This window comes from Phycisphaerae bacterium, from assembly GCA_041652575.1.
Classification (GTDB): Bacteria; Planctomycetota; Phycisphaerae; order Sedimentisphaerales; family UBA12454; genus UBA12454.
In genome coordinates this window covers 57,672-115,091 of the sequence record JBAZHC010000010.1, presented here as the reverse complement: position 1 = coordinate 115,091, position 57,420 = coordinate 57,672, and the positions used below count along the sequence as shown (strand labels likewise).

Sequence of the window (57,420 nt, the reverse complement as noted above, 5' to 3'; positions counted from 1 at the left end):
GCCAGACAGCTTGAAGAAATGGAAAAGCAAGGTGCAGATATTGAGGTTATAGTGCCTATGGTTAAATGCCCTAAATTTCTCAGTAATTTTCAAAGATGGCGGATATATAATCATCAATGGCGATGTGAATTTAAGGGTATAAAAGCTATCTCGGCGCCCTATTTTAGATTGCCTGGCAAATGGTTTCGTCATTGGGCTTTCATTGCAGTATTTATGGCAGTGAGAAAACAAGTTATAAAGCTTCACCAAAAAAAACCTTTCGATATCATATATGCGCGTTTTTTATTTCCCGAAGGGTACGCTGCTGTGCGTCTTTCTGAAACACTTAAAATACCTGTTGTTGGAGTAGGAGCTGGTGATGAGATAAATATTTATCCTAATGATAGTATTGTTTTCAAAAAAGACATGATCTGGATACTTCGTAAATTAAATGGAATCATAAGCAGCGGAGCTAAAGTAGCTTCAAATATAATTGAATTAAGCGGACGTAAACCTCTGATGATTTACGGTGTTGTCGACTTGAATGAATTTTCTCCCGTTATTGACAAATTCCCAATCAGAAAGTTATTAGGAATAGAAGACAAACTTACGGTTCTTTATGTGGGAACATTCAAGGTTGCAAAGGGTGTCCACGAGATGGTTGAGGCGTTTATCAGGATAAGCAGAAAAATGCCTAATGTTCAATTTATAATCTGCGGATATGGCAGAGAAGAAGAAAAAATGAGAGTTGCAATAAAAAAAGCCGAGGCAGGTGAAGTAATAAAAATAATGGGCATAGTTGATTCTCAAGAAGTTCACAAATGGATGCAAGCAAGTGATATATTTATTCTGCCTTCTTATTCTGAAGGAATGCCTAATAGTGTAATGGAGGCGATGGCCTGTGGCTTGCCGATTGTTGCTACAAAAGTCGGGGGTCTACCGGAAGCAATTGGTGATTGTAAGGGGGCGACATTGATTGAACCAAAAAATATTGAAGAGTTGACAAATGCTATTATTAAAATAGCTGATGATACGAAACTTAGAAAGAAAATGTGTATTGAGTCCAGAAAAAGAGCCGAGGAAAAATTTGGGCTGCAGAGAAACTCAGAAAAAATATTGGAATTTTTTTCCGGAATTATTCAGAGCGGCAGAGATATAAAAATATAGAGTTAGTTGGACTACGATTCTAAATTAAATGATTTTTAATTCAAATAAAAAAATTAAAGTATGTCTATTCTCAACAGTTCAGGGGCCTGATAATGTCCGGCTCTACCATCGTGAGGCAAAATCACTGGTTAAAGAAGGCTTCGAAGTACATGCGGTTTTACCGTGTGACGAATCCTTCGAAAAAGGGGGAGTTTATTTTCATAAGGTGCATAAGCCAAATAACAGATTTATACGCATTATTTTTATGCCATGGAAAACAATGATCACAGCATTACGAACGAGAGCTGATATTTATCATTTCCATGATCCTGAATTGTTGATGGCAGGTTTTTTACTGAGGTGGATTTTAGGGAAGAAAGTTGTTTTTGATATGAGAGAATCGACTTCACGACAAATTTTGGGGAAAGAATATCTGCCAAAATGGACTAGAAAAATAGTGTCATGCTGTTATAAGATTATCGAGAAAATATGCCTTACGGGGATCAGATTGATTGTGGCAAACGACAGAAGCGTTAATGAATATCACAAATGTTACCTTGTGCGCAACTTCCCACAGATCGATGAAAATATTATCTCAAATGCCATGGATATGAGCCAACGGTTTAAATCGCCGTTGCTTGTTTATGTTGGTACCGTTTCAAAAACCAGAGGCGCTTTTACATATCTTGTTATGGCGCAAAAGCTTATAGAGCGTGGGCATCGTTTCAAAATTATGATTATCGGAGGAGCTTATGACGAAAGTTTTATTGTGCAACTCAAAGATGAAGTAAAACAAATGAATCTTCAGGATACGGTGAGCGTTACAGGCTTTATGGATTATCAACAGGCCATGGGAATTACTTCAAAAGCCGTTATAGGGCTTTCAATTCTGGATCCAATCCCGAATTACACCTTTTGTCTTGCAGGGAAAATGGTGGAGTACATGATGTGTGGAACGCCAATACTGTCGTCAAATTTTGAACACTGGGCACCATATGTCGAAGGAGAAAAAACCGGGAAAATGGTCGATCCGTTTAACATAGACCAAATAGTAAATGTTTGTGAACAGATGCTTAATAATCCGCAGGAACTGGAAAATATGGGAAGAAGAGGTATTGAAGCAGTTAAAAATAAATATAACTGGGATATGGAATTTAAAGTTTTGCTGAAATGTTATCAGGATATGCTGAGCACTTAATATCAGCTTTATGGAAATAACTGTGGCTGGCCATTAGGAGCTAATAATCTTGCGGCCCAGGCCAAAAAACAAAGTGGGGCCTCTTCCATTTGCTTGTTCTGTGAGTCAGGGATGTTGCCCCCGCCATTTGTAAGATCATACGCGATAGATATATATAAATCTTTTAATACGTCGTCATAAGCAGCCAGCCGATGCCAGCCGAACCAGACGTTGCCATTCTTGCCGGGACCAAGTTGTTGGGCTTTAGTGTCAGTACCGTCAATATAATTGTTGAAATAAAAGGGCCCTTTATTTTTTGCCCATACCTGATACTTGAAGGTATTTATGAATCTGTTTAGACGATTGGTGTCTAACATGTTTTCAGAATATGCTTTTGTTGCAAGCCAGACTGTGCGGTTGGCGTGCGAAGTATCTTGAATAGAAAGCAATTGGTTTTTCCAGTCAATCATCCAATACCATATATAACCGTTTGTGAGTTTGTTAGGTGTTACACCCCAGTCTTTTGGTACAGTTTGGTTGGGTATTCCTGAAACAGGACAAATTGAGTTCGAATCTGGTTTTTCGCTCAGATATATATTTACCAGCAAAACGGCCCATTGCTGATAAGGATATTTGTTATATCCCAGGGAATTAAGGTTCATACAGATGGATGCGAAGTGTTCCCGTTTGTCTCTGGCTCCATCCAAAACAGTCAGAATTGTTTTGTTAGATTCGGGACTTGAATAATATTCCGGTTTTATAGAGGGATTGTAAAACAGCCATTTTGTTATAATGTTTGCTTCAACAAAATCAGCTATTTTACGCCAGTCAGAATCCTGATTTTGCTTAAGAGCAACAGCTACCATCATAAAACCGGCAGCCCCCTGAAAATCCCAGAGTTGACCATGACCGCCAGTTATTTTTTCAAGTTCCTTAGAAAAAAAACAAGGCCATGTGCCGCGGGGTTGATTGTGCCAAAGCAATTGCCGTTGGCTTGAAACTGAGGCATCAATGCTTTTTAAAACGAGAAATTTGGCTTTGTTAAGATATACATTGTCATTCGTTGCTCGCCACATGTCAATAAGGGCCTGAAGCTCCTGGCGAAGATAATAAACCGAATATTTATCCGCTGGATCGTTATGGCTTGTTTTAGCGATGCGTGTCTTGTATTTATTGTTAAAAGTGGCAATTATTCTCTGGAATAATAAGGTATTATTTTCTGCAGATAGTGGCGGCCACTGCTGGTTCAATTGAGGTACTGGAGTTGAATTAATATCTATAAGCCCAATAGCATTGGAGGGCGTATCAAAAGCCAAGATAATAATGGCCGGCAATATAGAACGAAACAGGTTTCTTATGGTCATATTGTTGAGCCCTAATATCCTTTTTTTGTATTCCAATTATCATCCTAACGCTTTATTTCGTAGCTTATCCTGAAATTCTTGTTTGAGACCAGAACAATCTTGTTTTTAAAATATAGTTTTATTATAATAAACGCAATATAGTTTTGAAATCATTTTGCTATTTCTCTGCTATTAGAGGTGTATAAAAATGGATGACCGGCAAAAATCAGAATTAGTAGTCTATGGTTTTTTATAACCAAGCTGTGTTATGAAAAGTCGAAATTTAGAGTGTGGAAGGTGGAGCGACTTTGACAAAAGAATTGTGGGGATCTTCGTTTTATTTTTTTGGGGTATTTGTTTTGGTGAATTAGTGGCGGATTTGAACAATGATGAGAGGGTTGATGCCCTTGATTTCGCCATCCTTACGAGAGAGTGGCTTGAAACTGATTCGAATCCTCCTCCAATAAATATGCTGAGAGCAGATTTAAACAATGACAAAAAGGTCAATACCCTTGATTTCACCATCCTTGCCGAAGAGTGGAGACCTGGTTTTAATCTCATCGCACCCAGTCTCCCAGAACCAAATCTCATTCAGTGTGAGGAGATTGATTATTTTAAGGCAGACAGCGATGAATTGGAGCGGATATGCGTTCTTCCGTGCAATGACACATCAGGGTGGGCTACCAGATACGATTGTGTATTAACTTATGACTATAATAATGTTGTTTATTATACGGATGTTAAAAGGGCATTGAAAATAGTAACAACGCCGGGAACTCACGGCGAAAAATGCGGCCAAATAGAACGTGTTTTTCCTGTACCAGCAGACATGAGAGATATTAATGGCAATGACCCATATTTTCGGGCAAAAGTGTATTTTCATGAAGGAAGTGGAAACTCCATCTGCTCTAATATAACACGACTAATGATACGGGCATTCAGCAAATCGGGCGCTTATCGCACGGGATATTTTGCCGGATTAAATAATAACTGGCCGGGATGGTATGTCTGTACGATAAGCCCATCACAGTTTGCTACTGGAGGAAGTGGGACTTTCTCTTGGGGGAATATATACAGAATCGATATTAGGGTTGAAAAGAAATATGACGATAAAACCCCATCTGTTACTGTCGGCCAACTGGAGTTTCTACAAAGGCCGGGAAGGGCGACTTTCCAGATACATTTTGATAACGGTTACGCAGAGTGTTATAATTACGCGGCCTATTTGACAAGTAAAGGTATGCCGGCAACTTTTTACGTTAATCCTGCTTTTGTTGGGGCTCAAGGATATTTGACTCTGAGCCAACTGACAGAAATGCATGAGGCGGGGCATTTAATCGCAAATCATACATGGAACCATACTGAATGGAGGCTCAGCAGTGATGAAGATATGGTCGATGGAGTAACAATGGCGTCTGAATGGTTAAATGCAAACGGCTTTGCAGATGGAGCAAGGCTTCTGGCACTGCCATCAGGGAGCTCGGCATGGAAGCCGAACAATACAGGAATCTGTCTCTTTCTGAGGGGTGGGTATGTGGACCAACTTCGGCTGACGACAAATCCGAGCGGAAATGATAAAACTTCACAATGGTACAGTCCGGATTTCTTTTTTGTTTCATCTGGTGATAATATTTCCGGCTCATTAAACGCTCTTAACGCAGCAATTGCTGATGAGGGACCGGCTATTGTGTATTTCCATAAGGCTGGGTTTGGGGGCAATACCTGGACTTTTGACCAGTTAAAATGTTTTATTGATGCTGTTGCTGCCGCCAGAGACAGCGGGCAAATTGAGGTGATAACTGCGGCCGATATGTTGAGAGCAAGGCAGATTGAATAAACTTTATATCAGAGGCATTTCTTTATAAATAAGACGAAGATTTTATATGATTACCCTGATGTATCATAGATTGGTAGAACCGAAAGAATATAATAAATTAGAAGGCAGTGAACGAGTCTTATCTGTTGCTGTGGGAAAATTTGAGGAGCAGGTAAAATATCTGAAAGAGTCGGGTTATACTTTTGTGACACCAGCGGAGGTTGTAGATTTTGTTAAAGGCAAAATGGAATTGAATGGTCTTTCAGCACTTTTAACATTTGATGATGGTTGCCAGAGCATCTTAAAGGCCATTCCGATTTTGCAGAAATACAGTGCTTGTGCTACAGTATTTGTGACTATTAACGATGACAGCTTCGTTTTTAACTTAGACCATAACGACGACAAAAGATTAAGCGATAAACAGTTGGCCGATATTGACGGAACAGCTTTGAATTTTGAATCTCATACACTAACACACCGTCCCTTGGTAGCTCTTTGCAATGATGAGATTTACACCGAATTAGCGGAATCTCGAAAAAGGCTTGAACAAATACTCGGACGCCCAATTAAACACCTTGCTGTGCCGGGTAACTGGTATAACAAAAAAGTAATGCGTATCGCAGAAGAAGTTGGCTATGAAACTGTGTGGTATTCTGTTCCTGGAGATATAATCAAAGGGTCGAACCTGTATGGTTTGCCTCGTCTGAATGTTGATGGTAATTGGAACCTTGACAGGTTTATTGAATCAATCAGTCAAAAGGAAATTGCACGTCGTAGAAGAAAAACGATAATTAAAGGAGTGCCTAAGCGTCTGCTTGGTCCTAAATACTGGTTGTTGATTCGCAAAAAGATATTCCGGTTTTTAAAAAATATCGCTTAAACTGTTTTGCAAGCAATAGGCATACTAGATTTTTAACAAATATCAGAAAGAAATTCCAGATGAAGTTGGCTTATATACATCAATACTTTTCGACTCCACACGGCAAGACCGGTACGCGAAGTTATGAATTTGCCCGGAGGTGGGTAAAGGCAGGGCACGAAGTTACTGTAATAACCTCTGTTTCTCAATTGTCTGAAGATGAACTTAAACAGTCGCAAAAAATAAGCAGAACAGTCAGTCAATTTTGTATAGATGGGATAGAAGTTATAGTCTTAAATGTTTCTTATGGCCAGAAAATGAGCAAGATTAAGCGAATATGGTCTTTTTTTTATTTTCTTTTTCTGGCTACCATACAATTATTAAAACTTAAAAACATTGACATTGTTTTTGCGACCAGTACTCCAATAACTGTCGCAGGGCCGGCACTAATTAATAAAGCCTTGAAAAATATTCCTTTTGTTTTCGAAGTACGTGATTTGCAGCCGAGAGGCTATATTGCCTGGGGATTGATTAAAACCAGACTTTTGATAAAATTTTCACTGTGGGTTGAAAAATTTATTTACAAAAATGCAGCAGGTATTGTAGCGCTTTCAACTGATATGAAAGGTTACATAGATAATGTTACAGGGGACAGTCAAAAAACTCTTACGGCAGCCAATTGTTCCGATACCGAACTGTTTCGTCCCGTGGCGGAAATTGAAAAACGAAAAATAAAATTAGAATTAGGGCTGGAAAGTAAATTTGTGATTGTTCATGCTGGAGCGATAGGACCGGTTAATGGTTTGGATCGAATAATAGAAGCAGCCTGTCAGATTAAAGAGCGACATCCTCGAATTTGCTTTTTATTAATAGGAGATGGTAAAGAGAAGCCAAGGCTGCAAAAAATAGTTTCAGAGCATAAGCTCGATAATGTTTTGTTTGTGAATCCGTTGCCTAAAAAAGAATTGGCACGTATTCTGCCTGCATGTGATGCGGGATTAGTCAGTATAAAAAAAATGCCGCATATGCAGTTTAATAGTGCCAACAAATTTTTCGATTATTTGGCCTGTGGTTTGCCGGTACTTCTGAACTATGGCGGTTGGCAAAGGAATGTAATTGAACGATATAATGCCGGTCTTGGATGTGATATTTTTAATGATGAGGAATTTCTGGAAAATGTGTTTAGAATTGAGAGAGATTCAGAATTACATCGAGTAATGTCCAGGAATTCTCGGGAACTTGCCGAAACAGAGTTTAACAGAAATATATTAGCGAAGAAAGTGTTGGATTTTATTTGTTTATGCCTGGAAAAGAGTCGAAAATAGACACTGATAAGAAATCGACTTCCTGTCAGACCGTATTAGTTATTGAATCACATGCCCGCGCTGCGGTTGCAGTTATAAAATCACTTTTAGGGCATGGATTGGAAGTGGCAGCTGCCTCTGATCATCGTTATTGCGCCGGTTTTTTCGTCAAAGGCCTTAAAAAACGACTGATTTATCCTCCTATTGAGAATAACCCTGATGAGTTTATAGAATGGCTGCTTAACTATTTACGATTAAATAAAACAAAAATGTTATTTCCGCTCGGGAATGCAGGTGTTGAGCTTGTCTCAAGATATCAGGAGGAACTGCGACAATACACAAATTTATTTGTATCCGAACATTCGAGTTTTGTGATTGCTTATGATAAGATACAGGCGAATAAAGCTGCCGAAGCAGTTTGTGTACCGATTCCCCAAAGCTGGTATCCTGACGAAACAGGTCTCGATAGTGTTATCAAGTCGGCAAGATTTCCTCTGGTAATAAAACCTAATATTGGAGTTGGCGCTCGTGGTATTATCCGTGTTAATTCACCTATTGAACTTGAAAAGGTATGGAAATCTGCTCAGAAAAGCAAGTACCGGATGTTTGTTCAAAAATTTATAGAACATCCGGCACGACAGTATGTAGTAGATATGCTGTTAGATAAACAGTTCAATTCAGTTGCTGCGGTTGCAAGCGAAAAAGTACGTTTTTTTCCCGTTAAGGGCGGAGCAAGTACGCTTAGCCGTTCGATTCATAACTCGGATTTATATAATAACTCGGCTAAATTGCTCAAATCTATCGGATATTATGGAATAAGTAATATAGATTGGATCGAAGATTCCGAGGATGGTATTTTGAAATTTCTTGAAATTAATCCAAGGTTTGGCGAAATGCACGGAATATGCAACGCGGTTGGTGTAGATATGCCGTATTATTTATATAAGCTTGCAATGGGAGAAACATTTTCAGCAATAAAAGATTATATTGAAGATAAATATTTTCGGTTTTTACCAACAGATTTAATGTGGTTTCTGAGTTCGCCTGAGCGCTTTAAGGCTAAACCGGGATTCTTGGCTTCATTTAGGAATGATGTTACACATACTCTTTTTGAAGCGAATGATTATGGCCCCTTATTGGGTTATATATTGGAAAACCTGTTACTTTTGGCAAAACCTCACAGATTTCTTTACCGGTTCAGGCGTTAGAATAGTATAAATAGTTTTTGTAAGGTTTCTTTATGATATTTTTTGAGAAGATGAGATTTTATTTCAGGCTTTGGGGGATAAAAGGGGGGATTGGTTTCTTTATGAAATTGCTTTGCGACGGAAGCGAAAAAGTATATTCAATGGAACTGGATTCTCAAAATCAGGACAAATTGAAACCTGATGATTTTGGGTTAGAATTTCATTTGATAGATGACTGCAAAAGTTATGATGCTATTTCGGTGGAGTATGCCAAAATAAAAGGAGAGGGCTTAGTCAGAAAAGACAGAGACAGAGTTGTTGCCGCCAAAGAATATATAGCTGTAATATATAGAAATAACTGTCTTGCCGGATGGGGATGGGTCAAAAAAGGGCCTTTAGTATATTGCAACTTCAGTTTGATGGAACACGACTGCGTAATACATAAATGCAGGACGTTACGCAATCATCGCCGGAAGGGAGTATATGCATTTCTCTTGGAACAACTGAAGTTTGTATTGAGAGAAAGAGGGTTTAGAAAAGTTTATATAAGTTCGAAATCCTTTAATAAGGCTTCCTTGGGTGGAATAGAAAAAGCGGGATTCAGATTTATAGGAGAATATAATCCAGGTTCATATATACATCGATTATTAAGGAAGGTTTTTAATCTAAATGCAGACTGACAGGATAATAAATGCATTAACAATTGACGTTGAAGACTACTGGGCGATATTACAGCGGGACTGGTTAAATATTTCTGCTGTTAAACCCACTGAAGCGGTATTAAATAATACCATGTGGTATTTGCAAACCTTAAAAGAGCATAATACGAAAGCTACGTTTTTCATTCTTGGCGAAGTCGCACAGAGCTTCCCTAAATTAATAAGAGAAATAGCCGGCCAAGGTCACGAAATCGCTGTTCATGGTTTTTATCATCATCAAATATTCAAGCTTTCAAAAGATGATTTCAAAAAGGAAGTCGGAGATGCCAAAAAATTGCTCGAAGATTTATCAGGTCAAAATATTATTGGCCATCGAGCGCCTGCATTTTCTATAAATAAAGATACTCAATGGGCATTGGAAGTATTAGCGGAGCTTGATTATAAATATGATTCAAGCGTATCGCCGAGGGCCGGCAAACGTTACGGCTGGCCGGGCTTCAAAAAAGAAATTCACAGGATGTTATTGCCAAGTGGGCAAAATATTATCGAAGTGCCTATGTCAGCAATATCATTGGGTATAAAAGAACTTGGCATCGGCGGCGGCTATATGAGGCATTTTCCATATTTTTATACAAAGTGGGCGATTAATCATATTCAAAAGAATCGTCCAGCTGTTGTTTATATGCATCCTTATGAAATTGACTCTGATATAATGTTACTGAAATTAGATAATCTTACCGGACAGGAAAAGACAGTCGCCTTGAAATTCCATAGATTGCAGATGAGAAACAGGAATACCGTAAAAAGTAAAGTTGAGAAACTGCTTTCTGATTTCAGGTTTTCAACTATAAAAGATATATTAAGGGACTTTTGACAGAATGATCCATAGATTGCAATCGAAGTACGCGGGAGAATGTGCGGTGTTGCACATGCAGGGCATTCCAACCGGATTTATCAGTTCATTGGGGAAGCGGTTTATAGCGGAGTTATATGAAGCTATCGCAGAGGATAAAAACAGCTTCGGCTTTGTTGCTGTTGAAGACGATAAGGTACTCGGTTTTGTTGCGTTTTCTACCAACTTGTCCCAATTATATAAATATGTGATATTAAAAAAGGGATTTAAGTTTTTTTTTATTCTTGTGAAAAAATTGATGTCTGTGCAGACTGTTAAAAAGATATGGGCAAATCTATTCTATCCCGGGAAAATGAAAGAGATGGATTTGCCGGACGCTGAACTGCTCTCAATAGCCGTAGCGCCTGATGGCAGAGGAATGGGAATTGCAAAACAGCTTGTTGATGCCGGTTTTGAGGAATGCCGAAAACACGGCATTGATAAAGTTAAAGTGTTAGTGGCTGCCGATAACGAGGCTGCAAATAAATTATACAAAAAATGCAGTTTTGAATTAAATATGAAAATTGACAGCCACGGCATTAGAAGTAATGTTTATGTCAGGGATTTGACGAAAGAACAATAATTATGAACAGAAAACATAGAAAGGTTGTAGTTGTAGTTATAATTTTAGCCGGTCTCCTGTCTCTAATAATTTTTTCCAACTTCAAGAGCAATCTTGTACGTCAGCTTCAGGGGCCGATAGAAGGTACTGATAGTGTTATTACTGTTGGCGATAAACTTTCTGTTATCTCGAAGGAAAATCATGTTTTTACCTGGCAATGGAAAGATTTATCTATTTGGCCCGTTGTTGCAAAGCCGGCGTCAAATGTAGTAACGACGATTGCCGACGACAGGATGATCTATGCGACGGCCGGTATCGGGAAACTTGTCATAACTGATTTGAAGGCAGACAAAGAACTATTGAGTTTGTCTTTGCCTTATGGGGCTGAATGTAAAAAGATAAAAACTTCATCAAACGGCAAATTTGGTGCAGTTTCAATGCTTGTCGATGGAAAAGACTGGCTGAAATTAGCTGTATTTGATTCTAATTTAATGGATTTGTTCTTTGTGTTCCAAAATGATGCAAAAGAAGAAAATTTTTCATTAGACGATTTTGATATAACTAATAATGGTAATTTAATCACTGGTGTCGGCCGGAAAGAAAAAGCCTGGGCTTTTGTGAAAGATGTAAAAAGCGAAAAAATACTATGGGAGAAGACCTTTGACGAATACGGCAGATTTACCTGTGCGGAATTTTCGCCTGATGGCAAAACCATTTATATAGCCGAAAAAGTCAGATTTATTATAGCCTTGGATGCAATCACAGGAAATATTCTGAGAACCTATGAAATTCCCCAATACAATACTCCGACACATCAGAAGCAGAATATTTCAAGTATAGCAATAAGCCCCGACGGTAAAATCCTTGCAGCAGATACCGAACCTGCCAGAATAGTATGGTTCTGGGGCTGGGCGGCAGATAAGGAAATAGGCAAAATATATGCAAGTGACCTGACTGTTTCCGGCATTGCGTTTTCACCTGACTCAAAATATCTTGCCACAGGTTGTTTGGTCGCCCCTGAAATAAAAATCTGGAAAGTACCGCAACTCAACAAATAATTGATAGGAACGTATGCCGCAAAAAACAGCAATAATAATTGGAGCGGGGCCGGCAGGTCTGACAGCAGCTTTCGAATTACTCAATAAAACCGATATTAAGCCAATTGTTTTTGAGCAAAGCGGAGATATTGGCGGCATATCCAAAACCGTAAACTATAAAGGCAACCGCATCGATATCGGCGGCCATCGCTTTTTCTCGAAATCCGATAGAGTAATGAAATTCTGGTTCGATTTAATGCCGGTTCAAACATCGCCGGCTAAAGACGATATACGGCTGCAGAGAAAAATTCCGACAATCGAAGAAATACTGCTTGAGTATGAAAACAGCAGAAAGAAACTGGCCGGGGGCAGTGTAAAAATCGAAGCAGACCCTGAAAAAACAGATAAAGTTATGTTGATTCGCAAAAGACTTTCGAGAATACTTTTTTTACGAAAGTTTTTTGATTATCCGATATCGTTGACCCTTACAACTATAGCTAATTTAGGAATTTTCAGAACTTTTAAAATAGGTCTTAGCTATATTAAGGCGAGAATCTTTAAAATAAAAAAAGAAAAATCACTTGAAGATTTTTTAATTAATCGCTTCGGCAGGGAATTATATAAAACTTTTTTTAAGGATTATACTGAAAAAGTCTGGGGGATAAGCTGCGATAAAATCAATCCCCAATGGGGCGCCCAGCGAATAAAAGGCCTTTCGATAACAAGGGCCGTCATACATGCTGTTAAAGCTGTCCTTCGCAGAGATATGTCGATAGGACAGAAGGAGATTGAGACAAGTCTTATCAGCCAGTTTTTGTATCCTAAATACGGCCCCGGACAATTATGGGAAATGGTCGCTGATATTGTTAAATCCAAAGGCGGCATGGTTTATCTGAATCAAAAAGTCGTGAGTCTGGATAACCAGAAGGACAAAATTGCTTCCGTAACAGTCAGAGACGAAAAAACAAAAGAGCTTAAAAAGTTTCAGGCTGATTTTGTTTTTTCTACTATGCCGGTTAAGGATTTGATTGAGAGTATGGGGCAGGATGTTCCCCAAAGCGTAAAAGAAGTTGCCGCAGGACTGTGCTATCGGGATTTTGTAACTGTAGGGGTATTGGTTAAAAAACTGAAGATAAAAAATAATACGAATACAAAAACGGTAAATGATATTGTTCCTGATAACTGGATTTATATTCAGGAAAAAGATGTAAAAATCGGCAGGCTTCAGGTGTTTAACAACTGGAGTCCTTATATGGTTGCGGACGAAAACACCGTTTGGCTGGGACTTGAGTATTTCTGTAATGAAGGTGATGAAATTTGGAATATGCCTGATGATGTGTTTGGACGGTTTGCCGAATCGGAACTTGTAAAAATCGGAATAATTAATGAAATAGATGTTCTCGACAGCGTGGTTATAAGAGTTCCCAAGACCTATCCTGCATACTTTGGCAGCTACGACAATTTCAATGTTATAAGAAATTATACCGATAAACTCGCAAACCTTTTTTTGATCGGCAGAAACGGCATGCACCGTTATAATAATCAGGACCATTCGATGCTGACTGCGATGATGGCGGTTGAGAATATTGCCAAAGGCGTTGAAAGCAAAGATAATATCTGGCAGGTAAATGCCGAAGAGGATTATCACGAAACTAAAATGACATCGGTTGAAGATTTAACTGAAGCTTATACAGTAGAAAGAAAATAAATTTTTATGGCCGGCATTTTAAGAAGATTTGTTCCAACAGGCGATAAACAGGCATTCTGGTTGTCGCTTTTTTTGTGTTTTTTCTTTTGCCTTATAATTCTTTTTGTTATTTCGCCTGTTACCGGCCTGAGTAAAAATTTCGGTGCCGGCAATGATGGTTATATTCAGCTCGCAAGAAGTCTTGCGGCCGGGGATGGTTATGTTTTTGAAAAGGACGGGCCGCCTGTCTTTCATCGGCCGCCGATGTATCCTTTGTTTCTTGTGCCGGTAGCATTATTCCCGGAGAATTTGCAGCGATATATTATCATAATTCCACAGAGCATTCTCGTCGGTCTTATCGGAATGATGATATTTAAAATCGCAGGACAATTATACAATCAAAATGTTGCGAAAATTGCCTTGCTGCTTTTCCTGGTCAATCCATGGGTATATTGGAACGCAAAAAATCCGATGACGGGTATTTTACAGACTTTTTTATATTTAATTTTTGCGTATCTGGTCGCGAAGACTCTTTTTGAAAAAAATAATTTCAAGCCGGTTCCTTATGCTTTTTTTATAGGCCTGTCCGGTGCCGCGATGGTTTTATCTCACGCTGCCATGTTGCCCGTTGCGATTTTTTTTATCTGCTTTATTTTCTTTGTTTCATTATTCAAAAACAAGGACAGGCTTATCACAGCGATTATTTCAGGTATCATTTTGATTTGTCTGGTCGCACCATGGACATATAGAAACTGGCTTGAGTTCGGCAAATTTATTCCCGTCTCCGGCGGCGGCGGACTTGCTTATTTCAACGGAAATGTCCATTGGTCAGGTATTGAAGCGGAACCTCAAAAGCCCGGCGAAACTTACATTGACGCAAGCTTAAGAGTGATGGGCATAAATGGAACTGAGGTGACAATGACGCAGTGGAAAGGTTTCAAAAACATAGAGTATGAGGAGATTGCAAACAGGAAAATGACGGAAAACATAAGCAATCATCCTGCTTTATTCGTAAAAAAAGTTATCCTGAATGCGATAGAGTACTATTTTCCCGTGTTTACAAAATCTTTTCTTGCCGTCAAGTCTGTAACGGTCGAACAATGGGGATTAAGCTGCTTCCATTTGGCTTTATGGATTCCTGCAGTAATTGGAATTTTTGCTTTTAGAGAAAAAGGATTATTACTGCTTCTTGGCATATTTTGTTATGCGATTTGGTATTTTCCATTCGCTACTTTTATTGGGCACTCTTTGTATACTCTGGGAACTATTCCTTTTCTTTGTGTTTTGTCTGCCGCCGGGATGGTTTCCGTTGTTGCAAAAATCTTCAATCTTCAGTCTTCAATTTCGAATCTTTCTTAATGGCCCCTCTTAATCCTTCCATTTTCAAAAACCCCATCTTCCACACCACAATTGCCGAGATTGCCACGGTAACTGCCAGTATGATTGCCGCATATCTATGTCTAAGCGGGCACATTATCAAACCTATCAATGCATACATACCGGCCAGGGCGTAACAAATGGCCACTGTTTTCTTTAATGGTATTCCTCTATCTATCATCTGGTCGTAAATATGGCCGCGGTCTGATAGAAATAACGGTCTGTTATTTAGCAATCTTCTTGCCAGGGCAACTGCGGTATCGAGAATAGGCAGCCCAAATATCATAAGTGATGCCATCCACCATAGCGGCTGTCTTTCAGCAAACAGTATCATCATTGCTGCCACGACGAATCCCAGCAGCATACTGCCTGCATCGCCCATAAATATTTTTGCCGGTGCTCTGTTGAAGGGCAAAAATCCCAAAGTGCCTCCGACAAGGGCAAGCCCCACTATTGCGCGAACATGGTCCCCGGCACTTGATATATTCCATGTGCCGATATGGACGGCAAGAATGAGCATGCCGATAGTGATAATAGTTGTTACTCCGGCGCACAAACCATCGAGACCGTCGAGCAGATTAAGAGAGTTCGTGGCTCCGAGAACAAAAATTATAACTATTGGCACCCCTAAAATCGCCTCCAGTATTGCCGGCAGTGTTATTCCGAATTGACCGAAAATAATACCGAGATTTGGTTTGATTCCGACGGCTATCAGGAAAGTGGCCGCCAATATTTGACCGAGTATTTTTTGAAAAGGGCGTATATTGAGCAGATCATCAATAAGACCTACAAAACATGCTACTGATGCGCCGGCCAATATGCCTATAAGCAGTTTCAGATATAATCTGAACATATCGGTTTGTTCAAGGTAAGTTATTCCTATTAAAATGCCTGCGGCAAATCCTAAAAGAATGCCGAGCCCTCCCAGATAAGCGATAGGCCGAGCATGTGTTTTGACTGTTCCATCGGGCTTATCTACAACGCCGAATTTAAGAGCGATTTTTTTGCACAGCCATGTTCCCGGCAATGCCGCCAGGAAAGAGATTAGCAATACCGGCCAGAACGGCAATATCCAGCTTATATCTTTATGTGATCCTACAATATTTGCAAGCACTTCATATTCTCCATCAGGGTTTCACCCAGACTTCTGCGTCATATCGCAGCATTGTCAGATTGTTTTCAAAACCATCGAATTTAATTTGCGGTTTTTTGCTGATAAAATGTGCCAGAATCCACTTTGGGAAGTTCGCGCCGGCTTTTATGGACAATGGCGCTCCTCCACCGAAGCGGGGGTTGATTTCAATAAATTTTATTTTTTTATCTCTGGTTAACATTAATTGAACGGTAATGACTCCGGGACCTGCGCCGAGTTTTCTTGCCAGTTCGGCGGTTTGATGCATGATTTTTAAATTCGTTATCACTTTACTCTTGCTCACTTCACCCGCTCTTATTTCGAGTCGTTTTCTTGGCACAACGCATCTTATCTGAAGGTCGAAGTCCGCATAGACATCACAGGTAAATTCCTGCCCGCGGATATATTCCTGAACTATACAATTCCGGATTTTTTTTGTATAAAAGGCGAGCTCCTGACGATTTTTTGCCGCGGCATTTCCTTTGCTTGCATGACCGTCCCAGGGTTTTAAAAAGCAGGGATACCTGAGATTTTTTTTGCTGAGCGCCTGTTTTGCACCCATAGTTTGGGGAGTGTCGAAATCGTTCTTGACAAGAAACTTGAAAGTTTCTCGCTTATCCTGGCAGATATGTACTGCCTGTGGTTTTGAAACCAGCACTGTACAGCCGGCAGCGGCAAATTTCTCCCTGTTTTCGGAAAGAATTTGCAGGTCGAGGTCGACAGTTGGTATAAGAAGCTTTACGTTGTTTTGTTTTACTATCTGGAGGAGTTGTTTGGTATAATGTTGATGATTTACGGATTTAACGATAAATTTTTTGTCACAGAGCTGAAGTGCTGAACTGAGTTCGGTTGTTTCGGTACCAAAAAACCGACAGTTGAGTTTGAGCTCTTTAGCGGCTTTCTTAAAGCTGTTTAACAGCGACACCCTTCTGCCGATGCAGGTAAACAGAACATTAAAATTCTTGCATTTCTGGTTTTTGTAGCTTACCATAAGTTATAGCACCAAAGAAAGTTACTGAAAGTTTAACTGATTATAGGACTTTTGTCCATATAATTGTAACGATAGTAATATACTTGTTTTTCGGCACTTTTGGCAGGGTTTATAAGTGATAAAATGCATTGCCTTTGATATGGATGACACCCTTTACGACGAGATAGACTACTACAGAAGCGGTTTTGCAGTAGCAGCTCGCCGGATAGCGGACGATTTCAAATTAAAAGACGAGGCTGTTTTTGGATATTTATTGGAAATTTTCAATTCAGGCAATCATAAGACTACTTTTGACGCTGCCGCAGTAAAATTTGGCGTTACTTTTGACAAAAAATATATAGAAAAACTTATAAATGTTTTTCGCGGCCACAAACCTGACATAACTCTTCCTTCTGAAAGCAGGACGGTTCTCGAGAATTTGAAAAGTCGTTATAAGCTTGGTCTTGTTACGGATGGTTATTTACCCGCTCAGGAGTTGAAGGCAGAGGCTCTGGGAATCGGGAAATTTTTCGATTGTATTATTTATACTGAAAAACTTGGTTCCGAGCACTGGAAACCGTCGCCGAAAGGTTTTGAAAAATTACTGCAGGATTTGGCTGTTGCCGCGAATCAGTGCGTTTATGTCGGCGATAATCTCAGGAAGGATTTTTTGTCGCCTAATCAGATGGGTTTTAAAACTATCAGGATTGTGCGGGCAAAGCGGCTTCATTTGGGCCCGGCTCCTTCACCGCAGGCTCAGCCTCAATATGAAATTGATTCGATTACGAAACTGCCGGATTTATTGAGAAAAATAGATGTTCTATAAATTTATAAAAATATTGCTGGATTTTATATTTTCTTTATTGGCAATTGTGATTTTGCTGCCGGTATTTGCGTTGTTGATTATAGCAATAAAATTGGGCAGCAGGGGACCTGCGATTTTCAGGCAGATTCGTGCCGGAAAAAATGGAAAGCCGTTCACATTTTATAAGTTCCGCACAATGAAAATGGATGTTGACCCCTTTGGCGCCAGTCCGAAATCCGGTACTGACCCGCGGTTGACTAAAATAGGGATTTTTCTTCGTAAAACTTCGCTCGATGAACTGCCGCAGTTTTTCAACGTATTAAAAGGCGATATGAGTCTTGTCGGCCCCCGGCCTTTATATATCGCCCAAATGGCAGAATGGAACGATGGGCAAAAGAAAAGGCTTCTTGTCAGGCCCGGCCTTACAGGCCTTGCGCAGATTAGCGGAAGGGGCGAGCTTACAATAGAAGAAAAACTGGCTTTTGATGTTGAATATGTTAAAAACGCTTCATTGTGGTTGGATTTGAAAATAGTTTTTATGACGGTCTTCCAAATATTGACCGGAAAAAATATTTACGAAAAAAGATATTCTCAAACGCAGGAAACCCGAGGCCGGAGCGGCTAATTTAACTTTTCCTGATTTTTATTTTTTATAAAAGAAAGATTTAATGGAGTCTAACATACCGTCAAAACCTGAATACGTTACAAATCTGGATGATGTCGCCGGTATTTCTGCGGCTGATAGGATTGAATGTAAAAAAGTCGCCGAAAAATTTCCTTTTATGGCCAATAGCTATTATCTGTCCCTGATAGACTGGAATGACCCTGACGACCCGATTCGAAAAATAGTTATTCCGACTACTCAGGAGTTTCAGGACTGGGGCAGGCTTGACCCGTCTGATGAGCATAAATATACGATTATGCCCGGCCTTGAGCACAAGTATAACACTACGGCGCTTTTACTGGTTACGGATAATTGTGCGGGTATTTGCCGTTATTGTTTCAGGAAAAGATTGTTTTGCGAACCGCAGCAGGATTCTCTGCAGGATGTATCTGCCGCGATTGATTATATCGCAGGCCGTAAGGAAATAACAAATGTTTTACTTACAGGCGGCGACCCGCTTACTCTTTCAACGCCGCGTCTTGAAGAAATAATAAGCAGGCTTCGCCAGATAGACCATGTGCATATAATTCGCATCGGTACTCGTATGCCTGTTTATTTCCCTTACAGGATAACAGAGAATAAAAATCTCCTTGATATGCTCGAAAAATACACCACCGCGAAGAAAAAAATTTATGTGATGACGCATTTTGTTCATCCGCGGGAACTGACCGATGCTGCGATTAACGCCTGTCATCTTATCCAAAAAACCGGCGTCAGAATGACAAATCAGCTTCCGCTGCTGAGAGGAATAAACGACAAACCTGAAATACTTTCGGAATTATTTGCGAAACTTTCTTTCTATGGCATTGTGCCTTATTATGTTTTTCAGTGCAGACCTGCCAGCGGCAACAGAGCTTATGTTGTCCCTGTTGAAGAAGGTTACGATATTATCGAATCCGCCAAATCCAGGGTCTCCGGTCTTGCCAAGCGTGCGAGATTTGTAATGAGTCATTCCACCGGCAAAATAGAGATAATCGGCAAGTCGGATTCTAATATTTTTATGAAATATCACAGGGCGGCAGACGATTCAGACAGCGGTAAATTTATGATTTTTAAAAGTAATCCGCAGGCCTGCTGGTTTGACGATTACCAGGAAGTTGCGGCTGATTATCCTGTTAACCAGCCATATAGAACTTACGGTCCGGAATAATGACGAGATTTTTTTCTATATTATTTTTGATTATTTTTGCGCAGTCGGCTTTTGCCCTCCAGCCGCAGCAGATTCTTGTTATCGCAAATTCCGATGTTAACGAATCTGTGTCGCTGGCGGAATATTATTGCCAAAAAAGAGCCGTGCCCGCAGCCAATATTCTCAAAATACCGCTCGGAATAACACTTTCAGAACAGATAAGTCGGCGAAATTACGACAAAATTCTGGCGTACGCGGTAAAAAAAGAAATTCAGGAAAATAGAAAATCCGATGAGATTAAATGTCTTTTGACGGTTTATGGTGTGCCGATAAAGGTTGGGTCTCTCGGCCAGGTCAAAAACGCTGATGAGCTTGTCGCGAAACTTTCCAGTCTTTCTGCACTGGAAGAGGAAAAACTCAAAAGTGTTTACCATAGGCTTAATCGACTCGGCAGAGAGGAATTGACATCGCCTCAAAATGCGGCGACATCGGAATCTTACGAGGATATTTTAAAACATCTTTCCGCCGCCACAGCCGAAGCGTTGAAGAGAATTGAGTATATCGAGCGGGAAGATACGAGAGAAAAACAATATGATGATTGGATAGAACTGTTAAGACTTTTTTATGGTCCGGCCTTCGCCGGGCAGCAGGCCGAAAAATTGCCGCGGATTTCATTTACACTTTCTTTGTCTGAAAAGAATGAGTTGTACAGAAACAGTCAGGTTTTGCAGACCGCAGAGCGGGAAAAGTGGACGGTCGAGAAGAAACTTAAAAATGGTTTTTACCCTGCCTTGCGGGTAGTTGGCGGCCTGACTGGTGAACTGGCTAATCTTAAAGCCGATATCGGCAGATGCAAAGGAACTGAAACATCCGCTTCGGTTGACAGCGAACTTTCGATGGTTTTATATAAGGATTACGACCTTTATCGCTGGCAGAAAAACGAATTGCAGAATATGCCTTTTTGGCTGCCGTCGAAAACACTGATGGTTTCGAGACTGGACGGTCCTTCGGCAAAAATCGCCGCCGGCCTCGTCGATAAGGCGATTAAAGCCGAGAAGGCTGGCCTTTCCGGAACAGCGTATATCGACGCTCGCGGCCTGAATACTGCCGGGCAAATTACGCCGCGATCGTTCGAGTTTTTTGATAAAAGCCTGCACACACTTGCTGCGATGCTCAAAAAGCGTACTTCGATGAAAGTTGTTGTCGAGAATACAGATTCGCTTTTCGCGCCGCGTTCCTGTCCGAATACGGCGATTTACTGCGGCTGGTACAGCGTTAAAAAATATATCGATTCCTTTGATTTTGTCCCCGGCGCCGTGGGATTTCATATCGCAAGTTTCGAGGCGATGGATTTACGCAATCCCGCAAGTTCCAACTGGTGTCCCGCCTTGCTTTCGCACGGCATAACCGCCACATTCGGAGCCGTTGACGAGCCTTATCTTCACTCGTTTCCAGACCCCGACAAATTCTTTGCTCAGCTTCTTAATGGAGATTGTATGGCCGAGGCTTTTTACGCGACAAATCCCTTTAATTCATGGCAGCTTGTTCTGATTGGCGACCCCCTTTACAAACTCAACATAAAATAATTCGTTTGTGTTGTCTTATTGATTCAATATGCAGATAGCGGCGTTTAGAACGACCGCAAGGCTCACCCACATTATATAAGGAACAAGCAGAACCGCCGCGAGCGTTGAAACTTTCCGAAAGCTGACAATCATTGCTATTATCGCCAGCCACAGCATTACAATATCCCCAAGCGCAATCAGCGGCTGTTTTATGCCGAAGAAAATCAGCGTCCATGCCGCGTTAAATATAAATTGAAGAATAAACGCCGCCGCTGCCGTCCTGCCCGCTGCATTGGCGATTCCTTTTCGCCATACCAAAAAAGCCGAGACTCCTATAAGCAGATACAGTACTGTCCAGACCGGCCCGAATACATAACTCGGCGGGGTAAAGGCGGGCTTTTCAAGACTTTGATACCACTGTGATGAATTTGATACGAAAAACGACCCTGCGAATCCGACCCCCAAAACCGCTCCGCAGCATATTATCAGTTTTACGATATCGTTGGTTTTCGCACCTGCCATGAATACTCGTCCTGAATGATATCGATGGAAGCCGAAGGACAGATTTCATCCGCTGAAATCTTATTTAACTGAATACCAGAGCCCAACGGCTTGTACTGCGAACACTGCCGGCCAATTAACTATTCTTCTTTTCTCTTTTTAATCTGCGTTTTTCCTCTGGGCTGAGAACAGCTTTTTTCTTTTGTTCTCTTTTACCTTTATCTCTTTTTCCCTTATCGCCCATATCAGTTTCCTTTCTTCGCAGAATGACTAATCATATCTGCGGCTTTGTCAGCCTGTAATAAGTTTTCAGGAGAAGCTGTTCTCTGCTGTTGTGTATTTAATTTTTCAGCGATACCGGTTGTTAGTAACCGCTTCTGCCGCCGCCGCTGCCGCCGCGATCTCTGCCGCCGCCGTAACCGCCGCCTCCGCCGCTGCCGCCGCGATCTCTACCGCCGCCGTAGCCGCCGCCACCGCCTCTATTACCGCCGCCGTAACCGCCGCGACCACCACCACCACCGCCGCCGTAACCGCCGCGTTTGCCTCTGCCGCCGAACTCAGTCTTCGGCTTTGCTTCGTTAACGGTCATTGCCCGTCCCTTTAGGTCTTTGCCGTTCATTTCGGCGATAGCCTTTTCGGCTTCTTCTTTAGAGGGCATTTCGATGAATCCGAAGCCCTTTGTTTTTCCGCTGAACTTATCCATTATCAAACGGACTTCTGAGACTTCGCCGAATGGCGAAAAAAGTTCTTTTAATTCAGCTTCAGTAACGTCGAACAATAAATTACCTACATAAATATTCATCCTGCTTATTCCCTTTCTTTTAAGATAACTCTTTCTGTATATATCGGAATTTTATCCTTTTTTTATCAGGCACAATCTATTTTACATACAGTTTGCGCCGAGTTTGTTGAGGAAAGAGTAGCCGAAAAAGCGTTTTTTTCCAAATATAAAATATTATCGATTGAATAATATACGATTACTTTCAGGATTTAAAGAGTCCAGATAGCATAAACTCTCACCGCCGGTTTAATATGTGTGGGTTTATCTTCCCGTGTTTAGCCCCCGGACCTGCCTGTCCGTCCGTAGATTTATCGAAGGCGGGTGCCGGGGGTTCGTCGTCGGGTTAATCATCTCATTTAGCCGCCGCCGGCACGGCGATGTTATTTTTCTCAAATCTCAAATCTCAAATTTTAAATCCTTTTATTCCCGCCGGTTTACCACACCCCCGCGCAGGCGGGGGTTCAGAGCCTGGAGCGATAGTGACAGGAGAATTTTTACGGGGTTCGTTTCCAATTTTCAGTTATCCGGAATTTCCGGATAACTGATTACCCTATTGAAATAATTCTTAAAACGCCAATAACCAAAATCAATACATCAGCAATCCACAAAATTATTTCGCCCTGATTTACTTTTCTCCAAAAATTATTGTCACAACAAATGATACATCCTATAACTTTTTTGCACTTATCTTTAAAACAGTGCATTCCGATAGGATCATCTTGAACATCTCTCATATTATCTTTGATAAATTTATGTGTATTATTACTGGGAGAGTAGTGAACCTGTATTGCTTCTAAGATCTTATCTACCTGCCATTGAGCAATTCTTCTCATCTTGAACTGCCAGCACATATAAAATGATATAATAGCCCAAATTATACTATACGACAAGAAAATCCACAGTTTATCATCGCTATAACATAATTTTTTAAAATTGACGTTAAACAAAGCAGTTACAAGCGCCAATTGAATTAACACTGTGGCGTGAGCCATTGTCTCTTTATGATGGTGATACGTTCCTTTAAAAGCAAATAAACTTCTTAAAGTATCGATATCACAATTATTTTCACCCATCCCTTGTTCCTCTTTTTTTGGATTTTCCATAATCTACAGTACTCCTTAAAACAATTATTTTATTTCATTTTCTATCTTTTCCGCCATAAATCTTTAAGCGTCAAATTGAAGTTTCATAAGTACCGTTTAGCAAGGCATACCGTAATACAACGATATTGCTTTAGCTAATATTGTTCCAGCAACTTGAATACCTATGTCCCAAGTACCAGTTGCTGCCTTTGTAATCATTTTTCCAATCCAACCACTGACTTTTTCGCCAAAACCTTTAGGCGATACTTGTTTGGGATCTTCATTTATAGCTTTTTTCAATTCGAAAATATCTTCTACAGTTACCCCTTTGGATTTGAGAAAGTCCGTCAAACTTTGAATGTCATTCTTTTTAATTTCTATTTCAAGGTTTTGTGTGATAGTACTCTGATTCACATTTCCTAAGATACCTTGAAAATTTTGTATATTTATATCAGGATTATTTTGTGCTTTTTCTTTCTCTTTAACAGAAAAACTCAAACCTTCGCCTAGTATTCCTTCCTTTTCTAGTTTTAATGACCATTCAAGAACGGTATTACGAACACAATCGATAATTCCATGAATAGAATTTGCACCTATATGGAGCGCTGGCTGAAAGGGATCGTCTTCCATCAACATATTTTCTATTTCCGGGGAATAATGAATCATCAAGGAAGAATCTTTTTGATTTTCAACAAGACTTTCCAATTCTCGTATTGATTGTTTAACTTTTCTTCGCCTCAGATGTTTAGCCATTTTTTCATCTTGGACAATAACGGGTATCCAACCGTTATATGGATTCCATGCTTTAATTATCCCCTCCACTTCACGATATTGGGGGATTTCATCACCACCAGGTGTATAGCCGTTTAATTCTTTTTCGATCCATAGTCGAAAATCGTCAATTTCAAGTTTCTTTGCAACCACCAAAGCTTTTCGCAATAACGGAGCTATTGGGACAGATGAGTCCAAAGCATCTTTTTGTAATTCTAAAACTAAACCTGCCAAAATTAATACCTCCTTCTATTTCAAATAACTTTGGGTTCAAATTTTTCCACTTTATTTTCTGCTGTTGCAATTCCTCAATGTTTTTCCGCCGGAGTTTACCCTCGCGAATGCGGGGAGCGTCTCCAATAACTAACGACTAACAACTTTTCTTTCGCAGATGTTCTTCCTCAATGCAGATTCTATTTTACTCTTTCTTCTTCCCAAACACACTTTAAAAATTTATCTGCCCCGGCAACGTTTTATCTGCTTTAAGGTAAACTGCGCAGCAGAAAAATTCGAAACAATGTGCCGACGTCAAGCTCGCTTGTAAGTAAGGTACGAGTTTTGAATTTACAATCCCGATTTATCGGGATGCCTTAAAGCAATACCTTCGTGCGTCTTTCGTGCTCTTCGTGGTGAAAAAACATCTTTTATATCTGCGTAATCTGTGGCTAAAAATTTTGTTCCAAAACCCCCAAAAACTGCCCAAAACCTGTAAAAACTACTCACTTTTTTGACTTTTTCCGTGAAATCCGTGCAATCCGCGGTTAAAAATACCCCTCTTTTTTAGTCAACTTGCGCGCATTTGCGAAAAAAATGCGCGTTTTTTAAAAGTTTTTTATCATAACTCCTTATTCTGCGTTCTGTGTTCTGAGTACTGTGTTCTTTTAAGTATGTTAATTTGTGCCGACTTTAACGGATTTAACAGTTATCAGCTGAAAGGTTATCTTATGTCTTATATCCGGCCGCTGTACCTATATTTATTTTATAATTGAAGGGAACTTACGCAACATTCCGATGTCAAAGTAATATGTAGAGTTTTGCTGATGTTTTTTAATGAAATTTTCATAACATGTTTAAAATTAACATGATAACACGTTTTTTAGCAGTTCTTTTGGTCTTGGGCTTTTTTGCGTTTACAGTTGTTCCATGCCGGGCTGGTGATGCAAAGCTTGAAAATCTGCTCAAAAATCCGGGTGTAGCTGAGCAGATGCAGGCCATTTACGGCGGGGAAAAGTCTCTGGACAACGAGCAGGAAACGCCGTTAGTCAAGCAGGCAAAAGCATTTGCGCTTCGCATAAATCCTCCGCCTCCTCCTGAGCCTGTTAGAAGTGCGCCTTCTCCGGCGGCTGTTATAAGGCCGCAGGCTACGGTAACTGCGAAGTTTAAGCTTATAGGTACAAGTTATCATCTTGGCGATGATGCCGATTCCTGGGCTCTTATAGATGAGGTTGGCAAGGGTTTGCATTGGGTTCAGCAGGGCGGGAAAGTCGGTTATCTGACAATTGAAAAAGTCGGTGATGGCAGTGTTCTAATTAATGATAATGGCAAGAGATACGAACTTACCGCTGAGCGTCAGACCAAGCCTGATTTCGTTAAATCTTATACGGGTATTGTTAGTAATGACAAGCCTATTGCCTTATGGGAAGGAATGGAAAAAGTAACAGGCCAGGCTGAATCTGTTGAGCCTCCGCCGGCAAATATTTCGCAACCTGTTGCTGAACCTAATGTTGCGCCAGTTCCAGAGCTTAGTCCTGAAGAATTGCGTCAGCATACACAGAAAAACATCGAATGGCTAAAACAACTTCAGCAAGACCCTAATTCGAATATAACATCTGGTGAGGCAAATGAACTTGGCGGGCTGGGAGAGCTTTTAAAAACGCTTGAAAATGAACTTAAACAGCAGGAAGAAATTCTTGCCTCTGACAATAATGCTCTGCAAGTGCCTGATGTTAATCTGGTTAGCAATAATTTAAATAATCCCCAGGTTGATAATAATTCCCCGAAATCGTCCGGTGATGCGAATCAGCAGTCTAAACCTCGTCAGGAAAAACCGCAGCAGCAACAGCCTGACAGCAAAAAACAGCCGGTACAGTTAAGAGGAATAAGACAAAGAAGATAAAAATACGTTCGGCCGCAGGGAGGTGGATAAAATCAAACTAAGTACATTATTTTTAAGCATCTTATGCCATTTTGTCCGATAAAACAATATATAAGGCCTCAAGGCAAGGCAAAACGATGTTTGGAGACCCAGATGCTCTTGAAACAACAGAACGAGAGGCATCGGCTGCAAGGTGCGATGCTGTCTTTATTTTTAATCATATCGGCACTGAATGTCTGCGCATTATCAGCTAAAGGTCAGGATTTCAATGAGCCTGTCCGCGTACGGATATTTTCCATGCAGAATATTTCATCGCAGCAGGCCAAAAATTACCTGGTTACATCGCAGGTAACAGACAGCGTTGTCGCAATTCCGGGAACAAATGCAGTTTCAGTAACTGCAAGTCCCCAGCAGCTTGTATACGCAACTTCCATTCTTAAACTGGTCGACAGCAGTGAGCAATACGATGTACAGTTTGTGGATATCGAGCCGGATAAAACACTGCCCGACAGTGAAAAGATTCAGACGAAATTAGGTAAGGATTTTTCTGTCGGTACACTGCTCGAAGGCTCCAGTACTTCTGCTGCGGTTAAAATAATAATCGACAGGTACAAAGACAAAATACTGATAATTTCACCCCAGGTGCAAACCGAAACTGTTGTTAAAACAATACAGGAACTTCTCAGTTCGTCCGAAGAACCAAAACCTTCTCAGGAAAAACCAGCGGAGGATGTCAATATAACCAAATCAGAAACTGAGCAAATCACTCTGCCGGTTCTGCCCCAGTCGGCTAACGATGTAAATATTATTCAGGCTCCCATTGCCATAGCAGAAGCAAATCAGCCAGCTCCGGAAATAATGGCTGATGTCAATAAACCGGTCGAGATAAAAAAACAACTGCCGGCCGAAGATAACGATATGCTCGGCGAATTTATGACCGAACTTGCAGAAGCGGCAAAAGCGGATGCTAATGCCAAAAAAACCGATGCTGAACCGGAACGAATTCCTGACGCTGTTAGTGAGCCGCTGCAGGAGCAAATGCAGGAACCTGAAAAGCCGGCAGAAGAGAAGATACAAATTCCCAATGAACCACAACCACAACCGGAGCCGATGAAAGCCAAACAGGAAGAATTATCTAAAGAGGTCAACGAACCGGCGGAGCAGGGTACTGAGGTGGAAAAAAATCCGACCTTTAGAGAAGTTGATATACCAAACGGCGATGAAATACTTGAGCTTAATCTGCCGGAGAAACTTGATATTGTAAACCTGATAGACCTTGTCGGCAGGTATCTGAAACTTAATTATCTCTATGACGATACCAAGATAACCGGCAGCGTTACGGTAAAGGTGCAGGGCAAAATCCGAGTCCGTGAACTGTATAATCTGCTCGAATCGGTTCTGAAATTCCGCGGCTTTGTGATGAGCAGGAAGGGCAATCTGGTTACTATAGCCCCATCGGCAGAAGTTCTGGACCAGGACCCGAGATTCACCACGAATACCGACATTCAGCCGGGTGATGTTGCCGTGACGAAAGTTTATCATCTTCAGTATATCAGCACCACAGCGGCAAAAAAACTGCTGGCAGAAATGAAACTCGGCATCGGTTCGAATATCACCGAGATTCCCGAAACAGGCACTCTTGTTGTTACCGAATACGCCTTCAGGATGCAGCGTATCGAAGAACTGCTGAGCCTTGTCGATGTGCCGGGGCCGCCGAAAGAATTTAAGCTTCGCATATTAAAATATACAATTGCCGAGAGCCTTGTAACAAAGATAAAGGCACTTGCCGAACAGCTTGGAACGATAGAGATAACGATAGGCACATCCGGAGCGGCAGATTCCGCTGCGGCAACCAGGGCACGTACAATAAGAACGCCGCGGCCAACACCGCAGCCGACCGAGACAACAACATCTTCCAAGGCCGGAGTTTATATTGATTTCGACAAACGAACCAACCGTATCCTGATAATCGGTCTTTCATCGGAAATATCGGCAGTTGATAATATAATCGATTCTCTCGATGTTCCGCAGCAGGATTTGCGTGTCATACGAGAGTATGAAATACAATATGTCGATATTCTCAAAGTTGTCGAAGCCCTGAAAGAGCTTAATATTGTCGAGGGTGCCAGCACAACCAAAACAACCGGCACCAAGACTATTGCCAATCCCGGTCAACCCGTGCCTCCTGCACCTGTCTTTGATACATCATCACAGGATGGGGCCGCTACTCTCGACCAGCCGCAGGTTGTAATGCTCGAAACAACAAATTCTCTGCTTGTGAACGCGACTCCGGAACAGCATACTCAGATATCGCAGATTATTTCATACATTGACCGAGAACCGGTGCAGGCCGCCATACCTTACAGAATCTACAGGCTTGAAAACCAGGAGCCTGAAGCCCTTGCGGAAGTGCTTAACGGTCTTATAGAAAAGACAATCAAGGACAAAGAAGGCAAAATCCAGCAGACTGTAAAATACCAGGAAGATAATATAGCAATAGTCCCCGATAAAAATACCTTCTCGCTTATTGTTTATGCGAGCAAGAAAAACCAGGAATGGATAGGCAATCTGATAAAGACCCTTGATACCCGCAGGCCGCAGGTATTGATTGACGTTTCGCTTGTCGAAGTTACGCGCAATGATGCCTTTCAGTTTGATTTGGATCTTGTAGCCAACGCCAAAGGTCTGGTGACAGAGAATTTAAAGGCGACTGCGCTGGTTGCATCGGCTGTCGGCGGCAATCGTGAAGCCAGTTTTATCGGCGGTACAACGACAGGATTTTATAGTGCCGACAAAATACAGGCTTTGCTGACGCTGGTTAATACCAAAGGGTACGGCAGAGTGCTGGCACAGCCCAAAATATTGGTCAATGACAATGAAGAAGGTACAATAGAGACTACTCAAAAAACCTATATTGCAGAAGAAAATCAAAGTGCTTCCGGTACCACCGGTGAGGTGATCAGCAAGTCAACTACATGGAAGGACTACAACGCAAAAATAAAACTTACAATTACACCTCAAATCAGCGAAGGCGAATTACTGCGGCTTGAAGTGGAAATGCTTCGTGAGGATTTTGCGACCACAAAGTCAGCAGAAACCGCTCCGCCTGATATGACCACCAGCAACGTGAAAACAGTTGTAACTGTTCCTGACGGCAGCACGATTATTCTGGGCGGATTGAATAAGCTGAATCAGTCGAAGACCGGCGGTAAAACGCCGCTGTTCGGCGATATCCCGATTGCGGGCGGGTTGTTTAGAAAAGTGAAAAATTCCAACGATGAACGCAGACTGTATGTATTTGTTAAGGCTAACATCTTAAGACCGGATATCGAACGCGGATTGCATCAGCTGAAAGATATATCGAGAAAGAATCAGATTGAGTTTGAAAAATCGGAGGACAAATTCCAGAGACACGAGGATTTTCCGGGGATAAAGCCTGAACTGGTAGAGCCGCTTAAGATTTTGGCGCAGGATACGAATGAGCCGGATACGGGTTTGCCGGAACAAAAATAGAATAACAGTTATCAGTGAAAATTGAAGTTGAAGATTTGCAGAATGAACATCTATGAAAGATTTGTTGATAAAAACAGCTCAAAGGACTGGAATAGTTGATGCGGATATACTCGCCAAATTTCTTGAGCAGAATGCCGAGTCAGATAAATCCGGACAGAAGCTGGACGAGATACTGCTTATCTGTCCGCATTTTACGGAAGAAGCGGTTCTGCGGCTGTTTGCGGAAGTTTTGAAAATTGAATATCTTGCCGAAATCAATCCCGCCGATGTTCCGAAACAGTTTATCGAAAATGTCCCGCCTGTTTACGCTCAGCACCATTACCTGATAGGTATAAAGACTAATCCGGAAGATGCCGAAATCACAGTTGTACTTTCCCGGCCTTTTGATACCGAATCTGTAGATAATGTTTCGAGACTTACCAAATCGCCGGTTAATATCGCTCTTGCCACCAAGACCGCGATAACGGCGACAATAGATATCGCTTACGAACAGAAGTCAACAGTTATCGATGAAGTCGCAGAAGAGCTCGACTCTCAAAATCTCGACCAGCTTGTCGATGAGGTTGCCACTGCCGACGATTTGCTCGATGTCGTAAATCGCCCGCCCGTAATCAGGCTTGTCAACGATATACTTTTCCGCGCCCTGCAGCTGCGTGCAAGCGATATTCACGTTCATCCTTACGAAGGCAAAATTCAAATCCGTTACAGGATAGACGGTATTTTATACGATACGCTTAGTCTTAACCGCAATGTTTTATCTCTTGTAGTATCGCGTATCAAGGTTATGGCCGGAATGGATATCGCCGAGCGGAGAATGCCCCAGGACGGAAGATGTTCGGTTCGGCTCGGCAACCGTGAAATCGATTTGCGTGTAAGCACCGTGCCGACAAGCTACGGCGAAAGATGCGTGTTGAGGCTTCTGGATAAAAGCACGGGCCTGTTCGGGCTTTCCGAACTGGGTATGTGGGAAGACGATTTGAAGGTTTTCGATTCGCTGCTCAGCCGTTCACACGGCGTGATATTTGTAACAGGTCCGACAGGCAGTGGTAAAAGTACTACGCTTTATGCAGCTCTTAACAGAATGAACGCGGTCGAAAAAAATATTATTACGATAGAAGACCCTATAGAATATCAGCTCGGCGGCATAAGCCAGATGCAGGTTGCCACGAGGAAGGGTATGACATTTGTTACGGCACTGCGGCATGTTTTGCGGCAGGACCCTGATGTGATAATGATAGGCGAAGTCCGCGATGAGGAAACCGCGAGGATGGCGATACAATCGTCTTTGACGGGCCATCTTGTTTTCAGTACGCTGCACACCAACGATTCGGCAGGCGCCATAAGCAGACTTCTTGACCTTGAAGTTGAACCTTATCTCGTAAGCTCCTCACTTGTCGCTGTTCTTGCGCAAAGACTTGTACGAAGAATATGCCCCGAATGCAGACAGCAGTATCAGCCTGCCGAGCATGAACTGCGGGAACTTGGGATTGGCACCAGCGGAAGCGGCGATCAGTTTTTTACAGGCGCAGGCTGCAGTAAATGCTTTAATACCGGCTATAAAGGCCGAACCGGCATATATGAACTTATGGTAATTGATGAGGAAATCCGCGAGATGGTTAATCTTCGCCAGACCGCAGGCGTGATAAAACAAAAAGCGATTGAGAAGGGCCTTCAAACCCTGCGTATGGACGGAGCGAGAAAAGTTATGGCGGGAGCCACGACGATTGCGGAAGTTTTAAGAGTTACGCAAGCAGATATATAATTGATAATTGAAAAATGAAGATTTTTAAATCAGGTTATAGGTGTTGGTTTAGGTAACGGTAACGTCTTGTATTTCGGTTTCGGTATGGTGCTGGTGTTAACGAAACACGAGAACGATTAACGATAACGCGACGTTACCGACACCGATACCGAAAACAAAATCTTCAATTTTAAATTTTAAATAGATATGCCCAGATATTCATACACAGCGTTAGCAGGCGGCGGAAAGACCGTTAAGGGAACGGTTACCGCTGAAACTCCGTACTCTGCCCGGAAACAGCTCCGCGCGCGCGGCATCCATGCTACAGACGTAAAACAGGTCTCGGCTGAAAGCGAGGTCAAAAGCGGTTTTAAGAATCTTTTCGGCAGAACAAAAAAATCTCATATAATAGAATTTACCAAGCAGATGTCCATTTTGCTCAATTCCGAGATTAAACTTACCGAAGCGCTTTCCGTTATGATAGAACAGATTACCGACAGCCGGTTTAAGAATGTAATAACCGATATACGCGACAGGGTTGTTACCGGCGAAGCGGTCGGCGACGCGCTGAGCGATTATACCGAGTACTTCGACGTCGTATATATCAGTATGATTAAGGTCGGCGAGGCTACGGGAACGCTGGGCAGAACAATGGAAACCATTTCCGGCTTTATGGAAAAACGCCGGCGCATCGAATCGAAACTAATGACCGCGATGGTTTACCCAATGTGCATAGTAACGATAGGCTTTGGAGCTATTATTTTTCTTACGACTTATGTTCTGCCGAAGATTATCGTGCAAATTCAAAAGGCGGGCATGAAGCTTCCCATGATTACGAAAATCCTGATGGCGGTAAGCGATATTATCATAAATTACTGGTATGTGCTTCTGATAGTGATTTTTGCAATAGTTTATGCCATCCGAAGATTTCTGAAAACTGAAAAAGGAGCCTATCTTCGGGATAAACTCCTTCTGTCGCTGCCGATATTCGGGCCGCTTCTGAAACAGCGGGTTGTCTCGCGTTTTGCCTCGACTCTTTCGACGCTGCTCGGCTCAGGATTAAGTATGGCTGAATCGCTCAGGGTCGTTGGTGAAGTTACTGGAAATGTTATTATGGTTAACGCCGTTAAAAAGGCCAGAGACAGGATTCTTTCCGGTGCCGATATAGCCACTCCTTTACGTGAAAGCGGCGTAATTTCGCCGGCAATCGCTCACATGGTCGCTATCGGCGAGAAAAGCGGCGAGTTGACGAAAATGCTGCTTAATATAAGTGAAAATCTCGAATCGTCTTCGGATATTGTTATTGAAAGATTAAGCGCTGCGCTGGAGCCGCTGATTATTGTTGTGATGGCATTTTTCGTCGGAATGATTGCGCTGGCGGCGCTATTGCCGATTTTGCGGTTCTCAGCGGGAAACTTTTAAATTGTAGATTGAAAATTGAAGATTAGAGACTTAAGTAATGGTTGAAATTACTAAATATAAGCAATTGGAAAAACGAGCAAATGATTTTGCTCACCGTTGCGTGAAGCTTGCAATAGTTTTAGAAGGGACAAAATTAGGTAATCACATATCAGGGCAATTAATAAGATGCTCGACATCGGTAGCTGCGAATTATAGAGCCTGTAATTTAGCTCAATCAAAAGCTGCTTTTGCCGCAAAATTAAGCATAGTGTTGAAAGAAGCAGATGAAACAATTTTTTGGATGGATTTTTCATCAGAAGAAAAATTAATACCGAAGTCAAAGATAAAATTATTACTTGAAGAAGCAAATGAATTGAAAGCGATTTTTTTTGCGGCTCGGAAAACTATAAATTTGAAAAAGGGAAAATAATTTTTTGATGATTTTGAAATTTTCAATCTTCAATTTATATGAAAGGTTTTTTATGATACAAAGAAAAAACAAACGAAATAAAGGATTTACTCTTGTTGAGATTATGGCGGTAATTATCATTATCGGTCTGCTTGCCGCGATAGGGGCGATGAACTTTCTGGGACAAACCGACAAGGCCCGCGTTACAACGACAAAGGCTAATTTGAAAATGCTGCATAACTCGGTTGCCCAGTTCAAAATGGATACAGGCAGATACCCGACCGAAGAAGAAGGGCTAAATGTTTTGATTGAACAGCCCAGTGATGTTAAAGGCTACCAGCCGGGCGGATATATCGATTCGACGGCGTTGCCGAAAGATGCCTGGGGCAATGATTTCATATATATCGCCTATCCCGAAAGCGGTAAACCTTATGTAGTTGTCAGTTACGGAGCCGACGGTCAGGAAGGCGGCGAAGACTACGATAAAGACCTGTACAGCACCGACGCGGAATGATACTGTCCGATTCATATCGTTTGCTGAAAAAAACGTCCTGCAGGACCGGGGTAGTACTGGCTGAGATTGTTATGGTGCTCTTTATCATCGCGATGTTTACGATGATTACAATGATGAACCTCGCTGATGTGCTTAAAAGAGATACTTTCAAAGGCAGGGCGAATGACCTTGTGAGTCTCTTTCAAATGGCTGCGACAGGCTCGGCAGAGAGCGGCAGAAGATATGAAATAATTATCGATTTTGTGCAAAACACATATATGCTGCGGGAAATAACCACCGGACTTGTCGCTGTCGAAGATATATTGGAAGAAGAAATTATCCAGACAGGACAATTCAGCGACCGGTTCCAGTTGTCCTATGTGATTTTTGACGATGGCGACTGGACAAATGAGGCGCCGGCACTTTTCAGGGTCGGTAAAAGCGGCTGGCAGTATGGCGGAAAAGTGGTCGTTATGGACGAGAACGGCCAGCAGTATTCAATTTTAATCAATAGATTGAGCAGGACAATCGACGTCGTCGACGGCGACGTGGAAATTCTTGCGCCGAGGACCGCGGATGAAATGGGATTTTGACGGATTTAAGATTTAAAAATTTAATATTTAATAAGTTTGCCGAAGGCATTCCGCAAATTTTAAATCGTAAATTTTCAATTTTAAATAAAATATGAATAACGATAAGAAAAAACAACTTACTGTTGGAAACGGTTTTACGCTGATTGAGATGTCGGTTGCACTTATTATACTCGGTATGATAGCCGCGACTGTACTTGTCATAATCAACCGGGCAGTCGAGACCGTTGTCGACTGGCAGACAAAAATGGAGGCGTTTGAAATCGCCAGGGAAAATATGGAAAAACTGCTGACGCTGAAGTCGGTGAGCGATACGGTTGAATACGGCACAAGCGAAAGAAATCCCGATATTAACTGGGAAACGACGGTGGAATCGTTTTATGAGCCGGTTTCGAATCATATGTGGATACGGGCGATATGTACCGCGCAGTTTGTCAACAGCGGCGGCCAGGAACAGAAAATCGAATTAACTCACTGGCTCGCAAGCGTTGACAAGAAACAGATAGAAAAAATACTCGAATGGCAATCCCTGCAGGACCAGATGGCACTCGACCAAACCTCCGATGAGCCGCAGGCCGAACAGGAGCCGCAGGCCGAACAGGAGTCACAGGCCGAACAGGAACAGGATACCGGACAGTCTCAGGCAGAGGAGGAAGCCCAGTTGCGAAAGTCACTTGGTGACCCGCCGGCAGGTTACGAAAGTTGGAGGCAGGTGCCGGAAGAAGCATTCTGGAAGGCTGTAATGGAAAAAATCAGAAATAGAAAATGAAACAGCAAGACGGAAAATATAATTGCGACAAAAAAGGATTTACCCCCATACCTATTTACATTGTGAGGGCAAATGGAAAATCGAATGGTATTGCAAATTTGAGTACTGTTAGTTTGCGGTACCGCTGTGCAAATAGGTGTGAGGGGTTTACTCTCGCAGAAGCGATGGCAACGCTTGTTATCGCTGCGATGATTATGGTTGCCGTTGTGGGTATTTATACGGGCGTCAGACGTGCCGAGTCCGCTATAAACAGCCGAATCAAAAGCGGTCATGTGGCAACGGAAATCCTTCAGCGAATCGCCGAGGATATCGACGGACTTGCGCTGCCGGGCTCAGATGTGACAATGACCATAAAAAACAAACTCGACATTGACGGCTTCAAAATTACACAGATGATTATCGAAAATAAAATATACGATAAGGACAACAAACCCCAGACCTTCGAAAAGATAGTCTGGCAGAGCAGGGTCGATATGGATTCCAACGGGCTGATAATCTTCCGCGCACACAGCGGATATGCACTTGAAGATAAAATGCTCGAAGAAACGAAGGAAAAATATGAAAGAGAACTCTTTATACCTGTTTGCCGCGGAGCCACACTTTTCAGCATCGAAGTAATGGACGGCAATACCGTAATAGAAAACTGGGAAAACCCCGGTTTGCCGCCGGACGTGAAGATTTCAGTGTCGTTTGCCGAACGGACGCAGGATGTACTGGGCGATATGGCAGTGCCTGCAGAATCGATAAAAACAAGAATGGTTGTAATTAACCGGTTCAGGCAAATACCTTATCAATTTATAGAAAAAGAAATCTATGATGCCAATAAAATCGCTGATATGAATCTGCCCGACGAACCGAATGAAACTGCCGATATCAATGAAGCATCGGCCTCGCAGAAAAAAGAGCCTAATGAACCTTTACGAAGATAAAAATTTGCCCGGTGCCCGAAGACGCGGTGTAGCACTGATATTTACGATGATAGTGCTTGTACTGCTTACTGCGCTGGTGTACCAGTTAAGCTCGGCCGTGAGTCAGTGGAAGCACAGAATGCAGTATATGATTGACTACCAGACGGCAAGATACGCCTGCGAGTCAGGACTGAAATACGCTCTTTCGACAATCGGCGAAGCAGACCCGAATTATATTTCAAGGCCGAATGAGCCGGATTTTTCCGACCTTTTCACTATGAGCGATGAAGACTATAAACAGATGATGGAGGACTGGGCCAAAGAATCCGGCGCGGGAATAGACGTAAATAATCTTAGTAAAAATACTTTATTTACAAAATTTTTAAATTTAAGCCGTTCCGATGTTAACGACAGCAATAATTTGACAGACTCGAATTCTATTTTCGAAACCAATGATACCAATGATATAAATGACGCCAATGGCCCGGTTCTGCAGGAACCTAATGAACTTTATGTCCGCGGCCCTTATGGGCCGGCCTGGCCGTATATAACAAAACCTGTTGAAATAGAGTTCGGCGATGCGCGCATAACGATAGAAATTATCGACGAAAACGCCAAACTGCCGCTTGTCTGGGGCATCTGCGCCGATGCGAATACGAGGTCGGAATCGAAAGCCGCTATTCAGACTTTTTGCGAATGGATGCAGATGGAGCCGAATGCGATTGACCCGCTTATAAAAGAACTCGACCAGATGAAGGAAGTCAAGCCTTTCAGTATTGCTCTTAAACCTGTTGTAACAACGGTTACTAAAAGAACTGATAGTAATTCTGTCAGCCAATCAGGCAAGTCCGCAAGTACTTCAAGAAGAACCAGCCGAACCAGTCGGCGGGCACAGGCAAGGAAATCTACCGTTCAGCAGACCAGGCCTGATATCGGCCATACAATGGATTTTGCCAAACTTCTGCACAGTCCCATGATTGACCTTGAAACGCTCGCCAGACCCGTAAATAAAGATGACAACCGTACAGAGTCGGCCCTGAAATACATTGGTTTATGGGGCACACAGAAAGTAAATATAAACTCTGCGCCGAGGCAGGTGCTCGAAGCCGCCTTTACATTCGGGGGCGATGCTCCCGAAATTGCCGAGCAGATAATAACTATGAGAAAAGAAAAACCTTTCAGCGATATCGATGACCTGACGAAAAGACTTTACAGATTTAATAGTTCAATTGATAAAGTCAAGCCGTATATAACAGCCAAGAGCGATTGTTTTACGATTCGCGTAAAGGCCACAAGCGGCCTGGCGAGAGTCTGTGCTACGGCGGGAATTAAAAAAGAGGACAAAAATGTCCAGCAGATTGGTATAATTATGGAATAGTCATTAATTACGGAGCAGCAACGGTTGGAACAGAATAAATATCTTGGTGTATATATAGCGGCTGAAAAGGCGACGGTTGTTCTCGCGGCCAAAACGGCCGACGGGGTTGAAGTGCTCGATTATTTTTGTGTTGAGCCCGAAGCCCAGGAGCAGGGACAGCAGCAGGGACAGAAGTTTTCCTTTGCTCCGGCAGCGGCAAAAATCGCCGCCATCTGCGCGGAAAAACAATTTGTGTTTTCTGATGTCGCGGTTGCTGTAGATTGCAGACTCTACAGGCAGCAGAAACTCCATTCGGAATTTCAGGATTATCGCCAGATAGCACAGACGGTAAGATTTGACGCTGAAGAGGCACTGGCCGTTGACGCGTCTCAAACCGCCATTGCTTTTGAAGTTATCGGCAAACAGCTTTCCGGCTCGGAAGTAGCGGCCTTTGCCGCCGGTGCCGATGTAATGTCCGAAATAATAACCGCTCTGCAGAACAATAAACTTGACCCTGTAATCATTGAGCCTGATTCGATATGTCTTCGCAGGATTGTCGAGGGTTTCAGTGAAGGTGCGATTGTTGCCGCTGTTTCGCAAACAAGATGTTTCCTTATTTGCTCGCCCGGGGCGGACAGCAAGGCGTTTGTCCGTTCGTTCCTGACTTCGCCGGCCCAGAACAAAACAGCACTGTTCGCAAGGGAGATAATGCTGACTATGACCGCGTTCAGCGCGGACAGGCGGGCTGAAACGATAAAAATTTATGACACTACAGGTCAGGTTGATTTTAAAACCCTCGGCGAACAAACAGGAATGACCGTTGAAGCTCTGGACCTTACCGGGAAAACCGCTCTGCAGCCTAAAGAAGATTCGAAGCAGGACAGCGAATATCTTGAGATGGTTATAGCGGCAGGAGCCGCCGCAGGCCTTGCAGGAAAAACTGAAAAAGTGGATTTCCGCGCAGAGTTTATGCCTTACCAGGGTAAAAAAGCAGCTTTCGAAAAAACCATTAAAATTGTCAGTATAAGCCTTTTAGCATTGTTTGTTGTGTTGGGTGTTCTGCTGCAGATGTCTTATTACAGAATAAACAAAGACCGCAGCCGGCTCGAAGAACAATTCAAAAAGGAATATATTATTGCTATGCCGGGGGCGAAATTTCCGAAAACCAAAGAAGCTGTCAGAAAACTCAAAAGTGAAATCAACAGAATAAGAGATGTTAAAAGCGGATTGTTGAGCGCTTCCGGCGAGGATTCGGTGGAGGCCAAGCTTACTTTTCTGTTCGAGACTCTCAATAGTGTGCCGAAAAATGTTGATATTGAAATTGACAAGATTGCCGTTACGACAAAGACGATGAATATTACGGGCAGCACCAATACCGGCGGTTATCTGCAGCTTTTCGGCGCAATAGACAAACACCCTAAACTTCTAAGAGGCAATTCTGCCTATAACCCGAAGGACGGCAGGGATAATTTCAGATTGACAATAGAAATAGAACAGGCAAGGTGAAACCAATGAAGGATATTTATACGAAACCGATTTTTTATTATGTGCTTGTGCCGATACTTGTCGGCTTATGGCCTGTCTGGCTTTTGAGCATGGGCCTTCCCGGCGCCAAAGACAACCTGAAAAACGGAATCGATGAATACACTGAAGCTGAAACGCTTATCAGCCAGATACTCGGCGACCTTGACCCGCAGAGACTCGATTATGCCAAAGCAAAAAAAACCGGCGAAGCGTTCGATTACACCACCGCTGTTGACCAGGTTACCCGTTTTTGCAGGATACCGTCAACAGGATACAAACTCAGCTCCAGCCCGATACGAAGAGTAAAGGGCGGACAGACAAACCAGGATGCCTCGGTGACGATAGACAAAATAGATATTGAAAAATTCTCAAAATTTCTTTCTGTTATGCATATGCGCTGGTCAAATCTGCAGTGCAGTAATGTAACATTGGCAAAAATCAAAGGTGAAAAAGACCAGTGGAAGGTCGATGTGAGATTTATATATTATCAGTAAAAGAAGCAAAGAATTTAAGAGAATAAAGATTTTCTCTACGTCCCTACCTCTTTATATCCCTGCTTCCTTTTTAAATTGACTTCTTTCTCCATTTTCCATAACATATCCTCCCTATAATCCAAATAATTGAATATTGCAGAGGTATTATGACCAAAGAAAAAATAAATCTCAAACGGCGGCCGTTTGTGCTAATCATTCGTGACGGCTGGGGTTATAACCCTAATCCGAAAGACGATGCATGTAACGCCATAAAACAGGCTAATATGCCTGTGGATGATATGCTGATGAGCCAATATCCTCATTGTCTTATTCATACCAGCGGCGAAGATGTCGGATTGCCCGAGGGCACTATGGGCAACAGCGAAGTCGGACATCAGAACCTCGGAGCCGGAAGAATCGTCGACCAGGAGTCGGTCAGAATCAGCAAATCAATCCGCGACGGCTCTTTCTTTGAAAATGCCGAACTGCTCAAACTGGCCAGTTATGTAAAAGAACATAACGGCAAACTGCATCTGCTCGGATTGTGCAGCGATATCGGAGTTCATACACTTCTGAAGCATCTTTACGGTTTGCTTGAGTTTGCGAAAAGAAACAACCTTACGAAAGTTTATCTGCACGCGTTTACTGACGGCAGAGATTCTCCGCCGGACAGCGGCAAAGAATACCTGGCACAGATTGAACAAAAAATGTCCGAAATCGGCGTAGGTAAAATCGCAACCATAATGGGACGATTTTACGGGATGGACAGGGACAGCCGATGGGACAGAGTGCAAAAGGCTTATGAATGTATGGTAATGAGCAAGGGAAACAGGGCAAACAGCACAGCAGAAGCCGTCGAACAAAGCTATCAAAAAAAGGTAACCGACGAATTTATCGAACCGGTCTGCATTACCGATGAAGAAGGCGCACCTCTTGCGAAAATTGAGGACGGCGATGGCGTGGTTCACTTCAATTTCCGCGGCGACAGACCCAGAGAAATCACCCGTGCATTTGTCGATGACGCGTTTACAGGATTTGTCAGAACAGTAAGACCGAAGATTTTTTATCTCTGTATGACAGAATATGATTCTACGATACCGGCGCCGATAATTTTTTCAAGGCCGCCGAAGATGAAAAATATCGCAGCGGCTTATTTCAGCGACCTCGGACTTAAACAGTTCCGATGCGCCGAAACGGAAAAATACGCTCACGTTACATTTTTCTTCAATGACTATACCGAAAATCCATTCCCCGGCGAAGACAGGCAGATTGTGCCTTCACCGAGGGTCAGGACTTATGATTTAAAGCCGGAAATGAGCGCATTTGAAGTCTGCGATGTTGTTATGGAAAGACTAGAAACAGGCAAATATGACATTATAGTAATAAATTTCGCCAATCCCGATATGGTCGGTCATACCGGAATTCTCGAAGCGGCTGTTAAAGCGGCCCAGACGGTTGATGCCTGTGTCGGCAAAATACTTGATAAGGTAAAACAGCTTGGCGGCGCAGCGATTATCACAGCCGACCATGGCAATTTCGAAAAAATGAGCGATGAAAACGGCAATCCGTATACCTCGCATACGACCGGCGATGTACCGCTGATTGTTTTTGATGAGTTGAATAAAAACAGAAAACTCGATAACGGAAGGCTTGCAGATGTTATGCCGACTATGCTGGAAATGATGGAAATTCCTCAGCCGGCAGAGATGACCGGGAAGTCGTTATTTGCACATTAAATTGTAATGGGTAAAAAGAAAAAGCCAACCTGTTATATTATTGCGGGACCAAATGGTGCAGGCAAAACGACTTTTGCGCTGCGATATTTGCCGCAAATAGCCGGTTGTCGTAACTTTGTTAATGCCGACCTTATTGCCTATGGTTTTTCACCTTTTGATTCGTTATCGGCTCAATATGAGGCCGGTCGTTTCTTTCTTCGTGAGGTATATGCAAATATCGATAAGCGAGTAGATTTTGCTTTTGAGACAACATTGGCAGGCCGTAGTCAAATTAGCCTGCTGAAAAAACTCAGACAGGACGGCTGGCAGGTTGTCTTGTTTTTCTTATGGATACCAGATGCCGCTTTTTCAAAAAGCCGTGTCCGTGAGCGTGTCGCCAATGGCGGCCATAATATACCTGATGATGCGATTTACCGCCGCTATCCTCGTATAATGAATAATTTAATAAAAATTTATATTCCTCTATGCGACAAAACGCTTTGCTATGATAATTCAGGACCTAAGCCTGTTCCTGTCTTTGAACAGGATGGTAAAACCCAACGTATTTTCATTCAAGATTTATATAAGAGAATTTTGAGGCAATCAGATGACTACAAAGCGACCAAGTAAAATGGCGATGGAAGCCGGCAGATGTCTCCAAAAAGCGGTGCGGGAAGAATTACAAAAAAAAGCATTACTCGGCCAATATGTCATTATAAACCGTAACGGCAAGGCCTGCCGCGTTTTGGCCAAACAGGCCCTAAAAATTGCCAAAGCCAGGTGATTTGTCATTTCCTGCCGTAACTGCAGGAAATGACCGGAAAGAGTTTGTTCGTACACTAAAATAATATAGTTGCCGGTGTTATAATGGGCCAGATAAAAGTACTTGACCAGAATACGGTTAATATGATTGCCGCCGGCGAGGTTATAGAAAGACCCGCCAGCGTCGTCAAAGAACTTGTCGAAAACAGTCTCGACGCAGGCGCAACTGAAATTACCGTTCATATAGAGGACGGCGGGAAAAAACTTATCCGCGTAATAGATAACGGCTGCGGAATGGACAGTGCCGACCTTTCCATCGCATTTGAGGCTCACGCTACAAGCAAACTTAAAACCAGCGCTGATTTACTTAATATTTCCACTATGGGCTTTCGCGGCGAGGCACTTGCGAGCATTGCTTCAGTTGCCAAAGTAACTGTTATAAGCAAAACGCAAGATTCAAAAGAAGCGAATAAGATTGAAATCGATTGCGGCGTTAAAGAGGAAATTCGGCCCTGCAGCGCAAATCCCGGCACAACCATAGAAGTGCGGAATTTGTTTTACAAACTTCCCGCCAGGAGAAAATTTCTTCGAACCGCGAATACTGAAATAACGCATATTATTGAGCAGTTTGCCAGAATCGCTCTTGCTCATACTAATATTTCAATGAGTTTGTTTCATAACGACAGGGAGCTTTACAGGTTGCCCGGCGGGCTGGGCATAAGGGGACGGATTGGAAGTTTGTTTTCTGCCGAACTTGCCGACTCTTTGCTCCAGCTTCACAGTACAGAAAAAAATCTTGAGGTTTCCGCGCTGCTTTGCAGACCTGAAAACGGCAGGGCGAATACGAAATTTCAATACTTTTTTCTCAACGGCAGATTCATTCGCGACAAATTTCTTTCACATGCGGTCAGGGAAGCATATCGCGGAATGATTGAGCCGGATAAATGTCCTGTGGTTTTCCTGTTTTTCGAGATGCCGCCTCAGGATTTTGATGTAAACGTTCATCCCACGAAAATAGAAGTCAGATTCGACAACTCAAATCTGATTTATTCGCAGGTGCTCGGCCTTATACGGGAAAAATTGTTGTCAATAGACCTTGACACAAAGGCGAAATTGCCAAAGACAGATAACATTTCCTCATCAGGCCAGAATCAGCAAACGCAACAGATTTATGGTGAGCCTGCTGAATCCATTACGGAAGCAATAGCGGGATTTTTCAGCCGGAACAAAACTCCGGGGACTTCTCAGCGGCAGTTTGATTTTTCAAAAGTCACAAAGAGAAGCGATTTTGCCGCCGCCCAGCAGCGGGAGGATTTCTACGATAAAAATTCTTCGCAGGCTTCGGCTTCGATGGAGTATCTTCAGATTCACGACAGCTATATAATAGCTCCGACACAGGATGGTTTTTTGATTATCGACCAGCACGCGCTTCATGAACGGATAATGTACGAGGACCTGTGCAGACGGCTGGCTTGCGACGAGGCCGCCAAACTGCAGTCGCAAAAACTTCTTATACCGGAAACATTCGAAATGAATCCCGCCCGTCAGGAGACGCTGAACAGTGCCGCAGTGCTTCTTGACCGGCTTGGCATAGTCGTTGAACCGTTCGGGCCTGGATTATGGGCGGTACAATCTTTTCCCACTCTGCTGGGCAAGGTAAAACCAGTGGATTTTGTAATAGACCTTCTCGATATTCTCGACGATGCGGCATCGGGCAGGCTCGATGCCGAAAGGCTTCTGCATAAGGTGCTCGAAATGGCAGCCTGCAAGGCGGCTGTCAAGGCTGGACAAAAATTAAATCAGGTTGAGATACGCCAGTTATTAGCCGATAAAGAAGCTATTGAACGCGCCAGCCGATGCCCGCATGGCAGACCTACAGCTATAAGATTTTCGCTGACAGAGCTCAAGAAACAATTCAAGAGAACGTAAGTTGCTTCAAAATAAAGATTTATGATTAAAATTTAAATGACTTGCAAACAGTCGGGTCGCTGAATATATTATCTGCTCTTTTAAATGTGCGGTTTTGTATAAGTTTTCGGACTAAAAGTCAGGAACGTCGGCTGCTCGCAGGATTTTTTATACAGGTATAGACGCTGTGAAGAAAAAGGAAAACATGAAAAAAAAATTACCTTCAGATAAAAGCTCACAGAAGAAGATCTCTAAAAAGAAGAGCGCTCCTGTCTATGCAAAAACAAGCGAATATCTTACCGCTGAAGAAGTAAAATATTATCAGCAGCTTCTCATCGAAAAGATGCAGGAGATTGTCGGCGATGTCAATTCCATTGAGGACGAAGCGCTGAAAAAATCACGTCTTGACGCGTCAGGCGACCTTTCGAGTATGCCTATACATATGGCTGATATTGGAACAGACAATTATGAGCAGGAATTCGCCCTTAATCTGATTGACAGTGAAAGAAAAATTTTACGGGAGATTACCGAAGCCCTGCAGCGAATCGAGGAAGAAACGTATGGTATCTGCGAGGTTACCGGAAGGGGCATATCAAAGGCCAGGCTTGAGGCCAGACCATGGGCCAGATACTGTATAGAATATGCCCGGCTGGTTGAAAAAGGTATCATAAGACAGGGCGACCCCATCCCGGAACACGTTGAAATCGATTGATTATCAGAAAATTTGAAATACGGCCCGGGGCCGTTTCTCCGTTTTGCCCCGATATATCGGGATTAATTTTCAGGTTCTTTTGTTTTTTGTCCATCTTGCGGCAAATCTTTTTATGTTTTATAATACCCTTATATGGAAAGTCGATGTCCAATATGCGAAAAACAGGTTTGCAAACCCTCAGAGGCGAAGAATCATACTGACAATATCGGTTTTTTTCCATTCTGCTCGGAAAGATGCAAACTTGTCGACCTGAGCCGATGGTTCCAGAGCGAATATATTATATCTTCACCGATTCAGGAGCAGGAAAAGGACAATGATAACAATTCCGAAAATATGCTGGAATAAGAACTTAAAGAGTGATAATATACCGCGTTCGTTAAAATCATAAGTCTGTCCAGATTTTTGAAAGAGTTCGGCAATGACAGAGCAAAAAGACATAAGTCAATGTTTTGGAAATTTTCTTTTTCCAAATATTTTCAAGTTGTTCAGAATAGCCATTCAGCCGGGCAGGGTTCTAACCGCTTTTTCAGCTTTGGTTATAATTTTCGTCGCGGGCTGGGTGATGGATTTCAGCAAAACTGTGGTTGTTTCCGGCAGGCTTACCTCGCGTGATATCAGAACATCGACATTGACAGGTTCCGTAGGCTGGCCGACAGAACTGCATTGTTTTGTCAGTAATCCCGACAGGGTTGATGGCTTTATCAAAATGTACAAAGGCAGGACTGCACGTGAAAGTCTCGGCGTTTTCAAAGTCTTTTCCGGTTTCTGTCTTGCGAATTTCAACGAAGCGGTGGTTTCACTTTTGCAGCTTAGATTTGACAAGGTAACCGCCGCGATTGCTAACTGCGTTTTGGCGTGTGTATGGGCGTTGAAGTATCATACTATTTACGGCATTATTCTTCTTTTGATTTCGCTTGCGATATTTTCCATAACCGGCGGCGCAATCAGCAGAGGAGCGGCGCTGCATTTCTCGAAGGATGAAAAGCCGGGCATAAGTTTATGTATGAAATTCGCTTTTAAAAAATTTCTTCCGCTTTTTTTCGCTCCGACGGCGCCTTTAATGCTTGTCGCTACTTTGGGACTCATAATCGTTTCTATCATCGGCCTGCTGACGAATATACCATGGGCCGGAGAGCTCATACTGGCTTTGTGTTTTATAGTAGTTCTTTGTGCAGGTGTCCTGATGGCCTTTACAATTATTGGAGCCTGTGCTGGGAGTAATCTGATGTTTGGTGCGATTGCGTACGGGAACTCCGACACATTCGATGCCATAAGCAGGTCGTTCAATTACGTATATTTAAGGCCATGGAGACTTGGATTATATAGTTTTCTTGCTGCTGTTTACGGTGCAATCAGTTATTTATTTGTAAGATTTTTTGCCTTTGTTCTGCTGAGCATCAGCAGATGGTTCCTGCAGCTTGGTATTTTTACGCAAAGCAGCAAAGCGGAGCAGTTCAATAAACTTGATTCAATATGGCCCCAGCCGGAATTTTTCAATCTTTTGGGCAGTGGGATTAATATATCGAGGAATCTGACAGAATCAATTGCTGCGGCAGTTGTTTATCTTCTGGTACTTGTTATCGCAGGGTTGGTGGTTGCTTTTGCCGTCAGTTTTTATTTTTCCGCCGGCACTGTTATTTTTTCTTTACTGCGGAACAAAGTCGATAATACCGCCCTTGATGATATTTATATCGAGCCCGAACAGATATCTCTGACTGAGACTCCTGAACCGTCTGACCAGGCCGTCCAAACTCAAAACCCCGAACAAGCAGGGTAATATTAAACCGGAATTCGAGAATAAAAATATGGCCGAAGAAAATCATAACATTCAAATTCCTCAGGATACTGAAGAGCAAAGTACCGGTAAAGTACTGCCTGTTGGGATAATGCGGTTTCGCAGACAGGTGATAATACTTTCTCATATTACAATTTTTGCTGCAAGTCTGATGATGGCGTTTCTGCTTGTCAATAATATGCAGTTCCGTGCTGAATGGCTGGTTCAGCAATATCCCAAACTTTTGCTGTGTTTCCTCGTAGTCAAGATTATTGTTTTTGGTCTTTTTGGGCAATATCAGGGCTGGTGGCGTTTTGTAAGTATTTCTGACCTGCTGGCGATTGTAAAGGCTTCTTTGGTCAGTACGCTGATTCTGGCTGTTATGTGGTTTAGTCTTCTGATGGCCGAAACGATTAGAATACGATTAAACGAATTGACTACTATCAGCCAGGCTCTTTTCATACTTGATATGTTTGCGACTATTGTCTTTCTCGGCGGTCTGCGAATGGCTGTAAGGCTCTATCACGAGGAGTTTCGTACGGAACAAAGCGGCAAGCTGAAAAAATTTCTGATTATAGGCGCTGGAAATGCCGGCGAATCGCTGCTTCGCGAACTGCATCGCATGTCGGTCGAACAGTATGATGTTGTCGGTTTTATCGACGATGACCCGGCAAAGCAGGGCGTTAATATTCATGGTGTTCCTGTTCTCGGCAGGGTAGAGGAGCTGCCGGAAATATGTAAAGGAAAAGGCATAGAGGAAATCGCAATAGCAATGCCGAGCGCTACCGCCAAACAGATGCGGAGGGTAGTGCAGATTTGCGAAGGTGCAAAGGTTCGTTTCAGAACTGTTCCGTCCGTTGCGGATATCGCCAGCGGCAAATACAGGGTTTCGCAGATTAGAAACGTGGATATAAACGACTTGCTGGGACGACAGGCTGTTCAGCTTGAGCTTGACATTGTTGAACAATTTCTTAAGAACAAGGTGATACTTGTTACCGGCGCCGGCGGCTCAATCGGCTCGGAAATGTGCAGACAGGTTTGTAATTTCGGTCCAAAACTTTTATTACTTGTCGAGCAGGCTGAAAACGCGTTGTTTTTTATAGAAAGAGAACTTCGCAAAAGTTTCCCGCAGGTTGCGATGGAATCGCTTATATGCGATATTGCCGACAAGAAGCGGGTCGAACAGATTTTCGAATGGTTTAAACCTGATGTTGTTATTCATGCCGCCGCCCATAAACATGTGCCGCTGATGGAACTTAATCCGGGCGAAGCGATTAAAAATAATGTTGTCGGAACAAGAACAGTCGCTGATACGGCGGATAAATACGGAGCCGACAGCTTTGTAATGATAAGTACCGACAAGGCCGTAAACCCGACAAGCATTATGGGTTCGTCCAAACGCGTCGCCGAGTTGTATATTCAGGACCTCGACAGAACAAGTAAAACACATTTTGTGACTGTAAGGTTTGGAAATGTTCTCGGCTCGAATGGTTCTGTTGTGCCGATATTCAAGAATCAGATTGCTGCCGGCGGGCCTGTTACGGTAACACATCCGGAAATGAGAAGATATTTTATGACAATACCGGAAGCCTCCCAGCTTGTACTTCAGGCCGCTTCGATGGGTAAAGGCGGCGAAATATTTGTGCTCGATATGGGCGAGCCGGTTAAAATTGTCGACCTTGCCAAGGAACTTATAACGCTAAGCGGTTTTCGGCCCGGCGAAGATATAGAAATTGTTTTTACAGGTACCAGGCCCGGTGAAAAGCTTTTCGAGGAACTGTCGGTAAAAGGCGAGGATATGGTTCCGACCAGACATTCCAAAATAAGTATTTGGCAGAAGAGTGCCCCTGTAAGCAGGGAAGTGCTTTGTGAAAAAATCAGCGGTCTTGTTGCGACAGCCGATACGCAGGATTATAAACAAATCGTTGCTGTTTTAAAACAGCTTGTGCCGGAATTTATCGGCGACAAGGTAAATGGTGTTAAATAAAATTGCAGGCGCATAAAAAAACCCGCTCTTTCGAGCGGGTTTTTTGTTTAGTTTAGCTGTTATCGCTTTTTTCTGTTTGTTCATCGCGGGGATGAGCGCCGTCATAGACCTCTTTAAGTTTCTTGGTTGTAAGGTGTGTATAAATCTGTGTTGTTGACAGCGATTGATGGCCTAAGAGTTCCTGAACGCTTCTCAAATCAGCTCCGTTATTGAGCATATGTGTCGCGAAACTATGCCTCAGGGTATGCGGGCTGATTGCAGGGTCCAGTCCTGCCATCTTCAGATACTTGTCCATTTTTCTGCGAACGCTTCTTGTGCTCAGTCTTTTGCCGTGTTTGTTGACGAACAGAACTTTCGAATCGAAATTGCCGTTGCTCTGGGCGCGTCTGTTGCGGAATTCCATATAATGCTGTATTGACTGCAGCGCCGATGAGCCAATCGGGCTTATTCTTTCCTTTTTGCCCTTGCCCCGTACATGAATAACCTCGCCGAGGAAGTCCACATCTTCAATATTCAAAGCGACCAGTTCGCTTACCCTGACGCCGGTGCCGTAAAGCGTTTCCATAATCGCACGGTCCCTTGCTCCCAGCCAGCTATCGCTTGGCGGAGTATCAAGAAGCTTTTTAATCTGGTCGTATTCAAGAAACTTCGGCAGTTTTTTATCCTGCTTCGGTGTCCTGACTGCTGTAACTGGATTATTGGTAAGATGTCCTCTTTTTACAAGGAACTTATAAAAGCTTCTCAGCGTTGCCAGTTTCCTTGCCGTTGTGGACTTGGAATATTGTTTATCGTTCAGAACAACCATGTAGGCTCTGACATTATCTGTGGTCAGAGACAAAAGAAGCTGTTCGATTTTCGTCTCAGTCTGTGTGGCGACACCTCCTCGTTCCGCATTCGACCAGTCCGATGCAGGCTGGATGCCGGAAAGATGCTGGCAGAACTGTTCGAGGTCTGCATTGTAGCATTTGGCAGTATGCTCGGAGAAGTGTTTTTCGAATTTCAGATAATCCAGAAACTCATGAATAATCGCGCAGTTTTCCATTTTTTTTATCTCCAAATCGCCTCATTAACGAGGATGATTAAACTTTCAGTCCTGTTTTCCAAAAGGCTCTGTCATTTGCGGAGCCTGTTCGTTCAAAAGTCTGTCCGCTTCGTTTATTAATGACTGGGTCAGCTTGAAACTGAGAACCGCTGCGTCAAACCAGTCGAATCCGCTTCGGCCGTCTCTGGCCTGGGCAACAAGAGCATCGAGCAGAAGGTCTTCGCTGCCGGCTTCATATCTGAATATGAATTGTTCGGCGCCTTTGTTAAGAACAAGCTGTCTTAAATTTCTCTGCAATTGTCTGCCCATAATTTCCAACATTTCTACCTCATAGTTATCGGCCTGATTTGCCGGACCGATAACCAGAATTTTTAATTTTCCCAAATTCACTCTTTATAACGAATCGAGCTATAGAAGTTATCGGCCATTGACAAATATTTACTTTAGTAAAGACAGGCAAAAGATTTGAAATAAGTGCTTTTAAATAAAGGCAGTTAGCTGATTGTCGCGTGGGTCAGGAGACTAAAGCGGCCGGATGGTTGAACGGTTGTTTGGTACTATAGGTAATATCAGTATCATTAAGGCCTAAAAAGGATTTGTGGATTATTATTATCGCTAATTTTTGGCTATTTCGTGTATTTTTTTGCAGATAATTAATAAATTTTCAACCCATTCGATAGGCATAATAGTTGTCGCGTCGGATTTTGCGTTTTTGGGGTCGGTATGGACTTCGATAAACAGTCCATCGGCACCGGCTGCGACAGCGGCCCTGGCCAAAACAGGGGCCATATCTCTTGAGCCGGCCGTGGCATTGCCAAGTCCGCCCGGCTGCTGGGTGCTGTGGGTTGCGTCGAAAATTACGGGACAACCGAGTTTTTTCATAGCCGGTATTGCCGTCATATCATTAACAAGACGGTTATAGCCGAAGAACGTTCCTCGTTCAGTCAGCAGTATCTTTTCATTGCCGGTCGAATGGATTTTCTCAACGGCATTTTTCATTTCTTCAGGGGACATAAATTGCCCCTTTTTGACATTTACCGGCTTGCCGGTCCTGCCGCAGGCGATGAGTAAATCTGTCTGACGGCAGAGAAAAGCTGGGATTTGTAAACAGTCGACAACTTCTGCTGCTGCGGCCGCCTGCTGTGGTGTATGAATATCTGTCAGCAGGGCGAGTGAAGTTTGTTTTTTGACTTTCGCCAGGATCGCAAGGCCCTTTTCCAGCCCCGGCCCTCGAAAACCGTCGATACTGCTGCGATTGGCTTTGTCGAAACTTGCCTTAAAGATTACCGGCACACCGGTCTTCTTGCTGATTTCAGCCAGCCGCGAAGCAATGTCCAGGCAAATCTCTTCGGTTTCAATAACACACGGACCTGCTATGACGAATAAGCCGCCGTCAGGTTCTACTTTAATATTTTCTATCTTAAACATAATATCATTTTATAGCCACAAAGACACTAAGACACCAAGAAAAAAATTATAAAAAGTATTTTGTGCCTTTGTGTCTTCGTGGCTAAATTCTCCTTATTCGAAAATTCTGAATATTCTTCTTCTCATTCCGAAAGGTTTGCCCTGCGGCGGAACAAGAATTTTAACGGCCTGCGGGATAATAGTAATTTCAAGCGGCAGTTGCGGACCCGGGTCGCCGTCAAGTTCGGTTCTTATGAAACTTCCGGAAGATATTTTGATTTTTTTGCATTGTTTATAAAAAACGCTTTTGCTTTTGCGATGCCTTTTGAATGTGGTCATAAGGGCATGATACAAAAGAGAAACCTTATTGGAACATTTATATACGCAGATATCGAGCAGGCCGTCGCTGAAATCCGCTGCCTGCAAAATAGGCAGACCCAGGGCGTATCTGGATATATTGCCGAAAATGACAATGCCGCGGCCTGAAAAAACCGTTTTCTCGTCGACTTCAACGGTTATTTTAGAGAAATTATAACCCCAGAAGGTTTTCCAGATAGGCCGGAAATAATGAAGATGAGTGATATTGCCCCTTCTTTGGTCGTCAACAAGTTTTACAACCTCACCGTCAAAGCCGACGCCGCCGACAGACGTAAAAAAGCAGTCGTTTGCCTTGCATAAATCCAAAGGCCGTATAATCTCTGATTCAAAAACTCTTATCGCGGTTTTGAGAGTTGTTTTATAGCCGAGTTCGTTGGCAAGCAGGTTTTCAGTGCCGCACGGAAGAAGCATCATCGGTTTGTCGCTGCCTTCGAGACCGTGGCAAACCTCACGGATTGTTCCGTCTCCGCCGGCGACGATAACCATAGCGCAATTGAATTTCACCGCCGCCTCTGCCGCCAAAGCCCGTGCGTGAGATAAAGACTTGGTATGACTAATCTGCATCTGGAATTTTTTCTGCTGCAGGTATTCTATGAATTGCTTTACCATCAGCTTTTCGCTGCTGGCACCTGAACTGGTGTTTATTATCAGAGATATGTAGCCGCTGTCTGGTTTCATTATTTTAGTCTAACGTTATCTTTCTTTTCTTCGAGCCGGTTTTCGCGATTGCTTCTTCCATAAGATGCGCATAGCTCTGCGGTATGTGTTTTAAATTTCCAAGCCCGAGTTCTTTCTGGGCCTGTTCGATTGTATCGTCGTCCGGCCCTTCGATTTCCACGAATTTTCCGATAAGCGGCAACTCGTCCAACGCGACCTTGCAGCCGTGAAAATCCCAAAGGCTTCTTTTCTTTTCAAACTCAAGTTTTTCTTTATAGCCCAGTTCCTCGAAAAGCTCCGTGAGCTCTTCTGCTTTTTCGACCTTTATGCCTATTTCCCGGCGGGTCTTGAAACGATGATTCTCTCTTGCGCCTTTATAAGTAAGCTCAATCGCCTCGCCTATATGATTTCTGTGCTTTCTTATCCGCAGGCACCTGTCGGAATTGACCAGCGAATCTTCCGAATCGTCGTAATAAGCGTCTGTCTGGATAAAGTCGCCCTCGAATTTGGCGCCGAGCTGTGCCAGTTTTTCCGCGGTCGGCTCGATATTCTCGACTTTCAGTTTTATTTCTATTTCGATAGTCATTATTTATCCTTTATCGCGGCCACAGAGTAAATAATTTTTATTATAGCCACAGAGAACACAGAGGACACAGAGAAATTTAATTATAGCCACAGAGTTCACAGAGATATATTTTATTTTAATATTTGGATTTTCCATCATATTATTTTAACACAGAATGAAATATTTATTACATAAATGTTCTTCGCTTAAATATCTTAATGTCGCTGTTTGACAAGTCAAACCATTCGCCGCGTTTTCTTTTATCTGCAAATCTATTATGCCAATAGGCTTCTATCCCTGTTGGGTCATCTGTTTTGATTTTATGAATTATTTTCAATTCCTCCGGAAGCTTGATTCCTATTTCATAGTTCCGTTTTTCAACGCAATTGCTTTTTCCTATTTTGTAATATCCACCCGATTTCATTAAATACACGTAACCGAATTTCAAGTTATCTTTTCCGGTATCAGATTTCTCTATCTTCTCTGAAGAGTCAGAAATTTCCTTGCAAATTTCAATAACGTCTTGGTATTTACTCTTGTCTTTGCAATAAGCGAGAATCTTCCGAACCATTTTAGTTTTCTGCCCTAAACGACGAAACGTCTTATGAGCAGGAAAACCTTCTGTATTATATGATTTTAACTGGAGCTCACCAGATGTAGGAAATTTATTTATTTCTCTAATTAAGGAAATTACACACTCTATTAGAAAATCTTCGTCATATGCAGATTTGAGTTTATTTGGCTTAAATCCTGCTTCCTTAAGGGCATCGCCCCATTTAGCCCAATATTTTCCATACCAATCTGACTCCTTAATCCCGGTAATACGGGCAAATTTACCACTTCCCAATGGTTTACCATTATTTTCCTTGGCTGTTCTAATAATTTCGTCAATGATATGTTTTTTATCCATTTTTAGTGCCGTTTTTTTTAAAATAATATCTCTGTGTCCTCTGTGCTCTCTGTGGCTAATAATTTATTATTTTTCTCTGTGGCCATTATAGAGATACCCTTTTAACGCCGTCAATCAGTCTCTTTTCGCCAAAATTGATTATCAAGCCTCTTTTGAGGTTTGTTGCTTTTAAATATGAAAGGGTCTGTGCCAAAGCCACTTCCGGCATTTTTGACAAAGATTTAATTTCTACGACAACTTCGTTTTCCACAAGTAAGTCAAGTTTTTGGCCTTTGATAGTTTTTCCTTTATAAATAATATCGCAATCAACCTGCCTTTGATGTTTTATGCCTCTCAACGCAAATTCAAGGCACAGAGCCTCTTCGTAAATTGATTCGAGCAATCCGGGCTCAAGTATATTATGAACTTCTATTGCCGCTCCAATAATTTTTTCTGTTAATTCGTCGTTCATTTTATTATATCTCTGTGTTCTCTGTGCTCTCTGTGGCTAAATCTAAACCTTTCATATTCTCTGTGGCTTATCCCGTAACAATATTAACTAATCTGGATTTTATAATGATTATCTTTTTTATCTCTTTGCCGGCGATGGCGGAAGCGACTTTCTCACAGGCAAGAGCCTTTTGTTTTATTTCTTCTTCATCCGCATCGGCAGAAACTACAATTTTATCCTTTATTTTGCCGAGAACCTGGACGGCAAGCTCGATTTCTTTTTCTTTCGCAATATTTTCATCGAACTTCGGCCATTTTTCATAGGCAAGTGTATTCTTGTTGCCGAGTTTCTGCCAAAGTTCTTCTGCGACGTGCGGCGAAAAAGGCGCAAGGACAAGTACGAAAGTTTCTATCGCCTTTTTCGGTTTTATCTCAAGTTTATTCAGGTGATTGACAAAAATCATCATCTGGCTTATTGCCGTATTGAACCGGAAAGTATCGATATTCTGTGTAACTTTCTTTATGGTCTGATGGAGTATTTTCTGTGTTTCTTCGTCGGCATCGACATCTTTTATATTGCCGTTTAAGCCGCCAGTTTCTTCGTCGATTGTTGTTCGCCAGAGTTTATTTAAAAACCTGTGAACGCCTTCGACTCCCTGCATACTCCACGGTTTGGCGGCCTCGAGCGGGCCCATAAACATTTCGTAAAGTCTCATCGAATCTGCGCCGTAGTCGGTAATGACCTTGTCGGGATTGACAACGTTGCCTCTGGATTTGCTCATCTTCTGATTGTCTTCGCCGAGTATCATTCCCTGATTGATAAGTTTTTTAAACGGCTCGGCCGTGCTGACATAGCCCAAATCATAAAGCAGTTTGTGCCAGAACCGTGAATAAAGCAGATGAAGCACAGCGTGCTCGGCACCGCCGATATATAAATCGACCGGCATCCAGTATTTTTCCTTCTGTTTCGACCAGCTTTCCATATCGTTGTCCGGGTCGAGATAACGCAGATAATACCAGCAGCTTCCTGCCCACTGCGGCATTGTATTTGTCTCGCGTTTTGCGGTTTTGCCGTCAGGCAGTTTTACATTGAGCCAGTTATCAATCGTCGCCAGCGGCGATAAAGCTGTGCCCGAAGGCTTATAGCTTTCAACCTCCGGCAATGTCAGGGGCAGTTGCTTTTCGTCAAGTGCGGTTATACTTCCATCTTCGTGGTGCAGAATTGGGAACGGTTCGCCCCAGTATCGCTGGCGTGAAAACAGCCAGTCGCGAAGCTTGTAATTGACGGCCTTTTTGCCGAGGTCTTTTTCGCTGAGCCAGTTTGTAATTTTTTCTTTAAATTCCGCTGTCGATAAGCCGTTGAATTTTCCGCTGTTTATCGCAATGCCGTCACCGGCAAAACAATACTCGCCTTTTTCGACCTGCTCGGCCAGAGCCTTGTCTTCCGGTTCGACTACCGGGATGATAGGCAGGTTGAATTTCTTTGCGAATTCGAAATCGCGTTCATCGTGAGCCGGTACGCTCATTATCGCGCCGGTTCCATAACTAATCAGAACGTAGTCGCTAATCCAGATTGGAATTTTCTTGTCATTGACGGGATTTATCGCAAAGGCACCGGTAAATTCACCGGTCTTGTCTTTGGCAAGGTCTGTTCTGTCGAGGTCGCTTTTGCTCTGTGCCTTTTTCTTGTAATCGGCAATCGCGGTTTTTTTATCCGCAGTGGTAATTTTATCGACGAACGGATGTTCCGGCGCAAGTACCATATAGGTTGCACCGAAAAGCGTATCCGGTCGGGTGGTAAAGACAGTTATTGTTTCATCGAAGCCGGCGACTTTAAAATCGACTTCGGCGCCGATGCTTTTGCCTATCCAGTCGGTTTGCAGTTTCTTTATGGATTCCGGCCAATCGACAAGTACCAAATCGTCCTGAAGCCTGTCTGCGTATTTTGTGATTCGCAGCATCCATTGACGCATAGGTTTTCTTATTACCGGATGTCCGCCTCGTTCGCTTATACCGCCGATTACTTCTTCGTTTGCCAGAACGGTTCCAAGTTCAGGGCACCAGTTGACCGCTATTTCAGCCTCATAGGCAAGGCGATGGTCGTCGATGTATTTCCTTTTTTCTTCCGTATTTAAGTTTGATGGTATTGGTAATTGTTCGATTGGTTTTGCTTTTTGTTCTGTTTCGTCGAAATAGCTGTTGAATAATTTCAGGAATATCCACTGTGTCCATTTGTAATATTTCTGGTCCGTGGTATCGACCTGCCTGTCCCAGTCGTAGGAAAAGCCGAGCGATTTGATTTGTCGCCGCATATTATTGATATTCTGCTGGGTTGTTTTGGCAGGATGCGTGCCGGTCTGGATTGCGTATTGTTCGGCGGGCAGCCCGAACGCGTCCCAGCCTATGGGGTGCAGAACGTTAAAACCGTTCATTCTTTTATAGCGGGCGATGATATCGCTTGCTGTATAGCCTTCCGGATGGCCGACGTGAAGGCCCTGTGCAGACGGATATGGAAACATGTCCAGCACGTAGTACTTGGGCTTGCTCTTATCGCTGTCAGAAGCGGCAAAGGTCTTGTTTGTCTCCCAATACGTTTGCCACTTTTTTTCTATATCGTTAAAGTTATAGAATCCTGTGTTTTCGTTCATAGTTTTTAGAGTCCTGAATGAGGGCATGTTCCGCCGGAAGGGCAGGTATGACATTTTGAACCGGCGGCAGGCTGTTTTACCACAGCGGAAAAAGTTGAGAATTGTTTTTTAAGGTTTTTGCTGTTGCAGTCCGGACAGCTTCGGCCGGCTTTTGAATCAGCCTTTTCCAGAAATTCGCTCACCTTTCCACAATCGGAGCACTTGTATTCAAAAATGGGCATAAATTGATTTCCTGAAGGTTAATTTTACGGTAAAAACATAATAGTATACCTATAGTTGAAGGAGAGGCAAGGGAAACATTGAGATATAAGGATAAATATGGTCCAAAATACAATTATTTATATTTAAAGTTTGCATAGATATATGCCGAAAAATACATTGCAACAATTTATCATTTATGATATATTTATGCTATGAAATTTGAAGAATTAGTAAAGAAAACAGCGAATTTGTCGTGTTTTACGACTATGTTCCTGGCGGCAGGTCAGAATTTGGCTCAGGTGAGATTGCAACTCAATCGCTGGGTTAGGGCTGGCAGGGTCTTAAGGTTGAATAAAGGATTATATACACTTGCCGAGCCTTACAGGAAAATCAAACCGGAGTTATTCGTTATTGCCAACAGTCTAAAATCCCCATCTTATGTAAGTCTCCAGTCGGCATTGTCCTTGTATGGACTGATTCCTGAATTTGTTCCTGTCATTACCAGTATTGCCGCCGACAGACCGGAGACTATTGAAACTTTGCTCGGCCGGTTCGAATACAGACATATCAATAAAAATTTATTTTGGGGTTATCAGAAGATTGAATTCTCCCTAAAACAACAGGCCT

General features: G+C 42.7%; 53 protein-coding genes (1 of these 53 cut by a window edge). 37 read left to right on the top strand and 16 right to left on the bottom strand.

Features of this window, described 5'->3' with window-relative positions; all coding sequences use genetic code 11:
* A partial coding sequence (locus WC496_08830; protein MFA5293123.1) for a glycosyltransferase occupies nucleotides 1-1,146 on the top strand: 1,146 nt, incomplete at its 5' end.
* Nucleotides 1,147-1,174: 28 nt separating this feature from the next.
* Nucleotides 1,175-2,323, top strand: coding sequence for a glycosyltransferase (locus WC496_08825; protein ID MFA5293122.1), 1,149 nt, complete (start codon nucleotides 1,175-1,177; stop codon nucleotides 2,321-2,323).
* Nucleotides 2,324-2,331: 8 nt separating this feature from the next.
* Here WC496_08825 and WC496_08820 read toward each other — a convergent pair whose 3' ends face one another.
* On the bottom strand, nucleotides 2,332-3,702 hold the full coding sequence (locus WC496_08820; protein ID MFA5293121.1) for a hypothetical protein: 1,371 nt from the start codon (nucleotides 3,700-3,702) through the stop codon (nucleotides 2,332-2,334).
* A 313-nt stretch (nucleotides 3,703-4,015) separates the two neighbouring features.
* On the opposite strand from WC496_08820, the gene WC496_08815 reads away from it, so the two are divergent.
* Genes WC496_08815 through WC496_08770 form a run of 10 tightly spaced genes read left to right on the top strand, consistent with a single transcriptional unit; the run spans nucleotide 4,016 to nucleotide 15,007 of the window.
* On the top strand, nucleotides 4,016-5,482 hold the full coding sequence (locus WC496_08815; protein MFA5293120.1) for a polysaccharide deacetylase family protein: 1,467 nt from the start codon (nucleotides 4,016-4,018) through the stop codon (nucleotides 5,480-5,482).
* Between the two features lie 46 nt (nucleotides 5,483-5,528).
* On the top strand, nucleotides 5,529-6,341 hold the full coding sequence (locus WC496_08810; GenBank protein MFA5293119.1) for a polysaccharide deacetylase family protein: 813 nt from the start codon (nucleotides 5,529-5,531) through the stop codon (nucleotides 6,339-6,341).
* A gap of 59 nt (nucleotides 6,342-6,400) precedes the next feature.
* A complete protein-coding gene (locus tag WC496_08805; protein ID MFA5293118.1) occupies nucleotides 6,401-7,645 on the top strand; it encodes a glycosyltransferase family 4 protein in 1,245 nt (414 codons plus the stop codon).
* On the top strand, nucleotides 7,621-8,832 hold the full coding sequence (locus WC496_08800) for an ATP-grasp domain-containing protein (GenBank protein ID MFA5293117.1): 1,212 nt from the start codon (nucleotides 7,621-7,623) through the stop codon (nucleotides 8,830-8,832). Before WC496_08805 ends, WC496_08800 begins: the two co-directional genes overlap by 25 nt.
* A 32-nt stretch (nucleotides 8,833-8,864) precedes the next feature.
* Entirely contained in the window at nucleotides 8,865-9,491 is a 627-nt protein-coding gene (locus WC496_08795) for a GNAT family N-acetyltransferase (protein ID MFA5293116.1), read from the top strand.
* Nucleotides 9,481-10,344: a DUF3473 domain-containing protein gene (locus WC496_08790; GenBank protein MFA5293115.1), complete on the top strand. Its 864-nt coding sequence runs from the start codon at nucleotides 9,481-9,483 to the stop codon at nucleotides 10,342-10,344. Before WC496_08795 ends, WC496_08790 begins: the two co-directional genes overlap by 11 nt.
* 55 nt (nucleotides 10,345-10,399) lie before the next feature.
* Complete coding sequence (locus WC496_08785; GenBank protein ID MFA5293114.1) at nucleotides 10,400-10,945, top strand: GNAT family N-acetyltransferase; 546 nt, start codon at nucleotides 10,400-10,402, stop codon at nucleotides 10,943-10,945.
* A gap of 2 nt (nucleotides 10,946-10,947) precedes the next feature.
* Entirely contained in the window at nucleotides 10,948-11,982 is a 1,035-nt protein-coding gene (locus tag WC496_08780) for a WD40 repeat domain-containing protein (GenBank protein ID MFA5293113.1), read from the top strand.
* Between the two features lie 13 nt (nucleotides 11,983-11,995).
* The gene (locus WC496_08775; GenBank protein ID MFA5293112.1) at nucleotides 11,996-13,669 is read left to right on the top strand and encodes an NAD(P)/FAD-dependent oxidoreductase; all 1,674 of its coding nucleotides are present in this window, start codon (nucleotides 11,996-11,998) and stop codon (nucleotides 13,667-13,669) included.
* A gap of 6 nt (nucleotides 13,670-13,675) precedes the next feature.
* Entirely contained in the window at nucleotides 13,676-15,007 is a 1,332-nt protein-coding gene (locus tag WC496_08770; GenBank protein MFA5293111.1) for a glycosyltransferase family 39 protein, read from the top strand.
* Here WC496_08770 and WC496_08765 read toward each other — a convergent pair.
* Both WC496_08765 and WC496_08760 read right to left on the bottom strand, forming a co-directional pair.
* Entirely contained in the window at nucleotides 14,973-16,139 is a 1,167-nt protein-coding gene (locus WC496_08765; protein ID MFA5293110.1) for an MraY family glycosyltransferase, read from the bottom strand. The two genes, WC496_08770 and WC496_08765, sit on opposite strands and share 35 nt — an antisense overlap.
* 13 nt (nucleotides 16,140-16,152) lie before the next feature.
* Nucleotides 16,153-17,148, bottom strand: coding sequence for an ATP-grasp domain-containing protein (locus WC496_08760; protein MFA5293109.1), 996 nt, complete (start codon nucleotides 17,146-17,148; stop codon nucleotides 16,153-16,155).
* A 115-nt stretch (nucleotides 17,149-17,263) separates the two neighbouring features.
* Here WC496_08760 and WC496_08755 point away from each other — a divergent pair, with 115 nt between their 5' ends.
* From WC496_08755 to WC496_08740, 4 genes are read left to right on the top strand one after another with little or no spacing between them, the layout of a single operon-like run.
* A complete protein-coding gene (locus tag WC496_08755; GenBank protein ID MFA5293108.1) occupies nucleotides 17,264-17,953 on the top strand; it encodes an HAD family hydrolase in 690 nt (229 codons plus the stop codon).
* Nucleotides 17,943-18,557 (top strand): sugar transferase, encoded by a 615-nt coding sequence (locus WC496_08750; GenBank protein MFA5293107.1) that lies wholly within the window; start codon nucleotides 17,943-17,945, stop codon nucleotides 18,555-18,557. Before WC496_08755 ends, WC496_08750 begins: the two co-directional genes overlap by 11 nt.
* A gap of 43 nt (nucleotides 18,558-18,600) precedes the next feature.
* Entirely contained in the window at nucleotides 18,601-19,746 is a 1,146-nt protein-coding gene (locus tag WC496_08745) for a KamA family radical SAM protein (protein ID MFA5293106.1), read from the top strand.
* Nucleotides 19,746-21,311: a TIGR03790 family protein gene (locus tag WC496_08740; protein MFA5293105.1), complete on the top strand. Its 1,566-nt coding sequence runs from the start codon at nucleotides 19,746-19,748 to the stop codon at nucleotides 21,309-21,311. The genes WC496_08745 and WC496_08740 overlap by 1 nt, the downstream gene beginning before the upstream one ends.
* Nucleotides 21,312-21,326: 15 nt before the next feature.
* On the opposite strand, the gene WC496_08735 is transcribed toward WC496_08740, so the two are convergent.
* From WC496_08735 to WC496_08720, 4 genes are all read right to left on the bottom strand, one after another.
* On the bottom strand, nucleotides 21,327-21,812 hold the full coding sequence (locus WC496_08735; GenBank protein MFA5293104.1) for a TspO/MBR family protein: 486 nt from the start codon (nucleotides 21,810-21,812) through the stop codon (nucleotides 21,327-21,329).
* A gap of 343 nt (nucleotides 21,813-22,155) precedes the next feature.
* The gene (locus tag WC496_08730; GenBank protein MFA5293103.1) at nucleotides 22,156-22,593 is read right to left on the bottom strand and encodes an RNA-binding protein; all 438 of its coding nucleotides are present in this window, start codon (nucleotides 22,591-22,593) and stop codon (nucleotides 22,156-22,158) included.
* A 524-nt stretch (nucleotides 22,594-23,117) separates the two neighbouring features.
* Nucleotides 23,118-23,675: a hypothetical protein gene (locus WC496_08725; protein ID MFA5293102.1), complete on the bottom strand. Its 558-nt coding sequence runs from the start codon at nucleotides 23,673-23,675 to the stop codon at nucleotides 23,118-23,120.
* 96 nt (nucleotides 23,676-23,771) lie between these two features.
* The gene (locus tag WC496_08720) at nucleotides 23,772-24,659 is read right to left on the bottom strand and encodes a hypothetical protein (GenBank protein MFA5293101.1); all 888 of its coding nucleotides are present in this window, start codon (nucleotides 24,657-24,659) and stop codon (nucleotides 23,772-23,774) included.
* An 832-nt stretch (nucleotides 24,660-25,491) separates the two neighbouring features.
* On the opposite strand from WC496_08720, the gene WC496_08715 reads away from it, so the two are divergent.
* The 20 genes from WC496_08715 to WC496_08620 all read left to right on the top strand — a co-directional run bounded on the left by WC496_08715 (nucleotide 25,492) and on the right by WC496_08620 (nucleotide 48,556).
* Nucleotides 25,492-26,541, top strand: coding sequence for a hypothetical protein (locus tag WC496_08715; GenBank protein ID MFA5293100.1), 1,050 nt, complete (start codon nucleotides 25,492-25,494; stop codon nucleotides 26,539-26,541).
* Nucleotides 26,542-26,673: 132 nt separating this feature from the next.
* Nucleotides 26,674-30,033, top strand: coding sequence for a secretin N-terminal domain-containing protein (locus WC496_08710; GenBank protein MFA5293099.1), 3,360 nt, complete (start codon nucleotides 26,674-26,676; stop codon nucleotides 30,031-30,033).
* Nucleotides 30,034-30,085: 52 nt separating this feature from the next.
* The gene (gene gspE, locus WC496_08705) at nucleotides 30,086-31,795 is read left to right on the top strand and encodes a type II secretion system ATPase GspE (GenBank protein ID MFA5293098.1); all 1,710 of its coding nucleotides are present in this window, start codon (nucleotides 30,086-30,088) and stop codon (nucleotides 31,793-31,795) included.
* A gap of 186 nt (nucleotides 31,796-31,981) precedes the next feature.
* Nucleotides 31,982-33,196: a type II secretion system F family protein gene (locus WC496_08700; GenBank protein ID MFA5293097.1), complete on the top strand. Its 1,215-nt coding sequence runs from the start codon at nucleotides 31,982-31,984 to the stop codon at nucleotides 33,194-33,196.
* 37 nt (nucleotides 33,197-33,233) lie between these two features.
* Complete coding sequence (locus WC496_08695) at nucleotides 33,234-33,605, top strand: four helix bundle protein (protein MFA5293096.1); 372 nt, start codon at nucleotides 33,234-33,236, stop codon at nucleotides 33,603-33,605.
* Nucleotides 33,606-33,657: 52 nt separating this feature from the next.
* Nucleotides 33,658-34,098 (top strand): type II secretion system major pseudopilin GspG, encoded by a 441-nt coding sequence (gspG, locus tag WC496_08690; GenBank protein MFA5293095.1) that lies wholly within the window; start codon nucleotides 33,658-33,660, stop codon nucleotides 34,096-34,098.
* Nucleotides 34,095-34,670, top strand: coding sequence for a hypothetical protein (locus tag WC496_08685; protein ID MFA5293094.1), 576 nt, complete (start codon nucleotides 34,095-34,097; stop codon nucleotides 34,668-34,670). The genes gspG and WC496_08685 overlap by 4 nt, the downstream gene beginning before the upstream one ends.
* A gap of 91 nt (nucleotides 34,671-34,761) precedes the next feature.
* Entirely contained in the window at nucleotides 34,762-35,436 is a 675-nt protein-coding gene (locus WC496_08680) for a type II secretion system protein (protein ID MFA5293093.1), read from the top strand.
* Nucleotides 35,433-36,365: a prepilin-type N-terminal cleavage/methylation domain-containing protein gene (locus WC496_08675; protein MFA5293092.1), complete on the top strand. Its 933-nt coding sequence runs from the start codon at nucleotides 35,433-35,435 to the stop codon at nucleotides 36,363-36,365. Before WC496_08680 ends, WC496_08675 begins: the two co-directional genes overlap by 4 nt.
* A complete protein-coding gene (locus WC496_08670) occupies nucleotides 36,346-37,722 on the top strand; it encodes a type II secretion system protein GspK (protein ID MFA5293091.1) in 1,377 nt (458 codons plus the stop codon). The genes WC496_08675 and WC496_08670 overlap by 20 nt, the downstream gene beginning before the upstream one ends.
* Before the next feature lie 24 nt (nucleotides 37,723-37,746).
* Nucleotides 37,747-39,207 (top strand): hypothetical protein, encoded by a 1,461-nt coding sequence (locus WC496_08665; GenBank protein MFA5293090.1) that lies wholly within the window; start codon nucleotides 37,747-37,749, stop codon nucleotides 39,205-39,207.
* Between the two features lie 5 nt (nucleotides 39,208-39,212).
* On the top strand, nucleotides 39,213-39,719 hold the full coding sequence (locus WC496_08660; GenBank protein ID MFA5293089.1) for a hypothetical protein: 507 nt from the start codon (nucleotides 39,213-39,215) through the stop codon (nucleotides 39,717-39,719).
* A 146-nt stretch (nucleotides 39,720-39,865) separates the two neighbouring features.
* The gene (gpmI, locus tag WC496_08655; GenBank protein ID MFA5293088.1) at nucleotides 39,866-41,434 is read left to right on the top strand and encodes a 2,3-bisphosphoglycerate-independent phosphoglycerate mutase; all 1,569 of its coding nucleotides are present in this window, start codon (nucleotides 39,866-39,868) and stop codon (nucleotides 41,432-41,434) included.
* Nucleotides 41,435-41,440: 6 nt separating this feature from the next.
* Nucleotides 41,441-42,043: a zeta toxin family protein gene (locus WC496_08650; protein MFA5293087.1), complete on the top strand. Its 603-nt coding sequence runs from the start codon at nucleotides 41,441-41,443 to the stop codon at nucleotides 42,041-42,043.
* Nucleotides 42,021-42,197: a hypothetical protein gene (locus tag WC496_08645; GenBank protein MFA5293086.1), complete on the top strand. Its 177-nt coding sequence runs from the start codon at nucleotides 42,021-42,023 to the stop codon at nucleotides 42,195-42,197. Before WC496_08650 ends, WC496_08645 begins: the two co-directional genes overlap by 23 nt.
* Before the next feature lie 83 nt (nucleotides 42,198-42,280).
* Complete coding sequence (gene mutL / locus WC496_08640) at nucleotides 42,281-44,104, top strand: DNA mismatch repair endonuclease MutL (GenBank protein MFA5293085.1); 1,824 nt, start codon at nucleotides 42,281-42,283, stop codon at nucleotides 44,102-44,104.
* A 184-nt stretch (nucleotides 44,105-44,288) separates the two neighbouring features.
* Nucleotides 44,289-44,795: a TraR/DksA C4-type zinc finger protein gene (locus tag WC496_08635; GenBank protein MFA5293084.1), complete on the top strand. Its 507-nt coding sequence runs from the start codon at nucleotides 44,289-44,291 to the stop codon at nucleotides 44,793-44,795.
* A 132-nt stretch (nucleotides 44,796-44,927) separates the two neighbouring features.
* Nucleotides 44,928-45,140: a DNA gyrase inhibitor YacG gene (gene yacG / locus WC496_08630; GenBank protein ID MFA5293083.1), complete on the top strand. Its 213-nt coding sequence runs from the start codon at nucleotides 44,928-44,930 to the stop codon at nucleotides 45,138-45,140.
* Between the two features lie 73 nt (nucleotides 45,141-45,213).
* The gene (locus tag WC496_08625; GenBank protein ID MFA5293082.1) at nucleotides 45,214-46,572 is read left to right on the top strand and encodes a hypothetical protein; all 1,359 of its coding nucleotides are present in this window, start codon (nucleotides 45,214-45,216) and stop codon (nucleotides 46,570-46,572) included.
* A 28-nt stretch (nucleotides 46,573-46,600) separates the two neighbouring features.
* Entirely contained in the window at nucleotides 46,601-48,556 is a 1,956-nt protein-coding gene (locus tag WC496_08620) for a nucleoside-diphosphate sugar epimerase/dehydratase (protein MFA5293081.1), read from the top strand.
* Nucleotides 48,557-48,608: 52 nt separating this feature from the next.
* On the opposite strand, the gene xerC is transcribed toward WC496_08620, so the two are convergent.
* From xerC to WC496_08575, 9 genes are all read right to left on the bottom strand, one after another.
* The gene (xerC, locus tag WC496_08615) at nucleotides 48,609-49,613 is read right to left on the bottom strand and encodes a tyrosine recombinase XerC (GenBank protein MFA5293080.1); all 1,005 of its coding nucleotides are present in this window, start codon (nucleotides 49,611-49,613) and stop codon (nucleotides 48,609-48,611) included.
* Between the two features lie 30 nt (nucleotides 49,614-49,643).
* The gene (locus WC496_08610; protein MFA5293079.1) at nucleotides 49,644-49,982 is read right to left on the bottom strand and encodes a hypothetical protein; all 339 of its coding nucleotides are present in this window, start codon (nucleotides 49,980-49,982) and stop codon (nucleotides 49,644-49,646) included.
* Nucleotides 49,983-50,213: 231 nt separating this feature from the next.
* Nucleotides 50,214-51,026 carry a 3-deoxy-8-phosphooctulonate synthase gene (gene kdsA, locus WC496_08605; GenBank protein MFA5293078.1) on the bottom strand — a complete coding sequence of 271 codons (813 nt, stop codon included), beginning with the start codon at nucleotides 51,024-51,026 and terminating at the stop codon, nucleotides 50,214-50,216.
* 93 nt (nucleotides 51,027-51,119) lie between these two features.
* A complete protein-coding gene (locus WC496_08600; protein ID MFA5293077.1) occupies nucleotides 51,120-52,061 on the bottom strand; it encodes a YegS/Rv2252/BmrU family lipid kinase in 942 nt (313 codons plus the stop codon).
* A 4-nt stretch (nucleotides 52,062-52,065) separates the two neighbouring features.
* Complete coding sequence (gene cyaB, locus WC496_08595; protein ID MFA5293076.1) at nucleotides 52,066-52,626, bottom strand: class IV adenylate cyclase; 561 nt, start codon at nucleotides 52,624-52,626, stop codon at nucleotides 52,066-52,068.
* A 166-nt stretch (nucleotides 52,627-52,792) separates the two neighbouring features.
* The gene (locus tag WC496_08590) at nucleotides 52,793-53,515 is read right to left on the bottom strand and encodes a GIY-YIG nuclease family protein (protein MFA5293075.1); all 723 of its coding nucleotides are present in this window, start codon (nucleotides 53,513-53,515) and stop codon (nucleotides 52,793-52,795) included.
* 85 nt (nucleotides 53,516-53,600) lie between these two features.
* A complete protein-coding gene (locus tag WC496_08585) occupies nucleotides 53,601-53,966 on the bottom strand; it encodes a GxxExxY protein (protein MFA5293074.1) in 366 nt (121 codons plus the stop codon).
* 67 nt (nucleotides 53,967-54,033) lie between these two features.
* Nucleotides 54,034-56,592, bottom strand: coding sequence for a leucine--tRNA ligase (leuS, locus tag WC496_08580; GenBank protein MFA5293073.1), 2,559 nt, complete (start codon nucleotides 56,590-56,592; stop codon nucleotides 54,034-54,036).
* A gap of 5 nt (nucleotides 56,593-56,597) precedes the next feature.
* Complete coding sequence (locus WC496_08575) at nucleotides 56,598-56,813, bottom strand: zinc ribbon domain-containing protein (protein MFA5293072.1); 216 nt, start codon at nucleotides 56,811-56,813, stop codon at nucleotides 56,598-56,600.
* A 327-nt stretch (nucleotides 56,814-57,140) separates the two neighbouring features.
* On the opposite strand from WC496_08575, the gene WC496_08570 reads away from it, so the two are divergent.
* A protein-coding gene (locus WC496_08570; GenBank protein ID MFA5293071.1) for a hypothetical protein crosses the window boundary here: on the top strand, nucleotides 57,141-57,420 show its 5' portion. The gene runs 218 nt beyond the window's last position; only the first 280 of its 498 coding nucleotides appear in the window; the start codon lies at nucleotides 57,141-57,143; its stop codon lies beyond the right edge, outside the window.

What these genes read in the sequence shown, in the direction of transcription:
- cyaB (MFA5293076.1), bottom strand. Translation starts at nt 52,626, where the DNA reads ATGACTATCGAAATAGAAATAAAACTGAAAGTCGAGAATATCGAGCCG.
- WC496_08730 (MFA5293103.1), bottom strand. Translation starts at nt 22,593, where the DNA reads ATGAATATTTATGTAGGTAATTTATTGTTCGACGTTACTGAAGCTGAA.
- WC496_08805 (MFA5293118.1), top strand. Translation starts at nt 6,401, where the DNA reads ATGAAGTTGGCTTATATACATCAATACTTTTCGACTCCACACGGCAAG.
- leuS (MFA5293073.1), bottom strand. Translation starts at nt 56,592, where the DNA reads ATGAACGAAAACACAGGATTCTATAACTTTAACGATATAGAAAAAAAG.
- WC496_08575 (MFA5293072.1), bottom strand. Translation starts at nt 56,813, where the DNA reads ATGCCCATTTTTGAATACAAGTGCTCCGATTGTGGAAAGGTGAGCGAA.
- WC496_08775 (MFA5293112.1), top strand. Translation starts at nt 11,996, where the DNA reads ATGCCGCAAAAAACAGCAATAATAATTGGAGCGGGGCCGGCAGGTCTG.
- WC496_08750 (MFA5293107.1), top strand. Translation starts at nt 17,943, where the DNA reads ATGTTCTATAAATTTATAAAAATATTGCTGGATTTTATATTTTCTTTA.
- WC496_08790 (MFA5293115.1), top strand. Translation starts at nt 9,481, where the DNA reads ATGCAGACTGACAGGATAATAAATGCATTAACAATTGACGTTGAAGAC.
- WC496_08660 (MFA5293089.1), top strand. Translation starts at nt 39,213, where the DNA reads ATGAAGGATATTTATACGAAACCGATTTTTTATTATGTGCTTGTGCCG.
- WC496_08780 (MFA5293113.1), top strand. Translation starts at nt 10,948, where the DNA reads ATGAACAGAAAACATAGAAAGGTTGTAGTTGTAGTTATAATTTTAGCC.
- WC496_08810 (MFA5293119.1), top strand. Translation starts at nt 5,529, where the DNA reads ATGATTACCCTGATGTATCATAGATTGGTAGAACCGAAAGAATATAAT.
- WC496_08600 (MFA5293077.1), bottom strand. Translation starts at nt 52,061, where the DNA reads ATGAAACCAGACAGCGGCTACATATCTCTGATAATAAACACCAGTTCA.
- WC496_08590 (MFA5293075.1), bottom strand. Translation starts at nt 53,515, where the DNA reads ATGGATAAAAAACATATCATTGACGAAATTATTAGAACAGCCAAGGAA.
- WC496_08785 (MFA5293114.1), top strand. Translation starts at nt 10,400, where the DNA reads ATGCAGGGCATTCCAACCGGATTTATCAGTTCATTGGGGAAGCGGTTT.
- mutL (MFA5293085.1), top strand. Translation starts at nt 42,281, where the DNA reads ATGGGCCAGATAAAAGTACTTGACCAGAATACGGTTAATATGATTGCC.
- WC496_08725 (MFA5293102.1), bottom strand. Translation starts at nt 23,675, where the DNA reads ATGGAAAATCCAAAAAAAGAGGAACAAGGGATGGGTGAAAATAATTGT.
- WC496_08645 (MFA5293086.1), top strand. Translation starts at nt 42,021, where the DNA reads ATGACTACAAAGCGACCAAGTAAAATGGCGATGGAAGCCGGCAGATGT.
- WC496_08825 (MFA5293122.1), top strand. Translation starts at nt 1,175, where the DNA reads ATGATTTTTAATTCAAATAAAAAAATTAAAGTATGTCTATTCTCAACA.
- WC496_08700 (MFA5293097.1), top strand. Translation starts at nt 31,982, where the DNA reads ATGCCCAGATATTCATACACAGCGTTAGCAGGCGGCGGAAAGACCGTT.
- WC496_08795 (MFA5293116.1), top strand. Translation starts at nt 8,865, where the DNA reads ATGATATTTTTTGAGAAGATGAGATTTTATTTCAGGCTTTGGGGGATA.
- WC496_08620 (MFA5293081.1), top strand. Translation starts at nt 46,601, where the DNA reads ATGGCCGAAGAAAATCATAACATTCAAATTCCTCAGGATACTGAAGAG.
- WC496_08760 (MFA5293109.1), bottom strand. Translation starts at nt 17,148, where the DNA reads ATGGTAAGCTACAAAAACCAGAAATGCAAGAATTTTAATGTTCTGTTT.
- WC496_08675 (MFA5293092.1), top strand. Translation starts at nt 35,433, where the DNA reads ATGAAACAGCAAGACGGAAAATATAATTGCGACAAAAAAGGATTTACC.
- yacG (MFA5293083.1), top strand. Translation starts at nt 44,928, where the DNA reads ATGGAAAGTCGATGTCCAATATGCGAAAAACAGGTTTGCAAACCCTCA.
- WC496_08715 (MFA5293100.1), top strand. Translation starts at nt 25,492, where the DNA reads ATGTTTAAAATTAACATGATAACACGTTTTTTAGCAGTTCTTTTGGTC.
- kdsA (MFA5293078.1), bottom strand. Translation starts at nt 51,026, where the DNA reads ATGTTTAAGATAGAAAATATTAAAGTAGAACCTGACGGCGGCTTATTC.
- gspG (MFA5293095.1), top strand. Translation starts at nt 33,658, where the DNA reads ATGATACAAAGAAAAAACAAACGAAATAAAGGATTTACTCTTGTTGAG.
- WC496_08800 (MFA5293117.1), top strand. Translation starts at nt 7,621, where the DNA reads ATGCCTGGAAAAGAGTCGAAAATAGACACTGATAAGAAATCGACTTCC.
- WC496_08670 (MFA5293091.1), top strand. Translation starts at nt 36,346, where the DNA reads ATGAACCTTTACGAAGATAAAAATTTGCCCGGTGCCCGAAGACGCGGT.
- WC496_08695 (MFA5293096.1), top strand. Translation starts at nt 33,234, where the DNA reads ATGGTTGAAATTACTAAATATAAGCAATTGGAAAAACGAGCAAATGAT.
- WC496_08650 (MFA5293087.1), top strand. Translation starts at nt 41,441, where the DNA reads ATGGGTAAAAAGAAAAAGCCAACCTGTTATATTATTGCGGGACCAAAT.
- WC496_08625 (MFA5293082.1), top strand. Translation starts at nt 45,214, where the DNA reads ATGACAGAGCAAAAAGACATAAGTCAATGTTTTGGAAATTTTCTTTTT.
- WC496_08710 (MFA5293099.1), top strand. Translation starts at nt 26,674, where the DNA reads ATGCTCTTGAAACAACAGAACGAGAGGCATCGGCTGCAAGGTGCGATG.
- WC496_08585 (MFA5293074.1), bottom strand. Translation starts at nt 53,966, where the DNA reads ATGAACGACGAATTAACAGAAAAAATTATTGGAGCGGCAATAGAAGTT.
- WC496_08685 (MFA5293094.1), top strand. Translation starts at nt 34,095, where the DNA reads ATGATACTGTCCGATTCATATCGTTTGCTGAAAAAAACGTCCTGCAGG.
- gpmI (MFA5293088.1), top strand. Translation starts at nt 39,866, where the DNA reads ATGACCAAAGAAAAAATAAATCTCAAACGGCGGCCGTTTGTGCTAATC.
- WC496_08770 (MFA5293111.1), top strand. Translation starts at nt 13,676, where the DNA reads ATGGCCGGCATTTTAAGAAGATTTGTTCCAACAGGCGATAAACAGGCA.
- WC496_08740 (MFA5293105.1), top strand. Translation starts at nt 19,746, where the DNA reads ATGACGAGATTTTTTTCTATATTATTTTTGATTATTTTTGCGCAGTCG.
- WC496_08735 (MFA5293104.1), bottom strand. Translation starts at nt 21,812, where the DNA reads ATGGCAGGTGCGAAAACCAACGATATCGTAAAACTGATAATATGCTGC.
- gspE (MFA5293098.1), top strand. Translation starts at nt 30,086, where the DNA reads ATGAAAGATTTGTTGATAAAAACAGCTCAAAGGACTGGAATAGTTGAT.
- WC496_08680 (MFA5293093.1), top strand. Translation starts at nt 34,762, where the DNA reads ATGAATAACGATAAGAAAAAACAACTTACTGTTGGAAACGGTTTTACG.
- WC496_08745 (MFA5293106.1), top strand. Translation starts at nt 18,601, where the DNA reads ATGGAGTCTAACATACCGTCAAAACCTGAATACGTTACAAATCTGGAT.
- WC496_08635 (MFA5293084.1), top strand. Translation starts at nt 44,289, where the DNA reads ATGAAAAAAAAATTACCTTCAGATAAAAGCTCACAGAAGAAGATCTCT.